Origin of the sequence: Pseudochryseolinea flava, from assembly GCF_003286915.1 — a bacterium.
Lineage (GTDB): Bacteria > Bacteroidota > Bacteroidia > Cytophagales > Cyclobacteriaceae > Ohtaekwangia > Ohtaekwangia flava.
The window spans coordinates 173,014-219,193 of the sequence record NZ_QMFY01000010.1; the positions used below are offsets into that span (position 1 = coordinate 173,014).

General features: G+C 40.9%; 40 protein-coding genes (1 of these 40 cut by a window edge). 20 read left to right on the forward strand and 20 right to left on the reverse strand.

The annotated features are described in order from the left end of the window. On the forward strand, positions 1-1,027 hold the 3' portion of the coding sequence (locus tag DQQ10_RS18710; protein WP_112748418.1) for a metal ABC transporter permease. The gene continues 269 nt to the left of window position 1, outside the view; only the last 1,027 of its 1,296 coding nucleotides appear in the window; the start codon falls outside the window, past its left edge; its stop codon occupies positions 1,025-1,027. A 32-nt stretch (positions 1,028-1,059) separates the two neighbouring features. Beyond that, a complete protein-coding gene (locus DQQ10_RS18715; protein ID WP_112748419.1) occupies positions 1,060-1,929 on the forward strand; it encodes a metal ABC transporter permease in 870 nt (289 codons plus the stop codon). A gap of 175 nt (positions 1,930-2,104) precedes the next feature. Here DQQ10_RS18715 and DQQ10_RS18720 read toward each other — a convergent pair whose 3' ends face one another. Further along, the gene (locus DQQ10_RS18720) at positions 2,105-2,485 is read right to left on the reverse strand and encodes a TfoX/Sxy family protein (RefSeq protein WP_112748420.1); all 381 of its coding nucleotides are present in this window, start codon (positions 2,483-2,485) and stop codon (positions 2,105-2,107) included. A gap of 142 nt (positions 2,486-2,627) precedes the next feature. Between DQQ10_RS18720 and DQQ10_RS18725 the strand changes: the two genes are divergently transcribed. Then, positions 2,628-3,236, forward strand: a complete 609-nt coding sequence (locus tag DQQ10_RS18725) for a Crp/Fnr family transcriptional regulator (protein WP_112748422.1) — start codon at positions 2,628-2,630, stop codon at positions 3,234-3,236. A 32-nt stretch (positions 3,237-3,268) separates the two neighbouring features. Continuing rightward, positions 3,269-4,159 (forward strand): alpha/beta fold hydrolase, encoded by an 891-nt coding sequence (locus DQQ10_RS18730; protein WP_112748424.1) that lies wholly within the window; start codon positions 3,269-3,271, stop codon positions 4,157-4,159. Positions 4,160-4,345: 186 nt separating this feature from the next. Here the strand turns inward: DQQ10_RS18730 and DQQ10_RS18735 are convergent, their stop codons facing one another. Then, positions 4,346-6,778: an ABC transporter permease gene (locus DQQ10_RS18735; protein WP_112748425.1), complete on the reverse strand. Its 2,433-nt coding sequence runs from the start codon at positions 6,776-6,778 to the stop codon at positions 4,346-4,348. Positions 6,779-7,102: 324 nt separating this feature from the next. Between DQQ10_RS18735 and mnmE the strand changes: the two genes are divergently transcribed. The 4 genes from mnmE to DQQ10_RS18760 all read left to right on the forward strand — a co-directional run bounded on the left by mnmE (position 7,103) and on the right by DQQ10_RS18760 (position 11,107). Then, the gene (gene mnmE, locus DQQ10_RS18745) at positions 7,103-8,461 is read left to right on the forward strand and encodes a tRNA uridine-5-carboxymethylaminomethyl(34) synthesis GTPase MnmE (protein ID WP_112748428.1); all 1,359 of its coding nucleotides are present in this window, start codon (positions 7,103-7,105) and stop codon (positions 8,459-8,461) included. 238 nt (positions 8,462-8,699) lie between these two features. Beyond that, positions 8,700-9,062 carry a DNA-binding protein gene (locus DQQ10_RS18750; RefSeq protein WP_133259697.1) on the forward strand — a complete coding sequence of 121 codons (363 nt, stop codon included), beginning with the start codon at positions 8,700-8,702 and terminating at the stop codon, positions 9,060-9,062. A 10-nt stretch (positions 9,063-9,072) separates the two neighbouring features. Continuing rightward, a complete protein-coding gene (locus tag DQQ10_RS18755) occupies positions 9,073-10,206 on the forward strand; it encodes a site-specific integrase (protein WP_112748431.1) in 1,134 nt (377 codons plus the stop codon). Positions 10,207-10,216: 10 nt separating this feature from the next. Next, complete coding sequence (locus tag DQQ10_RS18760; RefSeq protein ID WP_112748432.1) at positions 10,217-11,107, forward strand: site-specific integrase; 891 nt, start codon at positions 10,217-10,219, stop codon at positions 11,105-11,107. Here DQQ10_RS18760 and DQQ10_RS18765 read toward each other — a convergent pair. The 8 genes from DQQ10_RS18765 to DQQ10_RS18810 form a co-directional block, all read right to left on the reverse strand. Then, a complete protein-coding gene (locus tag DQQ10_RS18765; RefSeq protein WP_165824010.1) occupies positions 11,090-11,422 on the reverse strand; it encodes a helix-turn-helix domain-containing protein in 333 nt (110 codons plus the stop codon). The genes DQQ10_RS18760 and DQQ10_RS18765 overlap by 18 nt on opposite strands. Positions 11,423-11,502: 80 nt before the next feature. Continuing rightward, positions 11,503-12,240: a hypothetical protein gene (locus tag DQQ10_RS18770; RefSeq protein WP_112748435.1), complete on the reverse strand. Its 738-nt coding sequence runs from the start codon at positions 12,238-12,240 to the stop codon at positions 11,503-11,505. Continuing rightward, positions 12,237-13,745, reverse strand: a complete 1,509-nt coding sequence (locus tag DQQ10_RS18775) for a hypothetical protein (RefSeq protein WP_133259698.1) — start codon at positions 13,743-13,745, stop codon at positions 12,237-12,239. Before DQQ10_RS18775 ends, DQQ10_RS18770 begins: the two co-directional genes overlap by 4 nt. 33 nt (positions 13,746-13,778) lie before the next feature. Next, positions 13,779-14,246, reverse strand: a complete 468-nt coding sequence (locus DQQ10_RS18780; protein ID WP_112748438.1) for a JAB domain-containing protein — start codon at positions 14,244-14,246, stop codon at positions 13,779-13,781. Positions 14,247-14,466: 220 nt separating this feature from the next. Then, positions 14,467-15,351, reverse strand: coding sequence for a hypothetical protein (locus tag DQQ10_RS18785; RefSeq protein ID WP_133259699.1), 885 nt, complete (start codon positions 15,349-15,351; stop codon positions 14,467-14,469). A gap of 9 nt (positions 15,352-15,360) precedes the next feature. Beyond that, a complete protein-coding gene (locus tag DQQ10_RS18790; RefSeq protein ID WP_112748441.1) occupies positions 15,361-16,509 on the reverse strand; it encodes an SIR2 family protein in 1,149 nt (382 codons plus the stop codon). A gap of 635 nt (positions 16,510-17,144) precedes the next feature. Then, complete coding sequence (locus tag DQQ10_RS18805; protein ID WP_133259700.1) at positions 17,145-17,804, reverse strand: hypothetical protein; 660 nt, start codon at positions 17,802-17,804, stop codon at positions 17,145-17,147. A gap of 12 nt (positions 17,805-17,816) precedes the next feature. Next, complete coding sequence (locus tag DQQ10_RS18810; protein ID WP_112748447.1) at positions 17,817-18,956, reverse strand: hypothetical protein; 1,140 nt, start codon at positions 18,954-18,956, stop codon at positions 17,817-17,819. 111 nt (positions 18,957-19,067) lie between these two features. Between DQQ10_RS18810 and DQQ10_RS18815 the strand changes: the two genes are divergently transcribed. Beyond that, positions 19,068-19,436: a hypothetical protein gene (locus DQQ10_RS18815; RefSeq protein ID WP_112748449.1), complete on the forward strand. Its 369-nt coding sequence runs from the start codon at positions 19,068-19,070 to the stop codon at positions 19,434-19,436. A 461-nt stretch (positions 19,437-19,897) separates the two neighbouring features. Here the strand turns inward: DQQ10_RS18815 and DQQ10_RS18825 are convergent, their stop codons facing one another. The 8 genes from DQQ10_RS18825 to DQQ10_RS18865 form a co-directional block, all read right to left on the reverse strand. After that, a complete protein-coding gene (locus DQQ10_RS18825) occupies positions 19,898-20,377 on the reverse strand; it encodes a hypothetical protein (RefSeq protein WP_133259701.1) in 480 nt (159 codons plus the stop codon). Between the two features lie 79 nt (positions 20,378-20,456). Then, complete coding sequence (locus tag DQQ10_RS18830; protein WP_165824012.1) at positions 20,457-26,297, reverse strand: DUF6443 domain-containing protein; 5,841 nt, start codon at positions 26,295-26,297, stop codon at positions 20,457-20,459. Between the two features lie 43 nt (positions 26,298-26,340). Beyond that, positions 26,341-29,655: an RHS repeat domain-containing protein gene (locus DQQ10_RS18835; protein WP_112748455.1), complete on the reverse strand. Its 3,315-nt coding sequence runs from the start codon at positions 29,653-29,655 to the stop codon at positions 26,341-26,343. 395 nt (positions 29,656-30,050) lie between these two features. Further along, complete coding sequence (locus DQQ10_RS18840; protein ID WP_245970472.1) at positions 30,051-30,311, reverse strand: helix-turn-helix domain-containing protein; 261 nt, start codon at positions 30,309-30,311, stop codon at positions 30,051-30,053. A 51-nt stretch (positions 30,312-30,362) separates the two neighbouring features. Next, positions 30,363-30,611, reverse strand: a complete 249-nt coding sequence (locus DQQ10_RS18845; RefSeq protein ID WP_112748457.1) for an Arm DNA-binding domain-containing protein — start codon at positions 30,609-30,611, stop codon at positions 30,363-30,365. 128 nt (positions 30,612-30,739) lie between these two features. Then, on the reverse strand, positions 30,740-32,002 hold the full coding sequence (locus tag DQQ10_RS18850; RefSeq protein WP_112748459.1) for a type II toxin-antitoxin system HipA family toxin: 1,263 nt from the start codon (positions 32,000-32,002) through the stop codon (positions 30,740-30,742). Next, complete coding sequence (locus DQQ10_RS18855) at positions 31,995-32,288, reverse strand: helix-turn-helix domain-containing protein (RefSeq protein WP_245970473.1); 294 nt, start codon at positions 32,286-32,288, stop codon at positions 31,995-31,997. Before DQQ10_RS18855 ends, DQQ10_RS18850 begins: the two co-directional genes overlap by 8 nt. A 546-nt stretch (positions 32,289-32,834) precedes the next feature. Beyond that, a complete protein-coding gene (locus DQQ10_RS18865) occupies positions 32,835-33,173 on the reverse strand; it encodes a HipA N-terminal domain-containing protein (RefSeq protein WP_112748497.1) in 339 nt (112 codons plus the stop codon). A gap of 929 nt (positions 33,174-34,102) precedes the next feature. Between DQQ10_RS18865 and DQQ10_RS18870 the strand changes: the two genes are divergently transcribed. The 8 genes from DQQ10_RS18870 to DQQ10_RS18905 all read left to right on the forward strand — a co-directional run bounded on the left by DQQ10_RS18870 (position 34,103) and on the right by DQQ10_RS18905 (position 39,385). Beyond that, positions 34,103-34,411, forward strand: coding sequence for a helix-turn-helix domain-containing protein (locus DQQ10_RS18870; protein WP_112748467.1), 309 nt, complete (start codon positions 34,103-34,105; stop codon positions 34,409-34,411). Between the two features lie 305 nt (positions 34,412-34,716). Next, on the forward strand, positions 34,717-35,634 hold the full coding sequence (locus DQQ10_RS18875) for a toprim domain-containing protein (RefSeq protein ID WP_112748470.1): 918 nt from the start codon (positions 34,717-34,719) through the stop codon (positions 35,632-35,634). Positions 35,635-35,656: 22 nt separating this feature from the next. Then, positions 35,657-36,343 carry a P-loop NTPase family protein gene (locus DQQ10_RS18880; protein WP_112748472.1) on the forward strand — a complete coding sequence of 229 codons (687 nt, stop codon included), beginning with the start codon at positions 35,657-35,659 and terminating at the stop codon, positions 36,341-36,343. Positions 36,344-36,346: 3 nt separating this feature from the next. Next, positions 36,347-36,868 carry a hypothetical protein gene (locus DQQ10_RS18885; RefSeq protein ID WP_112748474.1) on the forward strand — a complete coding sequence of 174 codons (522 nt, stop codon included), beginning with the start codon at positions 36,347-36,349 and terminating at the stop codon, positions 36,866-36,868. Between the two features lie 2 nt (positions 36,869-36,870). After that, positions 36,871-37,194, forward strand: a complete 324-nt coding sequence (locus tag DQQ10_RS18890) for a hypothetical protein (RefSeq protein WP_112748475.1) — start codon at positions 36,871-36,873, stop codon at positions 37,192-37,194. A 183-nt stretch (positions 37,195-37,377) separates the two neighbouring features. After that, positions 37,378-37,734 (forward strand): plasmid mobilization protein, encoded by a 357-nt coding sequence (locus DQQ10_RS18895; protein WP_112748476.1) that lies wholly within the window; start codon positions 37,378-37,380, stop codon positions 37,732-37,734. Beyond that, positions 37,709-38,698 (forward strand): relaxase/mobilization nuclease domain-containing protein, encoded by a 990-nt coding sequence (locus DQQ10_RS18900; RefSeq protein WP_112748477.1) that lies wholly within the window; start codon positions 37,709-37,711, stop codon positions 38,696-38,698. Before DQQ10_RS18895 ends, DQQ10_RS18900 begins: the two co-directional genes overlap by 26 nt. Positions 38,699-38,917: 219 nt before the next feature. Further along, entirely contained in the window at positions 38,918-39,385 is a 468-nt protein-coding gene (locus tag DQQ10_RS18905) for a JAB domain-containing protein (RefSeq protein ID WP_112748478.1), read from the forward strand. A 606-nt stretch (positions 39,386-39,991) separates the two neighbouring features. Here the strand turns inward: DQQ10_RS18905 and DQQ10_RS18915 are convergent. Together DQQ10_RS18915 and DQQ10_RS18920 are read right to left on the reverse strand one after the other, a co-directional pair. Next, a complete protein-coding gene (locus DQQ10_RS18915; protein ID WP_112748480.1) occupies positions 39,992-40,951 on the reverse strand; it encodes a hypothetical protein in 960 nt (319 codons plus the stop codon). 144 nt (positions 40,952-41,095) lie between these two features. Beyond that, a complete protein-coding gene (locus DQQ10_RS18920; RefSeq protein ID WP_112748481.1) occupies positions 41,096-41,920 on the reverse strand; it encodes a HEPN domain-containing protein in 825 nt (274 codons plus the stop codon). A gap of 465 nt (positions 41,921-42,385) precedes the next feature. On the opposite strand from DQQ10_RS18920, the gene DQQ10_RS28435 reads away from it, so the two are divergent. From DQQ10_RS28435 to DQQ10_RS18940, 3 genes are all read left to right on the forward strand, one after another. Further along, the gene (locus DQQ10_RS28435) at positions 42,386-42,622 is read left to right on the forward strand and encodes a helix-turn-helix domain-containing protein (protein ID WP_394341986.1); all 237 of its coding nucleotides are present in this window, start codon (positions 42,386-42,388) and stop codon (positions 42,620-42,622) included. Positions 42,623-42,969: 347 nt separating this feature from the next. Beyond that, complete coding sequence (locus DQQ10_RS18935) at positions 42,970-43,563, forward strand: hypothetical protein (protein ID WP_133259702.1); 594 nt, start codon at positions 42,970-42,972, stop codon at positions 43,561-43,563. After that, entirely contained in the window at positions 43,550-45,883 is a 2,334-nt protein-coding gene (locus DQQ10_RS18940) for a DEAD/DEAH box helicase (RefSeq protein WP_112748485.1), read from the forward strand. The genes DQQ10_RS18935 and DQQ10_RS18940 overlap by 14 nt, the downstream gene beginning before the upstream one ends. Positions 45,884-46,180 lie beyond the last annotated feature (297 nt).

Sequence of the window (46,180 nt, forward strand, 5' to 3'; positions counted from 1 at the left end):
GGCCCGAACTAGACTCAAAGAAGACACCGCTATCGGACTTGTGCTATCTGTGTTTTTTGGCATCGGCATCGTAATGCTCACAGTAATTCAAAAATCAGGTAATGCTGCACAGTCAGGACTCGATCATTTTCTATTTGGTAAAGCCGCTGCACTTGTTGGCGATGATCTTATCGCATTCGGAAGTGTAGCATTGATACTATTGATCGTTGTCTACTTTCTTTTCAAAGAATTCGCACTCTTGGCTTTCGACAAAGATTATGCAAGGAGTATCGGCTTTCCCGTAAGGATCATCGAACTCGTACTGACATCGCTTATTGTATTGGCTGTTGTTATTGGCATTCAAGCTGTCGGTGTAGTACTAATGGCGGCGATCCTTATTACCCCGGCAGCGGCGGCAAGGTTTTGGACAAACAAAATTACCGTCATGATTTTATTGGCGAGCATCTTTGGTGCCGTGAGTGGATTATCGGGGGCTTACATCTCTTATATCGCGCCAGCTATGCCCACCGGGCCGTGGATTGTTATCGTCATTTCGACTATCGCCTTCATCTCGTTTTTCTTTGCTCCGAAACGCGGCGTGATCAACAGGCTCTTTCGTCAAGCAACGATTCGCAGAACAATCAACGACGAAAATGTATTAAAAGCATTCTACCAATTGGGCGAAGAGAACAAAAACTTTTTCAATCCCCACCCTGCTGAGGCTGTTCTCAGAAAAAGAAGAATGCAGCACGGTGCTATGATCAAAATCCTTGAGCGTCTACAAGCACAAGGATACCTCGAAAAAGCAAAACCAGGATGGACGCTGACTGAAGAAGGAAAATTAAGAGCGCAGCGTGTGGTGAAGATACACCGTTTATGGGAGCTTTATCTTACAACGGAATTGCGGATCGCACCCGATCACGTTCATGACGATGCAGACACGATTGAGCACTTGCTCACCCCCGAACTGGAAGCGGAACTTGAGAGAATATTACAATTTCCGAAAGCGGATCCTCACCAGTCTGAAATTCCATACCGAGACCGCTGAAACAAAATGTGAATGTAAAGAGAAAGACAATCATGAACGACATCTATATCATTACAACGGCCTCGCTAGTGGCATCTTCATGTGCGCTACTCGGATGCTTTTTAATTCTTAGAAAAATGGCGATGGTTGGCGATGCGATCTCGCATGCCGTGTTACCTGGTATTGTGATCGCGTTTTTGATTTCAGGATCAAGAGACTCGATCACGATGCTGATCGGTGCCGGACTCATTGGTATTCTGACAACATTCTTAATTGAATTCTTCCACAAGAAAGCGAAACTTCAAACGGACGCATCCATTGGCGTAACATTCACGTGGCTCTTTGCAGTGGGGGTAGTGCTCATTTCACTCTTTGCAGGAAAGGTAGACTTAGACCAAGATTGCGTGCTCTATGGTGAGATCGCTTATGTACCGATCGATATTTTAATTATCAATAATGAAAGTTTCGGACCACGCGCGCTTTATATCATGAGCGCCATTTTATTCGCGATCATTCTATTTATTTACATTGGATACAAAGAACTATTTCTTACTACGTTCGATCCGGCTTACGCATCTGCTATTGGTATCTCAACTTCCCTCTGGCACTATTTATTGATGAGCGCTGTCTCCCTTACTACGGTGGCATCATTCGAATCTGTTGGTGCAATCTTAGTCGTGGCACTGCTCATTGCCCCTGCAGCTACTGCTTATCTGCTAACCGATAATTTTAAGCTGATGCTCGTCATTGCGTGCTTAGCCGGCATTGCAGCATCGGTGACAGGCTACTACGTTGCCGTATGGCTCGACTCCTCTATCGCAGGGTCCATTGCCATGATGGCTGGCGTGATTTTCACGTTCACGCTGATCTTTTCTCCTTCGCATGGATTAATCTCCAAAAGGTTGAAAGCAACCATCGGGTGAGTTTATATTTCAACACATGGACCACAGAAATTCAAGAAAGAACATTGCAGACCGACACTCCAAGAATTAAAGCAAGGGAATGAACGGGGCGGCGAGGGATTCATTCTATCTCAGTACTTAGTCAATCACATTGATTCGTAATGCACGATTAAACGGGAATGCGGTTACTCCTCACCTATTTTTTCACCTTACGCTTCAGGGGCGCTTTCTTCTTTTTCTTCTTCGATGCTTTGGCCTTCTCATTAAAATCCAGACAAAGCTTTAGCCAGTACTCAAAATTCGCCTTTGACTTATAGCCCGCTTCGTTAACGTAACAATAACCACGAAGCTGTTTACCTTTCATGATCATCGGCTCAAATCCATTCCTTTCAGCAACATCTTCCTCCAACGCCGGGTCGTAACGACACATCAGATTATCACCGCTCACATTAATACACATCTTCCCTTTCACTAAAAAAGCGAGGCCTCGAAACATCTCTTGCTCCACGACCTTAATATCAGGGATCAACTCGAGATATGTCCTAATTCGTTCAGCAAGGGCAAGGTTATAAGCCATAGTGAGATGGATTTAATACAACAATTGTGCAGACAGCAATCGGGGTCTTCTTTTTGACAAAGTGGTTACGAGCCAACCATTGAACAAAAGCTCGCCACTTTATAAATTTACCTAGATATTCAATATATCAAAAGATCGGTCTATGACTAAATCAACGGAAAACTTCCGGCACTTCCTTAACCAAGTTGTGCCACTCCATGAACACGATTTCACGATTGGGTTTCAGTACTTCCATGAGCGAAGGTTAACAAAGGGTGAGCATTTCATCGAAGCAGGTGAAGTCTGTAAACAACTGGCCTTTGTGAACTCGGGAATGCTTCGCACATATTTCGTTGATGATAATGCCGAAGAAGTGACCTATTGTTTTTGCACAGAGAACCATTTCGAAACCAGCTTCAAGAGTTTTATACAACAAAAACCATCGACACTGTCCATTCAATCCCTCGAAGACACTAACCTCTTGGTGATTAATTTTCAAGACCTTCAGCAGCTTTATTGGAAAAGTAAAACATGGGAACGCATCGGTCGGGTTTTCTCCGAGAAGGAATATCTAAAAATGGAAGAGCACGCGTCGAATGTAAAAAATGAAACAGCCTCAGCCAAGTATTTACGTTTGATGACCGATCATCCGCAAATCATTCAAAAGGCTCCGTTGAATTACATCGCCTCATACCTTGGAATCACCCCACGTCACCTGAGCAGATTGCGCGGCGAGTTAAATTCTGGACATTTGTCTACTGCGAAAAACTAGAATGCCCCGACCTTGCATAGAAATTCTCTACTATGCAATCCGAAACTCAACATGCAACTAATGCCTTATTTCAAAGACACCATGCTCCGATTGCCGAGGGCATCACGTACGTCGATGAAGGCTCTGGCGAACCGATACTCTTCCTCCACGGTGCGTTATCCAACAGCAATACCTGGCGCAAAGTCATTCCTATTTTATGCCAACACTATCGATGTTTGGCAATCGATCTTCCATTAGGCGGACACACGATTCCGCTTAGTGAACAAACTGACCTTTCCGTCTCCGGAATCGTGGACATCATCTTTAACTTTCTCGATTTCTTAAAACTCTCAAACGTCGTTCTCATTTCGAACGACACTGGAAATGCCTACGCCCAAGTGTTCTGCGCACAATATCCCGACCGCGTGAACACGCTCATCTTGTCTAATGGTGAAGGATTGGACATTTTTCCTCCGGCAAAGTTCGCATACCTAAGGCACGCTGTTCGTGTTCCCGGCTTCACTTTCTCGATGTCAAAAGTATTCTCGATCAAACGATTCTTGAAAAGTGACCTCATACTTGGCTTACTCACACTTCAGGCCACCAACCAAGACCTGCACACTTTATATATCAAGTCATTCGTTGAAAATAAGAACGTCCGAAAAAATTTTTCCGCTGTAGCAAGAACATGGTCAAAGGACGTTACATTATCAGCTGCTGAGAAATTAAAGCACTATCACAAGCCCGTTTTGATCCTTTGGGGAAATGAGGACAAAGCGCTTTTCCCTATGACGCTTGCCATTCGATTGTATCACCTTTTCCCCAAAGCCGAACTTGCTACGATCGACGGCGCTAGAACATATGTCCAAGAAGATAGTCCACAACTCATGGCACATCACATCAAAACGTTTATCGAAAAGCAAGTTAACGACGAAAATATTTAACGAGGGTTTCTCAATACGACGGTTGCAAAGTCCTCGCAAGCAGAATATCCCGGACGATTGCATCGGGTTGGAAATATCAACACGATAATGGCAATACAGAACCAAAAGAATACTACCCAACAATAAAACTGGGTAGCAATATGATATCACTACCCAGCATAGTTCCTGAATCAACTATAAACGCTCCTACTCCGATCGCAAGATTTTAGCGGGATTAACATTGGCACCTTTAAATATCTGTAGCCCAACCGTTGTAATCGCGATAATAGTCAAGATAACAGTAGGTACGATGAATAGATCTACAGCCAAAGGAATGCGAAACGCGAATCCACTCAACCATTCGTTCAAACCATACCATGTAAGTGGCAAACCGATTACACTGGCAATGAGTACAAGCTTGAAGAATTGCCATGACAATAAAGTCATGATGCTTGGCACCGATGCACCCAACACTTTTCGTATACCGATCTCTTTAAGTTTCTGCGTAGTGGTAAAGGATGCAAGACCCCACAGTCCTAAGCAGGCAATCACTATGGCTAAACCAGCAAACAGACTGAAAATATTACCAAACTGCTTGTCGTCTTTATACTGCTTATCAAAAAAGTCATCGAGGAAATAGAAGTTAAACGGATTCCCTGGGAATACTTCTTTGTACTTGCGCTCGATAGCATCAAGCGTATTTGACATATCTGCCGTATTGATATGAATACTAAAAGCTCGTCCTGAGATCGTATCTGCTTTGAACATAAATGGTGTATGATCAGTCTTCAGCGAGTTCCAATGAAAGTTCTTCATTACACCAACAATTTCGGTTGTATCGCCCAACACCATCCGTTCACTCATCGCTTGCTCGGGAGTTCCCAGTCCATAAACTTTCAAAGCCGCCTCGTTCACAATAACACCAGTCATGCTCGACTTGAGTGTAATATCAAATTTTTTCCCCGCTAACATTTCAACATTATATGTATCAATGAAATCTGGATCTATCCATACAACGCTACCAGATTTATTATCCTCCACTGGTGCGCCCACTTTTCTAAACTGACCACCCCAATTATGTCCGGCACCAGGTGTTGAACCAGAAGTAGCAACGCTAAGCACACCTGGAATCTTTTTCATTTCGTCTTTTGCCGTCATCAACCGCTGGCGTCCTGTACCTTCTTCCATCACCGCCGGACCATTTACAATGACCATCTGATCCATCGTCAGCCCTTTATCCATGTTGCGCATGAAGATCAGTTGTCGATAAATGGCAAACGTCCCTGCAATCAACACCAACGAAGAAACAAATTGAAATACCACCAACGCCTTGCGCAGTGAAAATCCGCCAACAGCGCGCTCCGATTTTCCCTTGAGCACCTCCGTGATTCGAAATGACGAGAGAATAAATGCCGGGTACGCGCCCGAAACAATAGCGCCAACAAAAAACAGCGCGAATAGAATCAGGTACAAGCGTGGATCCGTGAAATCAAAAGCGAACTCCTTGCCAACAATACTTCCGAGTACAGGCAAAAGCGCTATGGCGATCACTAACGCAAGTGCAACGCTAACAAAATTCACAAGCACTGATTCAAGAATAAACTGTGACATCAACTGAGATCGAAATGCGCCCACTGCTTTCTTGATTCCTACTTCCCGCGCCCGTTCCATTGCGCGTGCCGTCGACAAGTTGATGTAGTTTACCCACGCTATCGCCAAAATAAAAATCGAGATAACAATGAAAAAGTAAATCGTGTTTACACTCATCGTTGCCGCAGATTCATAGTTCATTCCTGGATGAAGATGGATATCTAGGATGGGTTGAAAATTAAGGATATCCTTTCCATTCACGCGCTTTAAATCTTCGCCCCTGTATTTTTCAATGAAAGTCGCGAGCTTTGCCTCTGCCTGCTGCGGTGTGGTGTTGTCGTGTAGCTCGACATACGAGATAAAATTATTCCAGCCCCAACCTTTATCATCCTGGTATTGCGGATTCTGAAGAAGATTATGCATGGGAAGTAACACCTCAAATAGAAAATGAGAATTCTCTGGAACGTTCTCAATCACAGCGGTTACTTCGTAGTCACCAGGGCACCATCCACCTGATATCTTAATTACTTTTCCAATCGGTTCTTCTCCCGGCTTAAAATAACGCGATGCTACTTTCTCCGTCAACACAATCGACGATGGTTTGTCAAGTGCAGCGCTTAGATTTCCATCAATTGCCTCATAGGTAAACATATCCAGAAATGTAGAGTCAACAATCTGAATACCCTCTTCATAGAAAGTTGATGGCTCACCTTCGGTACGCGCATAGCTCATCACAGCACCGCCATACATCGGATGCGTTCGCGTGTAACGTTTTACTTCGGGGATGTCGGCCAAGAGTGCAGGTGCCTGCGCGTATCCGGACAGCACCGATGTTCCGCGAAGTTCACCTTGACGATAAACCGTCGTCGTGGTACGATAAACGTTTTGCGCATTCTTATGATACGAATCATAACTTAACTCGAAATCAACATATTTCAAGATTACGAGACACACAGCAACGCCAATGGCAAGCCCGAAGATGTTAATGAACGAATACAATTTTCGTTTCATCAGGTTTCTGAAAGCAATGAGAAGATAGTTTTTAATCATAACAGGAAGGGATATCGGTATTTACTTATGTTCATTTCAGCCCAACACGACAACAGTCGCTAACAATACTTCCAAATCTTACGACGGTTACAGTGACAGGAAACTATTTTCTTCAGCACATCCTGTAACAAACAAAGCGTGTTGTATTTCCGGCGACCCAGGAAAGTTAACTGATTGACGCTCATCACCCAATACCCAACACCCGAATTTCCAACTCCTAACACCCAATCCCCAATTCCCAATACCCAATCCCCAACCCCCAACCCCCCAACCCCCAATAGAACTTCCAGCGATGTTAACTACCTTTGCACTAAATACATTAAGATGTTCGAGGAGACAATCGTGGCATTGGCTACAGCACAGGGAATTTCAGCAATCGCGGTTATCCGACTTTCAGGGATCGATGCCATTGCTATAACGCAGAAAGTATTTCAAGGAAAAAACCTCCTTGACCAGCCATCACACACCATCCATTTTGGAAACCTCAAGGATGGCGACCGGGTCATCGATGAAGTACTTGTATCCATCTTTAAGGCTCCGAACTCCTTCACAAAAGAAAATAGCACAGAAATCTCGTGTCACGGCTCCCCGGTGATTGTGAAAGAAATCATCAAAGTGCTATTAAAACATGGCGCACGCCTCGCACTACCCGGCGAGTTCACCAAACGCGCATTCCTCCATGGACGCTTCGATCTCGCCCAAGCAGAAGCGGTCGCTGATCTCATTCATGCCGAAACCGATAACGCTCGACAAGCAGCGCTCAACCAAATGCGTGGTGGATTCTCGAAAGAGATAAACGCACTTCGCGAAGAACTTATCCACTTCGCATCACTCATTGAACTTGAACTTGACTTCGGAGAGGAAGACGTTGAGTTTGCTGACCGTGATGATTTGAAACAACTCATCTACAAAATTCAGAAATACACACGCGGACTGATAGACTCTTTTGACTTGGGTAACGTCATCAAGAATGGTGTACCAACGGTGATCGCAGGAAAGCCAAACGCAGGAAAGTCAACATTGTTGAATACGTTGTTGAACGAAGAAAAAGCGATCGTCTCGGATATCGCTGGAACAACACGTGATGTCATCGAAGATGAAATTATTCTCGGCGGCATTAACTTCCGTTTTATCGACACCGCCGGACTTCGCGAAACGCAAGACACAATCGAGGCTATCGGCGTTGAACGCACACGCGAACGCATGAAGAAAGCGTCGTTGATTATTTATCTTTTCGATCTCACACAAACTACGCTGGAAGACATCAAAGCCGAAGAAGAACATTTGCTTTCCCTGAACATTCCGTACATCAAAGTTGGAAACAAGGTAGATCGCGCCGATCCAACATTAATAGAAAGACTTACTGCAGAGAATTTCATTTTCATTTCTGCTTCGGAAAAAATTTACATTCACGAACTTAAAGAGAAGATACTCTCCTACTTCCACGTTAATGCAGTAAAAACAGGGGATGTGATGGTGACCAATTTGCGTCACTATCAAAATCTACTTCAAACCCACGAATCGTTGGATCGCGTATTAGAAGGATTAGATCACGGCATCACCGGCGATATCGTCGCGATGGATATTCGACAAGCGCTTCACTACCTCGGAGAAATCACGGGTACGATTACGACGGATGATTTGTTGGATAATATTTTTTCGAAGTTTTGTATTGGGAAATGAATCCCCTAAACATCCCTAACAAAATCGTGATAACTTCTTATCAGTCAGTACGTTGACTTAAATAGCCCTCAAGGCGCTTTGGCGTTTTTTAGGTGTATTTAGGTCATTTGTGTTACTGGTTTGTTACTCGAAATTCTTAACCGAGGCTTGAGTAACAAAATAGTTGTGACAGGGAGAAATGATGGCACACGCTGTCGCTTCCTGGCACGAATGGACACACATAGACACGTACAGACATATGAGCTCAAACATCACAGTTCAAAAGGTTTGTGAGTTCTGCGGGCAGAAGTTCACAGCCAAGACATTGTTCACAAGATACTGCTCCAAGCGGTGTAACAGCCGCCATTACAAGCAGCTTGCCAAAGAAGAAAAAGCAAAACTTCTGGGCGCCCAACTCACGTCCACCGTCACCTCTCCCACTGAAACCTTAGCCAGTACTGCTCAGGAATATTTCGAGGTTAACGAGGCTGCACAACTCATGCGGATCAGCACCCGAACACTTTTTCGTCTTATTGAGAAGAAGAAGTTAAAAAAGAAAAAACTTCTATCACGCACCGTGATCTTGAAGGACGATATCAAATCATTTTTTGCCAAACAATAAAACTAAGGTTATGAAGAGAAAGGAAAAGCAGAGAAAGGAACCGATCAAAATACGTCAAAAGGAATTAGCGAACGGAAACATCAGTTTGTACCTCGACATCTATTGGAAGGGTGAACGTGAATACGACTTTCTTAATCTGTATCTCATAAATCCGAAGAATGGCATTGACAGGGACCAGAATAACAAAACCATGATTCTCGCTGAACAAATCAAAGCACAACGCTTGCTTGATTTACAAACAGGAAAATACCGTATGAAGCAAGCCAGAACCGAAGTGAGCTTCATTGAATATTTTAAGCAGCTAATGAAAGACCGGCTCAATAGCAAAGGGAACTACGGCAATTGGGACAGTGCTCTGAAACACATACTGGCTTTTACTAAGGGCAAAGATCTGAAGCTTGTTGACGTTGACGAGACCTGGCTCATGAGAATTAAGCATTACTTATTGCACGATGCCAGAACACCTTTTCAAACAAAGCTGAGTCAAAATTCAGCACACTCCTACTTCAACAAGATAAAAGCAACACTGCGACAAGCTTTCGAAGAAAAATTCATTAACGAAAATCCGGCAGGTAGAATACGAGGTATCAAACAGGCGGAAACAAAGCGGGAATTTCTGACATGGGAAGAAGTAGAAAGCATAACGAAAGCTACTTGCGATACTAAAAAACTCAAAGAAGCATTTCTTTTCAGCATTATGACTGGCTTACGGTGGTCAGATATTATTAAAATGAAATGGTCTGAAGTGCGTGGAAGTAAATCTGCGGGATGGTATATACAGTTTCAACAACAAAAGACGAAGGAGCATGAAGTTCTTCCAATTACGAAAGAAGCCAGAAATCTTTTAGGTGAAGAGCAAGAACCCGATCAACGCGTGTTCTATGGATTGAAGTATAGCACTAAGACAAACTTGGCATTGGCCCGATGGCTTGCAAGGGCAGGCATTACCCGATACGTCACTTTTCACTGCGCACGGCATACGCACGCTACGCTTCTACTCTCTCAAGGTGTAGATATATACGTTGTCTCAAAGCTCTTAGGACATAAGACAATTAAGACTACCGAGATTTACGCAAAAGTTAGCAACATGAAAAAAGTCGAGGCTGTCAACAAGCTACCGAAGTTGAAATTCAACCCACTCTAAACAGAAAGCCATGGAAGAAAAACTTAGAACGAGAAAAAGAAAAAGCAGCAATGAGGTGCTTATAGGTTTAGAGCAGCGTGAGGATTTTATCGGTTTTTTCAAGAATTTGATACTCCACCGAGAAAGGCATAACAACACTTGTCTGAATTATGATTTGGCACTGCGTTATGTAATACATTTTGTTGATGGCAAAGAGCTGCCTTTTAAGAAAGTAAATTCCGAATGGCTGATGTCTTTTAAAACTTATTTAGAATCCGCTGGTTCGTTTAAAAACAAGTCAACGTTAAGCACCACCAGTGCTGCAACGTATTTTCGGATAGTACACAGTGTGGTTCGTGAAGCCGTAGGTTGTAAACGGATTGAGGCTGCAGCGGTAAACTTCAGCAGCGTGTGGCACCGAGCAGATGCATCTACTCACCCGCTGTCAGCTCACGAACTTCAGAAGCTTGCCCAAGCGGAATGCAGGCATCCAGTTGTAAAAAAAGCTTTTTTGTTCAGTGCTCTGACTGGAATACAATGGCAAGAATTAGAAAGTTTTAGATGGGAACATATCATAGTTGATGAACAAGGTCAATCGATCGTTGATTTAGCCGATCAAATCGAACCGAGGCAATTTCCGTTGAGCGATCAGGCTTGGGAGCTACTTGGCGCGAAGGAAGAATCACAAGGCAGCGTGTTTGGAAAACTTCAATGGAATACCTACCTCTATGTGACGTTGAATAAGTGGGCAATAAGCGCGGGAATATTGCGGACATTAACATTCCAGACAGCGAGGGTCACATTCGCGCATTTGCTTTACAATCAGAACGTCCCTGTTGAAATCATTTCAGAGCTATTAGGCCACAAGAACGTTAAGTCAACAGTTAGAATGATAAATGTGCAATCATCGCCTGCCGCGTAGGCTTGCTATGCTTGCAGCCTCTTTTCGAATCTCGTGGATCGTTGGAACTCTACGAGATTCGACCCAGGCCAATAACTCCGATTTCTTGAACATGATCTTCTTGCCATGCTTATAGTGCGGAATCAACTTCTCAGAAGTCTTTTCATAAATTGTATTGACGGCTAGGTTGAGTAGCGCAGCTGCCTCTTGAATATTTATAAGCGTAGATTGGTCTTCATTTGAAATCTTGTCTTCTGCTAAAATCTCTTTAAGAGTTTCTTTAAGAAGGGATTTAAACTCATCTCGACTGAATTGAAATATCATTGGTGAATCCATAAAGTAAACCACGTTTATTACACCAATTAAATACAACTTAAACATAAGAACTACACACTTGGTACCCACCTTGGAACGAATTATTGTCCTGTTGCGGAAATCTTCGGCCTTGCGGCAATTTGATGCGGCAGCTTTTTCCTACGGCCTGGAGGCAATTCAAAAAGTATGTCCCTAATAAACTTGCTAACACATGCTAAGAATTCATAGATGAATTTTTTGTCAGTAATTGTGAACCGATATTTGGAAGTGTTTCGAATCTTTTTGACGGTAATAAAATTGTGCTTCTTCAAAAAAGGTATTAAGAGAAGAATGTCTTTTTTCGTACCTATCGATCCGTGATGAACGATAGCGTTTCTCAATTCACTGTATCTAAGTATGTCTTGCCATGACAAGTCTGCCTGTGCAAAATCGTTTCTGAGAATTGACGACAGATAACTGCGATACTTGTTAATAATTCCGGGGCCTGAATTAAAATCTGGTTCTTGAAAATACTTGTACGCAGTCCGAAAGCAAACTTTTTGGAATACCGATTCGAACAAAGCAAATGACGCCATGAATGAGGAATTTAGCAGAACATTTGTAAAATAGCCGTCAACTCTCGCGATGTCACCATCTGAAAATTCTTCAATCAGCTGCCAATCTTGAGGGTATTTTTTCAAATGCTTTCTCCGATCGCGTTCTATTCTTTGTCGCTGGACCTGCAAAAGTTCATCCATGCTTTCCAAATACAGCCTCATTTGATGGAATGCGCCTGCTCCAGCTTTATAGAAAAGTTTGTCTGTCCTACTTTTCCTACTGTATGGACTGGGAATTTTCATTGTTTATTAACTATCGGCCTGCGGAACCTATTTAGATCTTTAGACATAATTATCGAAGGCTCCTTCGTCACTACAGGAAATCTGCTTATTACGAAGTGTCGCACATCCTGGACACCATACTTCTCGATCAGCAAGTGTTCACGATTCACTTCTTTTTCAATCGCTTTAAGATAATATCTAACCAATAAACTGTTCTTGCGTGCGAACTTTTCACGATTCTTTTCAATCAATGTCACATCAACAAAATTATTCTTGCACTGGAAGTTAAAGAGAACTCCGTCACGGAATGTAACGACATCGAATTCCTTTCTCTTGATACGTTTAACGTCCATAATTTGAAATCCTAAACCGCCTAATTCTATTTTCACATTATTCTCAAAAATAAACCCCGACTTTATTTGAAACTGCTTCGACTTATTAAGGCTTGCGTTCTTTAAATTATAAAGGAAACGAACAATCAGATTTACATTGGATTTGTAATGAACTCCAATCTTCACAAATGGATGGTGTGAGTTTGAAATCACTACAAAGTCTTCTGAATTATGAAGCAATCTTTGTCTAATTATCTCAGCGTCACGTTCTCCGAAGGACATCAGTATAGCGTCAAATCTCTTTTGGTGTACTGAGATAAAATACTCGTCTTTAATATGTTCGACAAGTTTCTCGACCACGTTAACTAATAACGTAAAGATTGGATCAGTATGATTGAAGTACTCAAAATACGATTTGATCAACAAGCATTCATTCGTTAACTCGGACAATGAAAAGACTTTACCTCGAGCTAAAGGCAATAACCTATTTGCTACAAGCTTAAACGCTTCGCCCATCACCGGGTCATCCGCTGACACCCTTTCTGGCTCCGTAAAAACTTTCTCTAAAAAATCAAACTGATAGTTGCCCACTATTGCCCCATTCTGATATATGTCTATTTGATAATCTTTGTACACGTGCGAAAGGAGCAATTGTGTTTGCAATGCCGTCACATTGATAAGACAAAAGTTCGAGATATTAACGAGTACTCGGAGGAGCTCCGACTCTGATAACTTAACTCCGCCTTTGCAATAGGTCGGAACAATCAGAAATGTATTGATAAAATGCCTGCGAAATGCCTGGTAAAATATCGCGGCCTCCATAACAGTTGAATATCCAAGATTGTCTCCTGTCATGCTGAATTCAACTAACATCTGATGTGATTCAAGAACAACCCGTTTGTACCGATCTACGACCACCTTTTCAAATCTGGGCCGAAGCATGTTATCAAGAAGATTATTATAGTAAGAATTCCATCGCAAAATTGGCATTACTCGGAGAGTATTGAATTGTTCAAGATCAACTTCATGCATTGATATATTTATGAATTCCTCAATTGAACGGACGATTTTGTGAACTGCATTAAAAGTATGCACTGGGTCTAAAGGCTCTAAGTCTTTGCGCAAACAGTTTTCAATCCAACCATTCGATTGGTCTTTTAAATGTTGTCTAGCTGTCAATCCTGATAACTTCAAATCGGAATATTTTAAATAAAGATAATGAAAGGGCTACAAGAGCCCTTCATCAGCGAATGAATAATATGCTTCGCTGGTCATGATGACGTGATCAAGAACCTGAACTTCAAGAAACCTTCCAGCTTCCTTCATCTTCTTCGTAAGGTCAATGTCAGCCTGACTTGGTGTTAAGTTTCCCGAGGGGTGATTGTGTGATAGTATCACCGCGCAGGCGTTAGCCTTGATAGCAGCAACGAAGATTAATCTAGGATCTGCTACGGTGTGGGTGGTAGTGCCTGTTGATACTTCATATATCCCGATGACTTTGTGTGCTCTGTTAAGAAGGAGAACCTTGAATTGCTCAACAAACTCAATCTTGTCATCATCCCAGTACTTTCTCAGAACACTTTCGCAGTCTCTTGAAGATGTGATCTTCGGACGAAGGGAAGCTTTTACTTTTGACTTGTAGCTAAGTTGAATCTCTGCAACTTCGAATAATGTTTTTTCATTTGTGCTTTCCATAATCATAAGAGTTAAATTATGGTGCGCCTCAAATGAAGGGTGGCAGGATTGTCAAAAGGAAACGGAATAATTGGAAGGCAGGCCGTAGGCAGGTGCCGTTTATGCCGTAGTCTTTTGACAAGACTCATCCTTGCCACCCGGAAGTAGGTTAGCGCCAGAATTTAAGTCTTATGTGGGAAGCAATATGAAAAATATTTGAGTTTGCAGATTCAGCATTGCGTCAGAAGCTTCGTTCATTGATGCCGAGCAAAAACAGGCGAATGCGAAAATTGCTATACAGGAAGTTTGCAAAATTATAAATCTTACGATCGATATTTTCGTTTGAATCATTTACGCCAAAGTCAGTCTCATTGAATGTTTCTACAAACTCTTGTTTAGAGAATGCAACTCGGTCGTTATTATAAGCTGTCCTAAAAATTGCTGGAATTTGGGTGGACAGTCGAAAATCTCCGTATTGACGTACTCCCCTGTGCCATGCTATGTCAGCACCGTTCTTCGAAAATGAGTAGTGGTGTTCAGCTGATGTAACTTTCTCAAATGGCGGTATTGATACATGAGCGCGAAGGAATGGAATGGTCCCCAATGATTCTTTAAATCCTCTATGGTAAATATCAGACGGATGAACCCTGAAAGGATCTGCAATGATCAATCTTTCGAATAATGAGACTTTTAGCAGTTCGTTGTATTCGTTAATATCTAGTGTTAACGGTGCGACATAAAAGGCAAATTGGCGCGGGGGCTTGTGAAATTGAAGTAACAGATTGTGTTGAAATTCTGTCGCTGTTTTCGCCTTCTCTCTAAGTTTGAAATACAATATTGGATCTCCGGTCAGACCATTATCAAAGCGAAGTTTTCTAACGCGCTGGAGAGGAACATTAAACTTTGGGAGCTCTGGTGGTGAAATTGGTTTCAATCCTTCTGAAACCTTAAACTGGAGATAAATAGGAACAAATCTGTCAAATAACTTATCGGCTCCTGTTATTTGTTCATCAACAGACATTAACCTGAATCGTGAGGACCAAAACGGTGTAACATATCCTAGAAATGATGCAACATCGGATTCTATTTGATCTTCCGATAGATTACTAAAAAGCTTATAAGACATCGGTGTAGGTTAAGAGTTGATAAGCATTTTTCGAGATAGCTTTCTGGCTTCTTCGAAAAGCTTAATCTTGTTTTTTTGAAAATCGCTGGAGTCTTGATTTAGAAATTGCAGAAACCCTGACTGAATCAACGTCACTTGCTCCTTTAAATGCCGAAAAGGCAAAGGGATTGAGCTAATTGCAGGATCAACGATAGTAATCTTCCTTTTCTCTGAAAAACTCATCCATTCGTAAATCACATTGTTGATGTGGGAGTCGCCAAAACTATAGCCAATACAATAAAGTTGTTCTACATGATTTATATGTCCTTGAAATATCTTAAAAAACCACTCGTCCAGATTGTGCTGAACACGCCTTGAGTATTTGTGTTTACCGGACATGATGGACATTCTTAAAAACTGAAGTTCGCCATTATCATCATTATACGTTACCTCATTTGCAACTCGTCCCCCGTAATCTTTGGTGGCTGTGTCACTTGCAACAAGAGCACTCACATCTTTCACGATTCCGTTCCACGAGCTCTCATTTACAATCTTGAAGTACTCTTTGTCGTTTCCTTGGACAAATAGATCAAGCGCGCCATGTATCTTAACTAGATTAACTCCCCGTCCCTTGAGAAAGGAAAATTTGTTTTTATCCATATGATCACGACTCAATTTATCAAATTGAAATTTGCCAATCGAAACCCTTTCACCAAAGCCAAATTTGACTGGGATATTCAAATGAGCACACAACATTTCAAAAAGTAAGTCATGATTTAGGCTGAAAACCCACAATGGTTTGTCCGTAATGAAATTACCAATGGGTGCCAACAATTCTAGTCGCTCTTCTATGTAGCTAAGATTTCTCTCGTGGATGTCTAGAAGCAAAATAAAGATCGCCTCATTATATCTGCCTAGCAACCAATGCCAGTCGTTGTGAAGTTTCTCATCTCGATTGCGCATTGTCTCAATCTCAATTCTTCCTAAAATCTCTTCGTAGTTTAGATCTTTATCCAACAATAGCGATCTAACTACGTTTTTGATTTTATCGGGACAGCTATAATACGGCTTGTCAATATTTCTTAACAACGCGCTCTTGAATGTTTTTGTTAATTCATCAACTAACGGCATACTTAATTCAAATGACGCCCCTGCGCCTAATAGAAATCCGTTCGACATATTTTGAAAATTTAAAAATGGGGAGCGGGGGACTCGAACCCCCGAGCTCTCGTCCTGAATCCAGGTTTAATTTGTTATCGGTCTCAATGCCTTATAGCTTGGAGTAAGGAACCGTTCTCCCCATGAGAGCTACCCCAACAACTATACTTTCGAATTTTTCTTTCATAGCATTAAAGTCTTGGATCATCGACACTATCACTAGCGAGGAGAACACCATACTTCCAGCTAAGGACATTGTAAAGTCAATAACCAATGTCACCTTTAAACTCAGGTTCATCAGACCCTTAAGGGTCAATATCAGTTGTTGTTAACAAAACATTCATTTTCTTTCTGGATAAAATCTAGTCCAGCAATAGCTACCTCCACAATCTGTTAACCATTTGCCATCACCTTCAAACCAATTAGCTTGCAACGTTACCAATCTTGGTCCCATCTTCTCCCCTGCCCGCGCGTGGCCTGGAGGATTTAAAAAACCGCCAAAGTATGGCGGGTCTCCTTTTATCATTTTGCCCTCTTCAACAAATTCAATTGCGATAACTTTAGCATACCGACTCTCACGCCAAAGTCACGTTTGACATAGAAACCAAGACGGCACTTGTTCTCTACATACATCTAAAAAATATTGACTCTTCCGGTCATGCTTTCTCCGCTTCGACTATCGGCACCGGTGGTTCGTTTGCCTCTTTTCGGGCTTCATTCAAAGATTCTTTCCACTCTCTTTCGTATTCCGCAGTCCTCAAAATATATCCAGTCTCCGCCTCAGTCTCAAGTCGGTCAAAACAGATAAAACGAATGTCCGTTCCCAGTTTTATCTTTTCACAAGCGACAATCGGATCAAGGTTTCTATGTTCGATATTGTAAAGAAGAATATTGAAGCTAATTAACATATCATGTGGAAACAGGCTCTGTCGAGGTCCGACAACATAGGATATTTTTGTACAGCAGTAAAAAAGATCATAGGCAATTTGATTTAATCCACCGCGGCAACATGAAAGCAAAATAATACAATCAGGATTCATACAGGCAGCCCCGCATAACAGAACTCCAAAGTCAAACCATGAGTAGGAAATAGTTGATTGTTCATTGCCAAATCCATCAATATTTCCATGGGAACTTAGATAGATGTAGTCGTACGTTTCTCCAGCATGAAGAATAGTTTCCAACTCCTCGTTTGTCTTCGGACAAAAGTCACTTACCAATATCCCATAAAGCTGAGCCTGTATCTTAATGTTGTCACATTCCTCTCTTTCGCCACTTACACCACACGCTCTGAGAATTAGTAATTTTTTATTCATAGTCGGAAACATTTATTCAACGTCTTTTTTCATATAGCCAGGATCAATTTCCAAGATGTCACCGAGGCCTTTGCCCTCAATGACCTTTTGATAGAATTTGCCTTCTTCATTGAGTGGCTCAAAGAAAACTTGTCGGACATTCAACAACCGTTTGTCGATTGGAAAAGTAGCAAACGGATTATGCCATAAACTCGCCTGTACAACGTGCAAATTCCAAGGCACTAGGTCTTTCACAATCAATACTCCCGACACGCTTGTATTCTGTTGTCTTGAATCATGTAAAAAGAAGCCTTCTTTTTCACTGCCTTGATTTGAAAATTCAATTTCTCCAGCGCGAGAACCAAACAACGTCTGCATAATTGATAGGTTGTCCAGGTAAAAGTCTGCAGAATTTATGCAAATTATATAGGGTGAATTAAAGTCGCCATAGTTCCTACCTCGCTTTCTATCAAGTGATGCCCGCAAGGGTTTCTCCGAATAAATAATCCCGGCAGGGCCACCACTAACACTACCCAATGTTCTTTCCGTTATGATTGACTTGGGAAAAAGCGAGAACCTTAAGCTCCAGCCTCTCTCGTTCATGGTCCAATATTTTCGCTCCCATGAATTCTCATGATGATCCAGCCCTTCATCAATTACGCCTTGAACAAAACTTATCACCTTCTTTTTAGGAAGAGATATTGTATTGCATTTTTCAAAACTCACGCTCAGCCAATATTTTGGGCAAGGTATTCCTTCAAGCACATCCGTAATTTGATTTTTTAATCGTTCAATGCCTGGTTCGTAATCGGGGATTGCAGACAAAGTACATTCGGCATAAAACTCTTTGTTTCCATTTTTTGAAATGCAAAAGTCGGGTCTCCTTCTAGATGTCGTTGAAGCGATCTCATGTAATTCAACGTCAAAAAATTGTTTACGCAACCATTGATGAATGGTAATCTCGAAAAATGCTGCCAAATGCTCTTGATGATTGTCCGACTTAAATCTTCTGACAAAATCTTTTTCTAAAGGAAACTCATTTGACCAATCCGAGACAATCCTTCTAACATAAGCTGCGGCTGGCCAAATAGATTCGTTCAAAAACGCGTACGAGGAATGGTCGTGATTTGCACGTTTGTTATACGTCCGCACGAAATTATCGAACAATTCCATAAAGGCTGAATTTTTTCAAACTCTAATACAGAGACTTAGCACAAAATGCAACGCATTCAAATACTAATATAGTTAGTTTTAAATACATTTACAAAACTAACATTTTTAGTTATGAAATCAGTCAGGATAGCAAGCACCGTAAAACACATTGAAGAGGCCGATCATAATATCACCCTCTTCCGAATCCAGGAAATTCTGTCGGAGCATCGCACTATGCTCATCACAGGGATACTCACAGACCTCCCTACTTACCTTCAATTTAAGTTTTATACGAAAGTGGACAAAGAAATGCAGGGCGTTTTGAGGGATAAACTATGGGATTTATCAAACTCTAAAGTAAACCTTGACCGTTATGACGAAATCGTTCAGGAGATCCGAAAAAACAGTAGCTATAGAGTGCCTTCGTCTGATTTCTTCCGCGAGATCGATTCTTTGCTTGACTCTGCGCTTAATCCAACTCAGCTAATGCTTGTGAAATGAAATGTTGATATGTGAGTTGGCAGAATGGATCAGGAAAAATAAACGCGGCATCAATTATCCTGGAGTCCATCCATCGGGAGATGAAAGTGTTGTTGTGCAGTACACGAGGCATGAGATGTGTGGAAACGTGCACATTACTGATGAACACATCTTTGAATGTTGCGCTAAAGCAAACAGTTTTGAAGAACACATCGAATTATGCAGGCCGATAGCAAAGACAGACACGGAAGCGTGGAAGCGGGAATGGAATAAACCACCGCCAAAAGCACGAACCCGCAGGGTTACCAAAAGGATTTTTATGATTGACTTAAAGCACTAACGCTTAATTGTTTCGCAGGTTTTGGTTACTGCCGCTCCCGAATTGCTCACCTATTGGAGGGGTCAAAGAACATCAAAGTGGTTTAAAGGTAAGGATTCTTGAATGATCGTGAAAGGAACGGAATTATAACGTTTGCGCACTGCTAATAAATCAAATCATCATACAAATAGACATTGGTATCTATTTGCTCAACTATCCTTGTATTATTGACTTCAGGTTCCATAGTCATCAAAATCCCACCTTCAAGGTTTGGATTTGCAGATTTTAAAGTTCCTCCCAATGCGACAAAAATACCTCCATCTGAAATTCTTATTGCCTTTGGGCTGATCTGTTCAAACCGACTCAAAATAAGTCTCAAAGCGCTACTCTGATACATCGTTCGATACCTTTGCAGGGCGTCAGAGCTGCACCCCTCAACGACATGTTCACTGATCAAATTTAAACTTGTAGGGTTTAGATACATCGTAACATTATTACGTGATCCACCATGGAACATGAGTTCTAGCTCCCCACTTTTCTTTCTTATAGTTATTTTTTGAAAATCATAACTGTTTGCTAATGCAACCCCAGAAGTTCTTATTTCTACTAAACTATTTTTATTGGTATTGTAGTAATCTTTCATGTACTGGGTGGAATTGCAACTCGTCAATAGCATCATTGACATTATCATATTTACTAATATCATAGTTCGTCTATTTAAGTTATTCATTAGTCTTCGGAATTTCGATCATACCATAAACTGACCAGAAAAACTGATCTGCGGTCATCGTAACTTCATGGGTAGCTCCGTAATCCCAATAGGTGATTGTGTATTTACTACCAACTTGTTCAATTGATTCTACATGTATGTAATGGGTAGCCGTCCAGTTGGCGCCTTCATCACGCTTAAACTTAGAAGAGTTTACGTACAAGACCAAATCATGGTTTTTCATAGACTCTTTTGCAGCGTTCACTTTATTTTCACCCGTGTTCGCCCATCCTAAGTCAGAACCTGTAACCTCAATATTAAGTCCAAAATCCTTCCAGACGTCTACGGCTTTATCCAATACACATCCAGCCCATAGACCTTCTTCATCGCCGGGATCATAGCCTGGATCAACATCACCTAAGTTTGTATATCCCTTGTAGTTATCCGCCAACTCCATGAATAGCATCTGATCCAGTTCATTAATTGTCTTGCCCTCCTTTTTATCCTGATTGTTATTAAAAGTACCACCGCCTACAGCATCTCTAGCTTCCTGTGATGCAGCAGGAACATGCATACCTCCATTATTGTTATCGTAACTGAACTCTCCATCCTCATATAATCCTAACATCGCTTCTGCCATACCTTTCGGGTCGTTCTCATAAACTTGCTTTGCAATGGCAGCAGCCCAACAAAAATTCGTTCCTGCACCTTGATTTGTTCCCTCATGTCCTCCCTCAGACACACGCTCTCTCAGCTGTGCTAAAAAGACTTCCGGTTTAACTTTTGGAAAATGTGGACTCTGTGGAAGCGTTGCTGGTATGATTGCCAAAGCTTCCGCCGGTGTGGAAGTAGGAGGATCATTCTGCAAATCATCATCAAGTATTTCATCCTCACTCGTTGATGTATTGCTTGAGGCGCCAAGATTCTCCTTCAATCTATCTGACTGATAGTTGGAATTTCTGCCGACAAGCATTCGCGCATACAATGCGCGTGCCTCATTGTTTGAATGATGCTTAATGAGATACTGCCTGTATTGTTCTTCATCCGTAGTCCTTTCACGCATTTCCGCAGACTGGGAAACCAAAGGAGTACTATTTTCAGTCTCATCATTCTTAAGCGGAGGTGTTACAGAGTTTTCAAACCTTGGCTGTCTACTGTTATTAACCTGATTAGTCGGTGTGTCATGTAAATCACTTCTTGTTTCAGATTTTTCTCGTGCAGGATTTGGGCCGTAGGACAACATGTGAACCGTAGCGGCACTACCAGACTGTTTAATCGGAGCAACCATTTTTGTAGTAGACTTCTCGTCTTTATCCTTTGTTTTTTTCTTACTCTCTGCTGTCCCTGTGTTACTCGATTTCGCTGTTCTATTTTTGGCAGTCGATGTGTTACGGTTCTTTTGTCGGTCGTTCCGATTCTTGGGTTTGTATCGGCTATATCCTTGACTCTCAGAAACACGCTGTCTCTTTTTATATTTATTATTTCTTTCCGATTTTCCAGGCTCGCCGTTATTTTCTGGCTCCAGCCCCAATAGATCAATCTGATTCACAGGATTATTCGCGACGTATTGATAAGTACTTTGATCAATTTGCAATTCAGCTAGCGGATCAACCGAATGGAATCTGCCTAAGGCTGCATCGTACTGTCTGAAGCCCAGGTCCTTTAACCCCGTTCCCTTTGTTGTTGTCATCCCCTCGTATTCGCAATCCCCATGCTGCATTGCTGTTTCCGATTGAGATAATCCAAAAGGATAGTAATCTTCAAATTGCACAATTGGTGACATTCCATAAGTGATCTTGATATCATCCATCCACACACGCGTCGATGGACTTTCATTACTCACATGGACGTAAATGTATCCTATACGGTCAATAACTCTCTGAAGATTCAGATTATCAAAAGCCACCGTCTGCTCCTGGCTCGGATTGAAGCCCGCTGCTGCGTCGATGCGATCAAACCCCATATCAACCACTTTAAAATCTTTATCAAATAAAATATAATTTAAGTATGCTGCGGGCACTGCGGTGCTGCTGCTACGATTCAAAAGCAAAGACCCTAACGCTTCAGAAAATGCCGTGGACGACAAAGCGCTACCTCCTTCAAAACTGTTCGCGGCAGCTTGTACTGGAGACACTAATGCGGTTATCAAATCAACAATCGGCAGGGTGCTATGACTAGATTTCTTTTCGAACTTTGCAAACACTTCCATCTTTATCGTATCGCCTGGATATACTTCAATCATCGTATACGGTCCGATAGTTTTGTTTGCTGATCCGTCCAAGTAAATAGCATTTCCGCTAGAATTACTTGTGTGATTCAACCATTGATTGACATTTCGTATTTCTGTTTCGAATAGATTTCCAAAGTGCATCATTTCTTTTACACGAGGATTATTATGATCAGCCAAACCCGTATCTTCTAAGGTTGCCTTAAAGATGTCCGTTTTCTCTTTAGTCGTAAACGTCAAACGAGTATTATTTAAATGATCCTTGATCTGGTATTGATACTCTTGTCCAGACTGATCCTTCGGTATCATCACCGTTCCTTCATCATGTATGATAAATTTCAGTGTGTCATTTTCGTACACAAGAGGGCCGATATAATCTATATTTTTAACTAGTGATTGCGCTCCTGAAGAATGAATTGCTTCCGACAACTTCATGCCATCTGCGTCGTAGGTATATTTTACTTTTTCTCCGCTACCCTTATCAATCTGGTCGATCAGGTTTAAGCCGTTATACCTGATTTCCTTTATGTTTTTGTTTTTATCTTGAATGACGTTGCCATTGGCATCATATATAAAATCACTACCTGAAGTGTTCCTGTCTCGCACACCTTTTGTCAGTACTCCGTAGTCGTTCACCGATTTTAACTGATTACTTTTATTACCTGCAACGCCGTAGTTATGTTCTAAATCATCAATCTTCATCCCTTTCCCATTACTTCTGGAAAGCGTCACGATATTTCCGTTGAGATCATAGTTCATTACTTCTTTATATGCCTGGGATGAAGACCAGGTGCCTGCTTTGAACGCATAACTCGCCTCTTTCAGACGATTCATTGGATCGTAAGTAAACGTATAAGCTCGCTCCGTGGGCTCGTTTAGGTGTGACAGTCCTAAACCAAGATTGGCACTCCACTTTTCTGCAGAAATATTACCGTTGTATTGAGGTATGAACGTACCGGTTCCTATGTCATTGTTGTAACCAAACTCCATTCCGAAAAAGTCTTTCGGACCACCGTCACTTGCATTCAGATCAGCACTGTTAATGCGTGTCATCCAACCCCTGATATTGTAACGATAGTCTATCTGTTGCTTGAAATTATTGCCGTCATTGGAATGTAATTTCTTTGTGACAAGTTCACCTATCTCATTATACTCATTCTTCACGACGGTTAATTCCGGTGCGTCATCAATTGACTGCTTAATACTCAACACACGGCCCGCGTGATCATAACTTAAAACATCTCTAATTGAGTGGGATTTACTATTTACGAGATAGGTACTTTTACTTTTCTGTAACCGCCCCATAAAATCAAAAACATATGTAGATCTATTTCTTCCTGCCTTATGATTTTGAGCAACAGCTTGAATCAAGCGATAGTTATCATCGTAGTAATTTGCCGTGTAGAGGTAATTTGTCGTACCCACAATGTTTGTTTTGACACCTGTGACGAGACCTTTCACTCGAAGAAACTCGGAAGACATTTGCTCTGTCAGGTCGTTATTTATGTAGTCTAACCCAGTCGTGAGTGTCTTGAACGAATAATTATCATAGTATGTAACCTGCAAAACCTTTAGATTAGAGCTAGGAAATAGTGCCGAAGTACTGGTATATCCGTGTGTGGCAGAAACCCCATTGAATACTTCATGAAATAAATTGGTACTTACCAAGGAACTCATTGCAGCTTGGTCAACAACGGAACCGTGAGTATAAATTCCAGACATTATGGGGCGGTCAAGCGCATCATATTTGATATAACTCCATTCCTTCTTGTTCACTGTCCCCGCCACGTCTTTTCGTTGGTTCCCATCCTGAGTTAGCACCAACCTATCCCTGTTATCATAGACCATATATACTGGGTCGGCGCCAGGCATTCGCTTTTCCACCAGTCTCTTTCGTACATCATATTTGTATTGAAACGAGTATGCGTTAAGATCTGTCTGAGTTAATACATATGTTTCAGTAGAGTGAACTAATTTGGATAGCTCTGGTTGAAGGATAAATCTTAGATTATCATACGCATCATAAATATAATATACCAAAGCCCAATGATCGTTACTGTTCAAATTTTGAAGTCCCTCAGAGCCGACCTGTATCTTTCTTAGTATAAGTTGTCCAGCCTTGTTGGTGTATTCGCGGACAATATTTCCATTTTCATCGCTTACTATTTTGATATAAAGTTGCTTCGATGAATAATATCTATAGGGATCACTGTCACGAATAGGCATGCCTGCGCCATTCAATTTCCAGATCGCAACTTTCTCTTCCGTTGAACTAGTCAGCGTCCCATGATTATTAATTTCATAGTTGTACGAAACAAACCGATTAGCTCCTGTTGTACTCCATGCTGCGCCAGCGTTGTACTGTTTGATTATTCTATTCAAGGAAGATGACTCGAATACAGCTTCTGAAAATGGACGGCTATCTTGTGCAATTTTTCCGTTAGGATTATTAGCGTAAGTTGTGTTTGATACTCCCGAATAATTGCCATATGCATCAAAAGTTATCTGCTTAAACCATCCGTCTTCACCCATTGCAATTGGCAAGTAGCTTCTCGATTCACGTCTCATTGCATCGTAAATCAATGGCTTGACTAGGTCCGAATTTGAAGGCGACGATCTAACATTGACAGATTGTATAGGCATTCCCAGCCCATCAATATATTCAACGATTTGTTGTTTTTGATAATTGTTTAATGTCGGAATATTTGACGGATCTTTTACATTAGGAATCTGGACCGTACTGGATACGATATAGTTCAAATCTTGCCCTCCGACGTCTGGGAACAATCTAATCTGAGCAGACGTACCGAATCCATTTACGTTTGATCGTGATACCATGCAAGAATATTTTCCCGCTACATTTGTCTGATATGTAGCGGTCGTTGCTACTTGATTATTCAGAGCATCTCTCCAACTGTAAGTAGTGTACGTCTTATCCAAACTGAGCGTAACACTGTTTCCCATATTAGTTGTGGGATTCTCTGTTATTGTAATCACAGGAAGAGCAACGACACTCGCAGTTACCGATTTACGGGATGTGCTCTCGCAGCCACCAGCCACGGTAGAAACGAAATAATTCGTTGTCGAACCAACACTAGAAATCGTGTAAGTATTACCGGTAGCACCGGCAATCGGAGATCCTCCAGATGACGTGGTATACCATCTGTAGCTTGAAGCTCCAGAAACAGTCCCCACAGAAAGGGTAATGGAACTGTTTTTAAATACACTACCGCCTACTGAATTCGTAGGAGCGCTCACGGCGGCGGTATAGACCACAACTGTACCTACCAGTTGTGAAGTCGAACTCCAGGTAAAAGGAGAAGCCTTAAGCCTCGCTCGTAGATACAAAGTTCCAGTAGCTGACATTGTCTTACTGGCAGTATTCCCTAAAGTTGTACTTGTTCCCGTTGCAGAGGTTTGCCAATACCAATCATAGGTCGACGGTGGGGCCGTTGTACGCGTTACTACAGTATTTCCGCAGTTATATTGAATAGTAAAAGTCGTATTGGGAACTTCAGTCTGCGCACGCAGGGTAATAAGTGGTGAGATCACTAACCCAACAAAAAGGAAAACGATCCTTGTTATTAAAGTTGAATTTTTATGAACTTCAATTTTAAAATTTGACATAACTGTATTCTGGGGTCTGAAAAAAACATTCAACTACACTTGATCATTTATCACGGTATTCAACATAGTTGTAGTTGAATGCTTTAATGAAATTTTTATTCTCATCCTGGATGTATAAAAGACGATCAAATTCATCGTACGTATAGTATGTAGTCTGATTGTTTAGATCTGTTACACTGATGACCTCACCTCTGGGGCTGTAGGCATATGTTGTTATTTGAGCATCTCGCGGAAAAACTCTGATCTCATCATACCGCGTTGCCCCGCCAACAGATATTGTTGCTGTATAAGGAATTTCTGCCTGAAATTTCCATGTTCCATCGAAATACCAAAATGTCATGAGTAAATTTGATCCGATGGGACGTTTGTCTGCAGGAATCGTATAGCTGGATCCTCCGTGGAATCGATTCCCAGTTTTCGCATCGCCCTCCGTTCCATTGGATTCAAAACCCGTGAAAAAAATTTGATCAGATATTGCGTTCTTTACTGAAGCAATTAATTCAGTTCCATCTGCTGACCATATGTTAGTTTCAGAATACGATGTACTAGGTGTAAATTGTTTAACATTGCCAAACGAATCAAATTTTTCAAAATTCGTTTTTAGTAAATATGAACCTCCGTTCTCAGCAAGCCATTCCGATTTAGGAAATATTTTGCCATTTACCACGACATAATCCTGTCGGCTTTTGTGAACAATTGAATTCCCTTTCAAAATTCTCTGCTCTAACGGGACCGATAACATATATTTTTGTACCATAGCGTTCTTAGCAGCCAATGCGGTTGCATCCATTGTCCATGAAAAATTAGCAGCGTCGTCCATAGGATAGTTTGTTCTTTTAGTTGTAACTTCTCCATTACTTTCATACCTAACCTCTCTATTTGGAAAAACATAAAAGCTAGCATGGTCGTATTGAAATGTAGTACTATCAGTTAAAGTGGATTGTTGACCGAAAGTTTTTATCGTAGTGACGTTCAATTTTTTCCAAACTCCTGTTGTAGAATACCTCGAGAAGCAGGCACCGTTGGGAGTTGAAACGATCCTGAATCCATAAGAATTACTGAAATATAGATCAGCCGGATTCATCATTGTCTGATAATGGTTCTGTTCTTGCCTGAGCAGTCTTCCGGTCGCAGAAAACACTTTCTTAACCAACAAATCACCTCGCATCACTTCAAATGAATTAGGCGGTGGAAAAGGATAATTAATGGCGTCTACATCGTCATCAGGTGAGAAGGAGAACTCCATTTCGGCATAACCATTTTCTCCAGATTCTCCATAAATTTCTTTCACAAACATGTATCCGACATATGCACTCTGAGTTGTCGCCAGAGGAACATTGCTCGAAGAAGTTCGTACCACCATTTGGCACTGTCCACACGCTTCAAGTTTTGTTTGTTGGTAACCATACTGAGGACTAGCAGTTATACGTCCACTGGGTATGCCTGTATCAAAATTATATTCATATTTCCTAACGACGGGAGGGCCAACATTGGATCGGGTCGTGATTTTCTTAACCCGTATTCCACCACCATATGCTCGCACCGCATTTTGTTCCGACACTTCATTCCATCTCATTTCAAAACGCTCGAAATTAAATGGTTTAAGTGGGTCTTTAAGGAGATTGTATATTTTTACACGATATCTGCCATTTAGCAGTTTGACGGTACCAGACCACATTTTATCTTTAAATAAGAAATCGCTATTCGCGCCAGTTCCTTGTATTTCAAAGTACAGGTCACAGCCTCTATTTTCACAAGAAGGTGTATTGGTAAAATTATAATTCAACCAAACATAGCCATTGCGTTGATCCACTATCTTAAGATCATCTGTAATCGTAGTGGCGCCAGTATCGCCTATATATTGCAGCACAGGAATGCTTATGCTGGGTATTTGACTCGACGGCGGTGGAGATATGATATTTTGTTCAAATTCAAATTCTTCAGACCCTCCAGTCGGATATTGGATTTTTGTCAAAGTTCCCGCTACGCCGTAATTAAAATCCGGGATTCTATCACCACCATCAAATTTTGAAAGCGCTCCTCTAATATTCAATGTAATTGCAGGTACGAGCGTGGAATTCATCCGTCCATTATAAAACCCCCAATAGTCTACCGATTTAGAAAACCTGGAGGGCAGCGATGTTGCATTGTATTCAAATATGTATGGTGGTTTTTTATTACCTTCTCTTCCGATTTCAGTTACAGATTCAAGTTTAAGCCTCTTCATCTGTTCGTCCTCTTGAATATGGCAATCCGTAAAAACTTTATTACCGGATGCATTAAAATAGGAATATGACAGCTTAAAACTCGTTGAGACTTTTCCATCTTTGTCGAATATTAGAATGTCATCTAACCGCTTACTTCCAGCGTAATCTAAGCGTGAAATTCTCTTATCAAATTTAATTGAACCATCCACAGACGAAATTGAATCAATAAGCCAGTGCGTACCAGTTGACTCTACAAAGTTGAGAGGTGTTGAATGGTTATTTACACAGAGCGAATACCCATCCACGTTGTTCAAAATCGTCTCAGTCCCATAAGAGCAAGTAACAGAAGAATATTCTTTATAGAAGAAGCTAATTTGATCTGTTTGGTTTGCATTTACAATTTCAAGTAGATACCACGATGACGCTCCAGGTGGCTCAGGATCATTTCGAGCACCATTTAAAAGAGTGAATATAGGGTTTTCGACAGCTGATCTTGAACCATCAATTGTTTGACCAAAATAGTACTTATCTCCATCTGGAGTAGTAATCACCCATCCACTGATAAGGCCTTCTGGATTTGGTATAATCATTTCTATCCTAATGTCTTGATGCGATTTAAGATGATAATTGCCTTGTTCGTCAAAAAAGAACTCGCCAGAATAGCCATCAAAATTGAAGGAGAAAATATCCGGTTCTAAATCAAGGTGTTTATTTAGAACATCCATGATCTTAGCAATCATTTCAGAACCGCTTGACCCTAGAAAGTTACTTGGTTTATAGGAAGATCTTAAATAACCCATGTTGCCAAAATCGTCAGGTAAACCGCGTGTCTGTCTAGTTACAACGCCGCCCGCTGATAGACTCCATCCTAACCCAACCATCGACGCCGTCTCCTCCACCCGTACACCTCCAGCATGATAATTAAGTGAGATTGGGATAGATAGAAATCTGCCCTTTAAAGTGTGAATAGGAATACTAACCTTGGGAATGCCAGTATATAGGCCAACAGGCACTGCTTGAAACTTACCAAGGTTTGAAACTTCTGGCGATGGAGGTCTCACACTCATATTCAAATTCAAATCTTGCCCGTGTGAGAAAAAGTATTGCAAAAAGAATAGCAGTACTAAAAATGTATTGTTAAAGAATTTCATACGATGTAAATGGGGTAACTGACAAAAAGCTTATTGAGTGATGCTCAACATGGAAATTAATTTTGAATCAATGTTAAACTAGTTGTATTACTAGTCCCATGGATACAGACAAAAAATAACATAGAAACAACAATCATGTTTTCTTCATAGAGTTATAAGATGATGGTGAGCCGTACTCTTATTCCCGAGTGGTGATGCGATTTTTTGCCAACCGATACTATTTCGCACAACGCACCCTCTAGAAATAAGGGTATCACAAAAGTATATAGCCGCTCGAATTTAAAAAAGTCACTGAATAACCTTTTTTAAATTGTCAGGAAAACCAGACAACTTGTGACACTACTTGTCACGATGTATCAACTTTGATACATGAGTTTTGTAATGAGACATGTTGATTATTTCCTGCTTTTAGTTTCTTTCTTGCTTAACATTGAAAAAAACTCTTCTGGCGTTAAGTTGTGCACAACCAATAATTTGCAAAGCGTCTTTAAAGTGATATTCGTCTTGCCATTCTCGATACGCCAATACTGCATGCGTGGTAACTCATGATCGAACGCGAAGCTTTCATAGCTCGTATAGCCTTTCTTTTTGCGCAATTCCGTGAATTTCACGGCCATCTGGTCTACGAGATGCTTTAAAAGCTGTTCTTCCTTCACATAGGTAAATTCCTGCGTGTCTCTCTAAAATGTTACACCAAAATTGATACATCATATTTGATACTTTTTTTTACTAATCAACTTGCGTTGATCGCTACACTTCTCTCTGGCTTCGGAAAGAGAAACTTGTGGATAAACGCCAAGGCCGAAACGCTTCTCTTTTTTCGCGACGCTATATTTTAAAAACCAGTATCGATGTCCCGACGGAACAACTTCAAGGTACAAACCATTTCCGTCAGAGAGTTTGTATTTTTTGTTTGCTGGCTTTGCATTTTTGAAATCAACGCTAGTGAGTCTCATTTCCCTTTACTCCTCAAGAGTTATGCAGGAAATTGGGTAGGCTGTGAAAACTGCCCGTGCCGTACTTTGTTAACTGGAAATTCCAGGTGTAAGTCAGAGCAGTATTGAATCTTCATAAATCATATTGCTTAGACCTTGAATGCTCTTGCCATAGCATTCCTCTCAGCTTTCGGTATCCCGACCTTTTCAGCTATTGACTCCCATTTAGAAACCTCGGACTGAATAACGCTAATAATTTCAGTTGCTTTCTCATCAGAAACTCTAAAGTACTCAGCTACTTCCAGCGCGAGGTCTATTGACAACGCGTTGTCTGTAGTAGATATGTTTAAGCTAAGTCCTGTCCCTGTTGGAACAGGGTTAATATCATAAGCAGGTGAAAGTGTCCATCCTTTGTCAGTCAAAAGAAATCCGTGATTTCTTAAATGGTCATCAGTATTACTAATAGAGATATAAAAGACAATCCGTCTCCATAGCTCTTCAAGATCTGCATCAGGCCTTGCTCCATTTTGCATTATAAACTCAGCTAAGTCCAAGTAGCTTGCACCCGATGAATGGTTTGTTCCATCTGTATGTCCAAGTAATGTCATAGCTGACGCAAAGTGGATGCGTTCACCTTGAGACGTCCTATCAAATCGTTTTGTTAAGAAGGTGTGCTTCTTACTGTAAAACTTTCCAGTAACTGATTCTGGTACATTAATACCTGCATTCCTTGCGAGATCATAAGCCACTTTTTCCCAACCTCCGATGTCCCGATCATCTTGCAGGCTGGGAAACTTTGCAATCCATAACGCTCCATGCTCATCTAACACGCTTGCTTTCGGACGTGCACCCCCAAGAGAAGAGCCTGGAGTGATTAGCAGATTTAGCCATTTCAAATTCTCAGCATCATGGCCACCATCCTCCAACTTCAAGCTTGCATGCTCAAGTTCACGAATTGATGTCCAGGGAGGAGTGGCCATGCTTGTGTTACTATTTAGGAATGGACCATCGAGCGAATCTTTAAATCTAATCGCGCCCATGCGATGACCATCATAAACTCCAAGAAGATAATCTGTTTCAAAAAGATTTTTTGGTTGTCGTCCGTCGCTTCGAGCTATTGCAGCTTCGCGTCTATCCATTAATGTTCTTCCCCAACGGTCAGGTGATGAATCGAGGAAAATTCCAAAGTTTGGTTTTTCATCATTGAGATATTGTATCCCACTAAAAAAGCCTAAATCTGGATCGAGCGTCTGCGAGCTTCGTGATTTTAGCCAGGCATCGTCATATTCGAATGAAAATATCTCCTTTCCTCGCAATAGCGTTGAATGAAGTAAACCCATCAAGGTTGGCGGTCCAAGGCCAACCCAGTCTGCATAAACACATATCGTTCGATGTGCACCCTTCTTAGCCATTTTTCTTGGAGGTTTTCGGTGCCCGTTCTTTTACTATGAGTTCGGCATCCTGAAGTTTTCTTCCTAATGGATCGTCCCCCGCCAGTTTCAGCAAGTCTTTTTCAAGACCCAAAACAAAGAGGACTTGCGCGTAAGCGGCTATAGCTACGCCCCCAGCTCCTTTTTCAATATTCCAAAGGGTCGGTCTACTGATATTCGCGCGTTCAGCAATTTGTTCAGTGCTTAGCTTTCTTCTAAGTCGGGCTAGTTTGATGTTCTCGCCTACCTGAACAAGCGTCTTTTCCATTTTAGGCAACAATATGACTTTCCTCGTTCGCATAAGGTTAATTATATTTAACAAATATATCTCATTTGATAATAATATTTATCATTATAACGAATTCAACGAACAAAACAGCCTTTTAAATGAGGGCGTTATGCTTGGGCATCGGCAGAAAAACACCGTTTTAAGGTATTAAACATCAAATCAGGCCACATTTTAATGTTTACTTGGATTTTGACCTCAAAGCATCACCGCATTTAAACTGAAAACAGGTTTTAAACATGCTGCCCAATCCTGCATTTTGCGGTGAAAAAGACATCTAATCTCCGCATGCTTCTGATTTGCGAAATGCAAATCGAGTGGACATATTTTAGGCCTATGTCCAGTTTTTTCGAGAAAATGGACATAGATCGTTTTGATGTCCATTTTTTTAATCAAAACCTGGATACATGAGGCTGTCAAAAAAGACGCGCAGCGTTATAGAATAATAAAGTGCATTAAAACGCACTTTATACTCACTAAGAAGAACAAGTGTGATGACTTGCACACCAAAGTGCATCATAATGCACTTTACGATTGCGACTTATTTATTTCTCTAACAGTCACCGCGCCAATCGTGTCGGTGTGAGCAGTTGCTAACAAATGACTAAAGTGGTCATCTGGATCAATGCGCAAAAGTCTACATTGTAACTCCTTATTGTCACCTTCAGAGAGTAATCCAAAGAAAAAAGGGAATAAGTACTTTGATTGATATTCCTGCTGCGTCTTAGGCATTGTTAAACTAATGGCTGGGAATTTCGGACTGTTGTAATATGAATCTTCGTACCGAAACACAAAGAGTTGGGAGCTCACTTTTTCCAAAATACCAGCGACATTATCATTAACATATACTTCGGCTTTACGTCCCATGTGATTGAAAATTTGCTGAGCTAGTATCCAAAAATTGATAATGTAAAACCGCATACTGCCGATGTGTGCTGATTTCATCCATGAACCTGGCATCATATCGCAAAACCGGAAAATTGCCGAGGTCTAAATTCATAATCCAAATAAGGCATTATACTTATGTTGATCCCATCTAGGTATTTCCCCTCAAGCCCGGAAACCGGCTATACGTTGCCGAGATAAAGATTAAAAAATCCGTCTTGATGTCTCCGACACGAATGTCGGAGACATCGATCAAACTACTAAAAATGAGACATTTATCTTAAACATCCGCTTTCTATCCAGCGTTACCTCTGCCATTTATAATAGCTAGCTCTAAATAAATCCTCCAACGGAGAGTAATTCTTCCGATTAACTTCAGCACTGCAAGCAAAATTTCCGACTAACTCAGCTATTCACGGTAAAATTTCCGATTAAGTCCAGGCTGTATATCTAAAATTTAACAGCTGAATACCATGTCAAGTTTTCGATATGTAAAACTTAACATGAAGAAGTCACAGTATTTGTGCCTCGAGCAAGTTGCCTTGCCAAAATCTTGTTGCTAGAGATGGTTTAGACTATGCATAAATTCGGTTGTGTCAGTTCTTAGTTTTCGCATTTCGCAAAATGCGAAATCGGACCCGCTGGGCTGAAGCATGGAATTCTGCTTTCCATTCTGTTATGCGCCGCTCTAACCAACTTTGAACAAGATTGAAAATATTTTACAACCATCTTCCTGGAAGATTGCTATCCGATCCAATTGCATCCAGGACCTTCGTATCGTCGATAGCGCTGGTAGACGTGCCGCTGTCGTGACATTAGCTTTTCGAAAGCCATTCTAAAAAATATTGAAGAGAAAGACTCACTTGGAACGACATATCGTTTTGCCAATTAATTCCAAAAATTGAATCAAGATGTTACCAAAAAATATTAACGAACAAGAACGCAGAGTATCGCGAGACCAATTGATAACAATCGGAGACCTGGAATCATTTCGAATATCGCTTCTGGAAGATTTAAAATCCTTGATGACCCCAACAACGTCCCACGCAAATAAGCAATGGTTACGTTCCGCAGAGGTTCGAAAGATGCTTGGTATCTCGCACGGCACGTTGCAAACGCTCCGTATCAATCGAACGCTTCCTTTTACAAAGATTGGTGGTATCGTATACTACCGGTACGAAGACATCGACAATCTCCTGAATAATCAAACTTCGAAGTAGGATAGTGATGGATAAGTACGATCAACTCGTAAATTTTATTAGCCGCGTGGTTTCCGATTGTCGCATGAAGCCAGTGCATGTCTCATTGTCACTCGCAATCTGTAGCATTTGGATCTCAAACAAACTAGAAAGGTCTTGTCGCATTTCACGAAGTATGCTCATGAAATCATCACGAATACGATCAAGAGCGACTTATCATAAGACGCTGACAGAACTTCAGTGCTTTGGTTATATACGGTACCTGCCTTCCTATCATCCGATTCAAGCAAGTGAACTGATAATCATCGAATAATATTGTGCGAGCCATGAGCGGAAAGAAATTATCATTTACAGAAGCAAAGACACTTTCTATCATTGACTATTTAGCCAGTGCTGGTTTTCAACCCGTCAAAATTATTCGGGCTGATCATTGGTACTATTCACCATTCCGAGAGGAACGTACACCATCATTCAAAGTTAATGCTAAGCTCAACCTCTGGTATGATCATGGCACCGGTGAGGGAGGAACACTTATTGATCTGGGAGCAAAACTAAAACAATGTTCACTTGCTGAGTTTGTCGAACGACTCTCACAGGACGTTCATTCATTTTCTTTTCACCGTCAACCGCCTCTAATCATACCACAAGAGAACAAATTAGAAATACTTGCCGTGCAGGAATTAAACAGTGATGACTTGCTTCAATATTTGTCGGGTCGTCGAATCATGCCTGACACGGCGAAGAAATTCTGCAAAGAAATCGCCTTCCGTATTCGAGATAAAGCATACAAAGCCGTAGGGTTTCAAAACAGATCCGGTGCATGGGAACTGCGGAATCATTGGTTCAAAGGTTCGTCAGCGCCAAAAGATATTTCAATCATTACCGACGGTAGTAAAAAGCTTGGCGTGTTAGAGGGATTTATGGATTTCCTTTCTCTTATCCAAAGTGACAACCAAGAACTCAATGCCCTCAGGGATAATTCTGATTTCCTCATACTCAATTCCCTTCGTCTTTTAAGCCGTGCAATTCCATTACTTCAAAATCGAGATGTAAACCTTTTACTTGACAATGATAACGCCGCAAGCGAGGCGAAGAAAGCCCTGATCGACAAAGGCGTTGCTTTCAAAGATGCCTCGGGCTTGTATTTAAGTCATAAAGATCTCAATGATTTCATCGTCAGTGATTACAAAAATAAAATGACTCAAAGTCTTTCGAAAACAAAACCGGTCAAGCTCAGAAGATAACACTCACATAAGCCACAATCACATGAAAAAGAAAATTCAATTTATCACCCAGGCCAAAGGTGGTGCGGGTAAATCTTTACTGACATTCATACTCGCAGAAAAATACCAGGATGCCATAATCCTTGACCTTGACGATGCCAACAGAACCACGTCAAAACAATTGGCTTATCGAAATCCTACTCTAATTCCATTCCTTGATCCGACGACACAACGGATTGATCGAGGAACATTCATGGAGTTATTTCGCAGTATTTCAACAGTCGACCACGAGTTATTTATTGCTGACCTGGGCGCGAGTTTATCTGAACAGCTACCGAAGTTCTTTGTGTGTAACGACCTTGAGGCTACAGTAAAGTTGCTAAGCGACAATAACATTCAGCTGCAATTGGTATGCGTGATTGGTGGTGCAAATATCTTTAATGCGACAATGTCCTATTTAGTTGAACTGGTAACATCCGTACAAGGGTGTATAGAAATCATAGCAGCATATAACGGAATGTTCCCATGCACCACGAGCCAGCAAGATGTTTTATCGGACTATGTGGCGAAACATAAGATTCCATTGATCCCTTTTGATCTTTCGCCCGATAAAAACGATAGAGCAATGCGAAATATCGAGATGGTGTTGCGGGAGGGACAAGGACTTTCGAAGGTCAGTCCCTTCATCACCGTGTACTTCGACAAGTCGATCAAGAATTTAAAGCTATAGGGTATGGCAATGACTGACAAGGAAATCCATGCATTGCGAAATTATTGCGCATCAATTCTGAAAGAACACGGTATTCAGTTCGACGCGAACGACCCCGTTCTTCCGGCGGTTTATATTATCCATAAAGAGATGGAACGGGTATACCAGTCCAATCAACTTATTGCCGAGCGAATTGACAAAGCGGTACTGAATCTAAATCCCAAAGTGTTTCATTTCAACCATGCTGGCGAAGCATGGAGGTTTCAACTTGCAATTGCGCTCAAGTGGATTTTGTGCGGCGGGTTACTCATTGCGTTAGTTACGGCTTCAATTTGGTATTGGTCACTTTGTTCCGAGGTTGATCGAGCACGAACTATTGTTGCGAGTAGAGACAACCTAAATCAGATTGCGGCCAATGTAAAGAAAAATGCCGGTGGATCTTACTTCATTGATTTGACCGAAGCACAAGCTGATTCAGTGAAGCATTTCTATGAATATGTCAGAATTAATAAAAGAACTGTTCGAATCTTCCTGGGCAGAAAATAACAATGGATAAAAAACTCATTATACGATTCTTGAAAGAGAAAAGACGGGGCGCGTACAATCTGCTGGTTGAATTGTATGGGTCTCAAATCTTGCCTTTAAGCAAAACAATGGCCGTAACAATCATCGAAGAGGATTTGCAACAAGAGTGTGGCGCGACCATCAAGCTAAGCTACTTTAGTCTGGCGCGCGCTATCTCCAGGTACAGGAAGAAGAACCCAACGCTGGCACCTCGCGTCACAAACCCACCGTCAATCTTCAAAGATGCTCATGAGCTGAAAGAAGGTCAAACAAGTCCAATAATGATCAACGTTCCGCAAAAGAAATGATCAACATCGTAAATGAACGTAAATCAAATTCAAACATGAGCAAACAAAAAAACATTAAGTACAGCTTACGTCATTCGTCTATTTGTACTGGCTTTTACGGAGCAAGCCATGTTTTCGCTACGCTCAAACGGCTTGTCCAGCTTACTTAAATTATAACCTTATCACTGCGTTCGGTTTCAAAGCATGTCAAGACCCCGGATAAACGATAATGATAAACGAATTATTCAAGTGAACATTAGAATCACTGAAGCTGAGAATGCCAAGCTTGTAGCCTTCGCTCAAGCCAGTGGCATGTCCACCGCTAATTTTGTTCGAAAGATTGTGTTCACAGGAAAATTTCCAAAACCGAAGTTATCACCCATTCATGCCAACCTTTATCGGGAACTGAATAAAATAGGTGTCAACCTTAACCAAATCACGCACAAGATTAACCAAGGTGATCATCCAGCAGAAATCTATTCCGTTCAAGTTGAACTTTCTGCACTGCTCAAAAAAACGTTAAACGTGCTATTGGATGACCGGCAACCAGATCAAGGGTAAAGGATTTCGTGGAGCTTTGCGCTATAACCTGGAAAAGGTTGAAAAAGGTGTAGCGGAAATTCTAGGCCACACTTTTGTGCGCGTTAACGAGCAGTCAATTATGAAGGAAATACAAATTGTCAAAGTTCTCAGGCCCAATCTTCAAAAGTTCTTCTATCATACGTCCATTAACTTTCCGCCACACGAAGTTGTTTCAAATGAAACAATGAAGCGGATTGCACTTGACTATTTAGCGTCCTTGGGATTCGATCAACATCAGTATATCATATTTAGGCATCATGACGCCAATCATCCACATCTTCACATATTGGTGAATCGTATCGGATACGACGGGAAAGTGCTTAGCGATAGTAATGATTATGCACGAAGTGAGAAGGTGCTTCGGTACCTTGAAAAGAAATACAATCTCACTGAAGTTGCTTCAAGCAAAAAGGCTGTTAGACGCGCTCCGACCAAAGACGAACTAGAGATGATGAAGCGGACCAATGCGCCGTCACATAAGCTGAAAATGCAGCAAAACATTAGGGAAGTACTTCAAGCAAAGAATCACCAAACGTTATCAGAATTCATTGAAGGGTTAGAGAAACGAGGAGTTAAAACAAAATTCAACATTGCAAAGACGGGTTACATCAGTGGCATTTCATATTCAACCAATGGGTTTACAATCACCGGTTCTAAGCTGGGTGCAGAATTTAAATGGACGAAACTGAAAGAAAAGATTGACTATAACGCGGAACGGGATTTAATTTCTGTTTTGCGAATAAATACCCAGGGCGCTCAAAGTAGTTCTCAAGCAATTACAGGTCGAGAGTATTCCAAAAGCGAGAAGAAATCAGCGTTCGATACGTCCACTAGTGCCGCGCCTCACCAAAGCTTTTTTCAAATAAACGACGATGCCGGTCTTGACCCGGCAGCTACATTAAAGCTAAAGTCGAAAAGAAGGCGATGGAAAAGGATTCAATAGCTAGTTCGCCACTTGAGTGGTTGATTGTAGTTTTCAAATCATAAGAATTAATTCTGACACAAAGATGCTACAGGTAGCAATGACACGCGCTGTCAAAAGCTTCCGGCATAAAATTCATTGTGCCTTCGGCTAAGTGTTCATCTTCAAATTTATTCCTTTTCCTTTTGACAGCGCGGCTACCCTACGCTTTGGTCAGTGCCATAATTAATTCTTACGATTATGGAAAACAAAATTGATCAATCAACACTTCAGGTGGCAGAAATTCAGCTATCGTACAAAACGAATGTTAAGCCTTCTTTGCGACCTAAACTTACAGGCTCAAAAGACAGCAGCGTGGTCCTTATGCACTCATGGGATCTGTCTAAGATTGAACTGGTAGAACAGTTTAAAGTGATGTTCACTAATAGAGCAAACAGAGTTCTCGGAATCTTTGAACTCTCTACCGGTGGGATGAGTGGTACTGTCGCAGATCCAAAGCTAATCTTTGTTGCAGCGCTGAAGGCTGGTGCTTCTGGAATTATACTTTGCCACAATCATCCTTCTGGCAATCTTACACCGAGTCAGGCAGACATTGAATTAACCAGAAAGATAAAGGAAGGTAGTAAAATTTTGGAGATACAGGTTCTCGACCACATCATACTGACAAGTGAAAACTACTATTCATTTGCTGACGAAGGGTTAATATGACGTTCTGAACGTCTCCGTGAACTATTTTAAAATCCGATTCGCCTTCATCAGATTGTATCCTAACATTACACTAGCTTTTGTGTTAAAGAAAATGGAATTGCGTTTGTAGATGTAAAAACTATTTCGGCCTCTGCATTTCCAGAATCTTTCCCAAAATAAGCAGGCACCGATAGACTGTCAACATTATGATAATGAGAGCTGCGATATTGTAAAAAAAAAGGTACAGTCTAATTTCAATCGGAAAAAACATTTTGACTACAAATCCACATGCAGCAACAAGGGCAATGGATTTAATACAATTCTTTAGATGCTTTATGGTCTCGAAATAATATCCGGTTGAAAAAAATCTTTTAAATAGGGGTTCATCAGTACCTGCAGACGTGGGATTTGAGTTGTCCTTAAAAGTGATAAAAACAGTTAAAATAGTTAGTATAAAGCCGATCAGGGTCAAAGCGATATTTGTCAGATCGCCGGTCAAAGAATATGAATCCTCCGCCTTCGGCAATGACACCTTACCGTTTATTAAAAAAACAGAGAGGACTAGTATCGTGCAAAACGCAAGCAAATAGTCATAAAAGACAGGTCTTCGAAAATATATGTCAAGTATCATATTGTCGCTATAAAGTCATCTAGCTGTGGTTTTACAAGATCATACCATTTTCTCGCTTTTGTAATTTCCTTCATATCAACCTGCAAAACGATTTCCTTTTTGCCACTTAACAAATTAAAGACCTCCTCTTTGCCATCAATGTCTTCATATTTAAACATAAACGATTTGAATGCATCAACATCTACTCTATTACCCTTAATTTTGTTTAAAAGATCTTTGATCATATTAAGCGCATTCGAATTCAACGCTTTGCTTTGGATGCTTCCCCCTGGTGATTGGAAATATGCTTCAATCCTAAGAAACTTAGGATTGAGAACTGCGCCAAGTGTTCTCAGGCCGGTAAAATATTTATTACTAACGTCTGGAGTTAATTTACTTAAATCTTCTGGTACAACCTTAATGTCGATATTGAGGACATTTTTTAACTTTTTAAGTGTCTCATCAATAGGAGCTTCTAAAAAGGCGCTGACTTCGGTTGATTTGCTTTGGCGAAGTACCTTGTGAGCGACATTGCGAAAGTAAAATTCAATGTCTGTGATTCTCGGTCCGTGATGATTATATTCACAACAGATAACGACGGAGTGCTTTGAATAGTCAATGAAAAAATGGGTCTCCTCCGCGATGCTTCCGGTGATAGCTTCCGAGATTGGGACTAATTTATATTCTTCTTTAGGTTTAATTAGCGGAACTTTCCCTCCCCTAAGAAGCGCGATTGAACAACGAATTCGCTTTTCTTTATGCATTATTACCGCACGATTCATGAAAATCTCTCTCCGATTTCCTTGTCTCGACTCGTGTTTATCTATAAGGTGTCCTTGCTTTTCGTTAAGCAATTTGTTGGATATATAGGTGATTATATTGAAAGTGATATCCTTACTACTTAAAGAAATATTCTTTAACGGCGTGAATTGCAACGTAAAAAGTTGATAACGTACCTCTGTAAAATTTTCCTCCATAACAACATTGATTAAACGGGCTAGCGGGTAAATATAGTTAAGTTCAAAGCCATCTCAAATCTTAAGGGGTTACCTGTCCTCTGTCACAAAAACCGTCAAATCTACAGCCAGCGGAAAAACGATTACTAGAAGATTCTCTTTCACTTAAACCGAGCTATTTAGCTTATACCGTGATTCGACCAAAGTTTTGAATTCAGTCACCCTAACTAGTAATGAAAATCCAATATGCGGGGGCACTCTATAGCACGATTTGTATCGTACATCGGAATAGGCATTTTTCAAAAACTCAAATAGCTCTTTTTCATCGGTCGTGTTACACGGAAAGACATCCTTTACAGCGGGAATGTAACAGCTTACCAGCGAGATTAATCTTAAAATGTTATGCGTCGTAGGCCGATACTTGAGGTGTGCTTTAATCGAGGCGATACACAATTGCTCAATCGACTGGTGAAGAAGAAATAATCCAATGTCATGACGATTGCCGCCAAGCGCTTCCGAAGCTAGCTCAAGAAAACTTTCCGAAAGCGCGAACGACCTTTCGTAGTCCTTCCTCTGTTTCGGTTCATCGTTTGACTGGGTTTGATTTCTTTCGTTAATATTAAGTTGAGCATCTTGTTCGCAGTGGAGAATTTTTCCTTCATTAAATATCTTCGAAAAGAAAGGATCGCCTTCCTTTAATGCTAGCCGAACTGAATTCACACTGTGTGAAAGTACGTTAACGGATATGTCGCTTGAAAATCGGTTTGTGATAAGGTCAACAATTTCATGGTCTCTGTACAACGTGGTGCTTGATTGCACAAATAACAAATCATAATGATGATGTTCTGAAGAAAAGACTTGAAAGCAGCTAATGTGTTCTATGGCGCGTGATGCATAGCCAAAGCAAACAATAGCTTTTGGAGTGATCTCTTTCACAAGGTCACTTATGACCGAACGAAGTTCAATCGTTTTTAAGTGGGGCAGGTTCATAACTATTTTGTTTTTGCCACCCTTCTTTTTAAAGCAACAAGGTCACTATAAGCTTTTCTAGATCGATTATGAATTGCTTTAAAATTCGGCTTCAACAGTTGGCTATGTTTGTGCATTACCTGGGAATACAGCTCAAATGTATTGTCCGATCCGTCATCTAATGCCAAATTCTTCAATATGAGATGATCAAGATTGGGTTGAAAATCGTAGCATCCCAGACCTATGCTTTCCACATCATCAAAAAACCTTTTACTCTTCAGTTGCTGTTCAATAAGATATATCGTTATCGATTTATGACTTGCCAAGCGACTTTCGGATATAATACTACAGGTCATGTAATCATATTTATTTTAAACGATTCCGTTCTTAGCAGAACCGTCATAGGGAATAGCCTATACAATAATAGCCAAAAAAGCCATAGGTAATAGCCTATACCTTGAATTTTTTTTATCTGTTCTTTTGAATGTGGCAAAACAACAGATAAGAATACGTTACCAGAAACAGCTCATAAAACTTGGAAAGCACATTCGTTCCGTGAGAGAGGCATATGGTATTAGCCAGGAGCAACTTGCCGCCGACGCCGAAATCCCGTACAGTAGCGTTAATGAAATTGAGGCGGGAAAAACGAACCCGACAATTGCCTCACTAATGGCTTTGGCGGATGCCCTGGAGATCCCCCTAAAAGACTTAGTGGGGTTTTAGGCCTAGATCATCTTTTGTCAAAGCATGAACAATCCCAGTCGCTGGAAGCACTCTCTTGAAGTTATAAGGGCAGCGGAAGCGTTTTTTGTTTTTTAAAATACCAAAATCGTCAAAAAGTTTCACTAGATTTAATTGAGGTCCCTGCCCCACCCGATCTGAAGATCACCGAGCCCACTGGGATTTCAACCTGCGGAAGCATATTTTTTAACGTTTCTTAATTAAACTTTTGGCCGGTGACAATTACTTTTTATTGTACCGAGGACTTGAAGGCCTTAGGCAAAACAACGAATTGCAAGGTATGTTCAATCCTCGTCACAGTCGACGAAATAAGTGACAAAGCAAAACGGATGATTGCCGACATTTCCAATGACAATTGGATTACAAAGTTGGATGTTATCGACAGGGCCTCTTATCGGGCAAAATCACAGCAAACAGTTGATAGATTAATCAAAGAAATTTTCTCTAACGTCAGTACCAAACTTACTGAAGAGTTTGGCGAGTACCTGATATCATATTCTGCCACCAAGGCTCTTGAAAAAGTATATAAGCATGTCCCACTGCCATTGGCGGAACTTTGGAAAGAACGTATTGTTGGTAATGCTGGCTTCGATTTTCATACCGAAAGTCCCGACGACTTAATTGTATTTGGGGAATCGAAATTCAGCAGCAGCAAAAATCCGCATACAATTGCGCTAGATCAGATCGCCGCGTTTGTCAAAGCAAAAAAGGATGAAATGGATTTAAGTGATCTACGAAGATTTGCGAGACAATCATCGGTACAGAATGTGATAGCGAATCACAAAGCCTATGTTGCTGCTTTCTCCCTCAATGGAAAGAGACATCGCCAAATATTCAATACAGCTCTCAAATCTGAAAATATAAATGCATTGCTATGCCATGCAGAGTTATACCTAGTTGGCATAAAATATGAGCCTAAATAATGTAATAATAGGGGGGCCGCCTGAACTGACTTTGATTGAAACGCTAAGGAGAATCCATAGTGAAGGGCCGGTTCATTTGAAAGATTTGGAAACCCTTTCATTTATCAAGAGATTTCACCCAAGTCTGTTTCTTAAACACGAGAATAAACTACTTTTTTTGCTCGGCCTTTTTTATAAGACACGCGCCCCAGGCACGATGTTGGAAGAGTTCTATTTTAATTTTTCGGAAATAATTAAGAAGGAAACGGGTAGAAACTTTACGCCAATTCAGGCAAGAGCGTTTAAGTCGATTAAAGAACGCCTCTACTTTTCATTCTCAGCACCGACGAGTTCTGGGAAATCATTTTTATTTAGAGAATTAATAAAGAATGCTAAGCGAGACATAATAATTGTCCTTCCGTCTCGTGCTCTTATTACCGAATACATGCATGAAGTTCTTAAGATTGTGGACAACACAGTGCTTGTATTGCAGTTTGTTGATCTAGTCAATTTAAAAAAGACTGATAGAAGGATTTTTATAATTACTCCCGAAAGAGGAGACGAGCTGTTCAAACACAAATCTATGTTAGATATCGAACTTCTACTATTTGATGAAGCTCAATTATCAGACGAACCGATAAGAGGGATGCGTTTTGATTCCTTGGTTAGAAGAACAGTGAGAGAATACCCTACAGCTAAGAAAATTTTCACCCACCCATTTATACAAAACCCAGAAGCTCAATTAACAAAACACAACATTATTAAAACTGCTGACTATAAAAGTTTTAGTCAGAATTCTGTCGGCAAACTATACCTAAGTGTAAGAGAAAATAACTTTAAATTTTTCTCGCCGTTCAAGCAAAATCAGGGTATTTCGACAGTGCGAAGTAACCAAAATGTAGTTGTTGAAAAGCTAAAGAGTAAAGGAACCGTTTTAATATACACCTCCAAAAATAAAATATACTCTGGCGTTTTTCTAGACGATTTCAATGACTACGTCCGATTGTGTGGACGGGTTAAGATTAGAAAAGCTAGACAATTAATTAACCGATTACAGACATATATTGGGGCAACAAAATCTGGACCTAAAAAGTCACTGTTGATTGAAATGATGGAAAAAGGTATAGTCATTCACCACGGCTCCATGCCGCTAAAAGCAAGGCTTTTTGTTGAGGACTTTGTAAATAATAATTTTGCAAAAATGTGCTTTTCTACCGCGACACTCGCGCAAGGGATCAACATGCCTTTTGATGTCGTTTGGATAAGTAATTTCCGATTCTCAGGTACGGAGCAGCAAAAGAACCTAGGGTTAAAGAACTTAATTGGGAGAGCTGGTAGGAGTGACAAAAATAATGAGTTCAATTACGGGTATGTTATCGTAGAGGAGCGCAACCAGAAGCTGTTTACGAAACGAATGATTGAACCTTCATTCCTGGAAGAGTCGTCTAAACTTGACGTGAATATCAAAGACGTGCCAGAAGATATGAAGGATGTTGTAGAGGCTATTCAAAATTATACATTTGACGACGAGCTCCAATTAACAAAAAGCCAAGTACAAAGGATAAAAGATGCTGACCTATCAAGCGAAATTCAATTTGTGCTCAACAATCTTTTCGTTAAAGATGCAATTATAAGCGGCACGGATTACTATAAAATCTATAAGGGAACTCGAGACAAGATCGGAGCAGCGTTCAAAAAAATTTTTGTAAGCCATCTTCGTCGAAGTGAGTTAACGACAGCCGAAATGGCAATCCTTGGAACAGCGATTCCAATTCTATTGTGGCGAATTCAAGGAAAGTCATTCAAAGAAATTGTATCTCTTAGACACGCATACTTGTCCCAAAAAGATAAGCAACGACAAATATATTCAGACTTAAAACAACGTCGCATTACAGAAAACGAGGCATCAAAACGTCTGGAAGATCTTAAAATTGTCTATAGTCCACAAGCCCATCCAATTCCGGATCGAACTTTCCGAGCGTTACCGTTATTCAAACTAGGCACGTCAGTTAAAGAGCTTTCATATGATATACTCGTATACGATACATATGACTATATAGACAAGGTAATTTCCCAATGTCTTTCAAAACCACTAACAGCGGCATTCACAATTTTTGCCGAGTCTTTTCAAGATAACCGCGCCAGAGTAATGAGAAACATCGTCGAATACGGTACAAACGATCCTATCGAAATTTGGCTGCTTCGATACGGATTCGATCTTGAGGATGTCCAATGGATCAAAAATCATGTAAAACACATAGATGAGAATGCCATAGAATTTCTAGAAACAATTGAAGAATTGGACCCAGAGCAGTACCGATTGATTGAAAGGTTTGTTTAGTAACCAGTTAAATAGTACTTAGTTTTTGTTTCACTGAATCATATTACGATGAATATGTCTTTACAATTACGGATGCAAGCCGATGACTTCTTAAAAGCGTATCACGTATTACAGAAAAACTACAGCGCCGAAATGCTTGCTGTAGTTGGCCCAAGTATTGTATGTTTAGCCGTAAGCTTCCCCTGAGTAGCTACACTCAAAATTAATAATTGTCGTGATAATTGCCTTGTTGGAATGTTGGATACTCGGTGTCGGCTTGTGCGGCAGGGAGTATTCCACATTTCAACAGGAACGCCC

Bases quoted from the DNA above. Each gene is read 5' to 3' on its own strand.
- DQQ10_RS18715 (WP_112748419.1), top strand. From the start codon at position 1,060: ATGAACGACATCTATATCATTACAACGGCCTCGCTAGTGGCATCTTCA.
- DQQ10_RS18720 (WP_112748420.1), bottom strand. From the start codon at position 2,485: ATGGCTTATAACCTTGCCCTTGCTGAACGAATTAGGACATATCTCGAG.
- DQQ10_RS18725 (WP_112748422.1), top strand. From the start codon at position 2,628: ATGACTAAATCAACGGAAAACTTCCGGCACTTCCTTAACCAAGTTGTG.
- DQQ10_RS18730 (WP_112748424.1), top strand. From the start codon at position 3,269: ATGCAATCCGAAACTCAACATGCAACTAATGCCTTATTTCAAAGACAC.
- DQQ10_RS18735 (WP_112748425.1), bottom strand. From the start codon at position 6,778: ATGATTAAAAACTATCTTCTCATTGCTTTCAGAAACCTGATGAAACGA.
- mnmE (WP_112748428.1), top strand. From the start codon at position 7,103: ATGTTCGAGGAGACAATCGTGGCATTGGCTACAGCACAGGGAATTTCA.
- DQQ10_RS18750 (WP_133259697.1), top strand. From the start codon at position 8,700: ATGAGCTCAAACATCACAGTTCAAAAGGTTTGTGAGTTCTGCGGGCAG.
- DQQ10_RS18755 (WP_112748431.1), top strand. From the start codon at position 9,073: ATGAAGAGAAAGGAAAAGCAGAGAAAGGAACCGATCAAAATACGTCAA.
- DQQ10_RS18760 (WP_112748432.1), top strand. From the start codon at position 10,217: ATGGAAGAAAAACTTAGAACGAGAAAAAGAAAAAGCAGCAATGAGGTG.
- DQQ10_RS18765 (WP_165824010.1), bottom strand. From the start codon at position 11,422: ATGGATTCACCAATGATATTTCAATTCAGTCGAGATGAGTTTAAATCC.
- DQQ10_RS18770 (WP_112748435.1), bottom strand. From the start codon at position 12,240: ATGAAAATTCCCAGTCCATACAGTAGGAAAAGTAGGACAGACAAACTT.
- DQQ10_RS18780 (WP_112748438.1), bottom strand. From the start codon at position 14,246: ATGGAAAGCACAAATGAAAAAACATTATTCGAAGTTGCAGAGATTCAA.
- DQQ10_RS18785 (WP_133259699.1), bottom strand. From the start codon at position 15,351: ATGTCTTATAAGCTTTTTAGTAATCTATCGGAAGATCAAATAGAATCC.
- DQQ10_RS18790 (WP_112748441.1), bottom strand. From the start codon at position 16,509: ATGTCGAACGGATTTCTATTAGGCGCAGGGGCGTCATTTGAATTAAGT.
- DQQ10_RS18805 (WP_133259700.1), bottom strand. From the start codon at position 17,804: ATGAATAAAAAATTACTAATTCTCAGAGCGTGTGGTGTAAGTGGCGAA.
- DQQ10_RS18810 (WP_112748447.1), bottom strand. From the start codon at position 18,956: ATGGAATTGTTCGATAATTTCGTGCGGACGTATAACAAACGTGCAAAT.
- DQQ10_RS18815 (WP_112748449.1), top strand. From the start codon at position 19,068: ATGAAATCAGTCAGGATAGCAAGCACCGTAAAACACATTGAAGAGGCC.
- DQQ10_RS18825 (WP_133259701.1), bottom strand. From the start codon at position 20,377: ATGAAAGATTACTACAATACCAATAAAAATAGTTTAGTAGAAATAAGA.
- DQQ10_RS18830 (WP_165824012.1), bottom strand. From the start codon at position 26,297: ATGTCAAATTTTAAAATTGAAGTTCATAAAAATTCAACTTTAATAACA.
- DQQ10_RS18835 (WP_112748455.1), bottom strand. From the start codon at position 29,655: ATGAAATTCTTTAACAATACATTTTTAGTACTGCTATTCTTTTTGCAA.
- DQQ10_RS18845 (WP_112748457.1), bottom strand. From the start codon at position 30,611: ATGAGACTCACTAGCGTTGATTTCAAAAATGCAAAGCCAGCAAACAAA.
- DQQ10_RS18850 (WP_112748459.1), bottom strand. From the start codon at position 32,002: ATGGCTAAGAAGGGTGCACATCGAACGATATGTGTTTATGCAGACTGG.
- DQQ10_RS18855 (WP_245970473.1), bottom strand. From the start codon at position 32,288: ATGGAAAAGACGCTTGTTCAGGTAGGCGAGAACATCAAACTAGCCCGA.
- DQQ10_RS18865 (WP_112748497.1), bottom strand. From the start codon at position 33,173: ATGGGACGTAAAGCCGAAGTATATGTTAATGATAATGTCGCTGGTATT.
- DQQ10_RS18870 (WP_112748467.1), top strand. From the start codon at position 34,103: ATGTTACCAAAAAATATTAACGAACAAGAACGCAGAGTATCGCGAGAC.
- DQQ10_RS18875 (WP_112748470.1), top strand. From the start codon at position 34,717: ATGAGCGGAAAGAAATTATCATTTACAGAAGCAAAGACACTTTCTATC.
- DQQ10_RS18880 (WP_112748472.1), top strand. From the start codon at position 35,657: ATGAAAAAGAAAATTCAATTTATCACCCAGGCCAAAGGTGGTGCGGGT.
- DQQ10_RS18885 (WP_112748474.1), top strand. From the start codon at position 36,347: ATGGCAATGACTGACAAGGAAATCCATGCATTGCGAAATTATTGCGCA.
- DQQ10_RS18890 (WP_112748475.1), top strand. From the start codon at position 36,871: ATGGATAAAAAACTCATTATACGATTCTTGAAAGAGAAAAGACGGGGC.
- DQQ10_RS18895 (WP_112748476.1), top strand. From the start codon at position 37,378: ATGTCAAGACCCCGGATAAACGATAATGATAAACGAATTATTCAAGTG.
- DQQ10_RS18900 (WP_112748477.1), top strand. From the start codon at position 37,709: ATGACCGGCAACCAGATCAAGGGTAAAGGATTTCGTGGAGCTTTGCGC.
- DQQ10_RS18905 (WP_112748478.1), top strand. From the start codon at position 38,918: ATGGAAAACAAAATTGATCAATCAACACTTCAGGTGGCAGAAATTCAG.
- DQQ10_RS18915 (WP_112748480.1), bottom strand. From the start codon at position 40,951: ATGGAGGAAAATTTTACAGAGGTACGTTATCAACTTTTTACGTTGCAA.
- DQQ10_RS18920 (WP_112748481.1), bottom strand. From the start codon at position 41,920: ATGAACCTGCCCCACTTAAAAACGATTGAACTTCGTTCGGTCATAAGT.
- DQQ10_RS18935 (WP_133259702.1), top strand. From the start codon at position 42,970: ATGATTGCCGACATTTCCAATGACAATTGGATTACAAAGTTGGATGTT.
- DQQ10_RS18940 (WP_112748485.1), top strand. From the start codon at position 43,550: ATGAGCCTAAATAATGTAATAATAGGGGGGCCGCCTGAACTGACTTTG.